Below are 54,159 nucleotides of genomic sequence, written 5' to 3'. Positions count from 1 at the left end.
CCGGGCGGCAGATCGGTGACGAAGCTCGCCAGGACGGCCTCGCGGTCCCTCTCGCCGTCGAGGAGGCGGCGCATGCGCAGGGCGGCGAGCCGGGCGACGTCGGCGGTGGGCGTCCACAGGAAGGAGCGGCCCTGGCGTTCGCGGGCGACGACGTCCTTGGCGAGCAGCCGGGTGAGGATCGTGACGACGGTGGTGTAGGCGAGGTCGCCCCCGATGCGTTCCTGCACCCAGGCGGCGGTGACCGGCCCGTCCGCCTCGCGCAGCGCGCCGAGGACCTGGCCCTCCAGTTCCCCTTGGCCGCGCCGCCGGGCCCGCCCGCCGTCCCGCACCATGTCCCCGTCTCCCTTCGGCATCGGAGTGTCGGACCACGCTACTTCACGCCGGCCGCACTCCCGTACGGGCGCCGGCCGCGCCGGTACGCGATCTCGCCCAGGAGGATGTCCACGGCGATGAAGCCGGCCAGCGGGATGCCGAGCAGCGGCACGAAGTAGCCGAGGACGGCGATGACCGCCAGGGCCGGTACGAGGAGGTACGGCGGCACGTCCGCCCACGCGCCGCGCGGGACCGGTCGGCCGAAGGCGGTGCCGCGGCCGCGCTGCCACCACATGCGGTAGCCCCACACGATGAGCAGGATCAGGGCGAGCGCGAGCAGGGCGAGGGCGATCTGGTTGGCGAGCCCGAAGAGGACGCCGGTGTGCAGGTCGATGCCCCAGCGGGTGAGCTTGGCGAGCAGCGGGTGGTCGGCGAACCGCAGCTCGTCGGTGACCTGGCCGGTGGCGGGGTCAACGGCGACGGAGTCCTGCTTCTCCGGCCAGCTGCGCTGGATCTGCTTGACGACGTAGGCGGTGTCCGCGTCGGCGGGCGGCACGATCTCCACCGGGTCGCCGAGCCCCTTCGCGCGCGCCGCCGCGAGCACCTTGTCGAGGCCGACCCCATGCTCGGCGTCCCCGCCGGTACCGGCCGCCGAGCCGTGGCCCGCATGCTCGCCGCCGGATGCGGACGCGGAGACGGACGGCGTGGCCTGGCCGAGCGAGGTGCGCAGATCGTCGATGGTGGCGCCGGCGTACGTCGACCAGGTCAGGCCGGTCGCCGACAGGAACAGGAAGCCGGCGGCGGCCCAGACGCCGACCGTGCCGTGCAGGCCGAGGGTGCGGCGGCGCCCGCTGGTCCCGCGCACGGTGCGCAGGGCGCGCCGCCGGGAGAACCACAGGACCAGGCCGCCGCCCGCGATCACCCACAGCCAGCTGGCCGCCAGTTCGCTGTAGAGCCGGCCGGTGTCGCCGAGGTGCAGGTCGCGGTGGAGTTCGTCGATCCAGGTGCGCAGGGGCAGCGCGCCGGTCGAGCCGTACTGTTCCAGCGCCCCGCGCACCTTTGCGGTGTACGGGTCCACGAACACGGCCAGGGTGTGGTCGGGGTCGACGCCCTCGACGCCGGAGAGCAGCACGCGGGTGGTCGTACCGGGCTCGGGTGCGGGCCGTACCGCCGAGACGGTGCCCTCGGGGTGGGCCTGGCGGGCGGCGGCGACCTGCGCGGACAGGGGCAGCGCGCGCTCCCCGACGGGAACGGTCATCTCATGGCCGTACACGAGCTTCTCCGCCTGGAACGAGCCCGCGTACAGCAGGCCGGTGACGGCGGCGACGAGCAGGAACGGGGCGACGAGCACACCCGCGTAGAAGTGCAGGCGCAGCACGAGGCGGCGCAGCGGGGCCCAGCGGCTCGGGGAGGTGGCCGGGGCGGGCGCCTCGTCCGTGGTGGGCGAGGAAGCAGTGGACATCGGCGGGCTGCTCCGGGAGCTCGGGTCGGAAGCGATGGCGGTCCAGTGGTCGGAGCGCGAAGCCCTGGAGTTCCCGGAGGCGTTGGTGACCTGTGTCACGGGGAGGGGCAGATGGGCATGGCATCCTGACGCGATGGCACCTCCCAGTGATCGCGCGCCCCTCGCCGAGCGGGTCGAGGAACTCCTCGCCGCGGACGGCCCCTTGCCCATCGTCGCGGCCGGCGACCCGGTCCTGCGGTGCGGCACCGAGTCGTACGACGGCCAGCTGGACCCCGGTCTGCTGGCCCGGTTCGTGGCGGCCCTGCGCACCACCATGCACGCGGCCCCCGGTGTCGGTCTGGCCGCCCCACAGGTCGGGATCCCGCTGCGGATCGCGGTGATCGAGGACCCGGCGCCCGTGCCGGAGGAGGTGGCGCGGGCCCGGGGCCGGGTGCCGCAGCCCTTCCGGGTCCTGGTGAACCCTGCCTACGAGCCCGTCGGCACCGCCCGGGCCGCGTTCTTCGAGGGCTGTCTGAGCGTGCCCGGCTGGCAGGCGGTCGTGGCCCGGCACGCCGAGGTGCGGCTGCGCGGCCAGGACGAGCACGGGCGCGCGCTGGACGAGGTGTTCACGGGCTGGCCCGCTCGCATCGTCCAGCACGAGACCGACCACCTCGACGGCCTCCTCTACCTCGACCGCGCCGAGCTGCGCTCCCTGTCCACGAACGACGCGGTGGCCGAGCGGTGGACGCAGCCCACGCCGGAGGCGGCGGCCGAGGCACTGGGCTTTGAACTGCCGTAAGCAGGCGGTCAGTTGTCCCGGTACGCCTCCAGCAGCCGCAGCCACACCTCGCTGATCGTCGGATAGGACGGGACCGCGTGCCACAGGCGGTCGACCGGGACGCGGCCCGCGACCGCGACGGTGGCGGAGTGGATCAGTTCGCCGACACCGGGGCCGACGAAGGTGACCCCGCGCAGGATCTCCTCCTCCAGGTCGACCACCATGCGGGCGCGGCCCTTGAAGCCGTCGGCGTACAGGCCGGCCCCGGCGACGGAGGAGAACTCGACGTCGACGGCGCGGACGCGGTGGCCGGCCTGTTCGGCCTCGGCGAGCGAGAGGCCGACGGCGGCTGCCTCCGGGTCGGTGAAGACGACCTGGGGTACGGCGTAGTGGTCGGCGGTCGCGACGTGCGCGCCCCAGGGCACGTCCAGGAGGGGGTCGCCGGCGGCGCGGGCCGCGATGGCGGCTCCGGCGATGCGGGCCTGGTACTTGCCCTGGTGGGTGAGGAGGGCGCGGTGGTTGACGTCACCGACCGCGTACAGCCAGTCGGTCCCGTCGACGCGCAGGCTGTCGTCGACGTCCAGCCAGGAGCCCGGTTCCAGGCCGACGGTGTCGAGGCCGATGTCGTCGGTGTGCGGGACGCGCCCGGTGGCGAAGAGGATCTCGTCGGCCTCGAGGCGGTCACCGGTGTTGGTGACGGCGACGACGGTGCCGTTGTCGCGGGTCGCGGACTCCACGGAGGTGCCGGTGCGGACGTCGACGCCTGCCTCGGTGAGGGCCTCGGCGACGAGTTCCCCGGCGAAGGGTTCCATGCGGCTCAGCAGGCCCTTGCCGCGGACCAGCAGGGTGACCTGCGAGCCGAGGGCCTGCCAGGCGGTGGCCATCTCGGTGGCGACGACACCGCCGCCGACCACGATCAGCCGGCCCGGGGCGGCCTTGGCGCTGGTGGCCTCGCGGCTGGTCCACGGCTTGACCTCGGCGAGGCCCGGCAGGTGGGGCAGCTGGGCGCGGGTGCCGGTGCTGACGGCCACGGCGTGCCGGGCGGTCAGGGTGGTCACGGTGCCGTCGGGGCCGGTCACGGTCACCGTGCGGGGGCCGGCGAGGCGGCCGTGGCCGCGGTACAGGTCGGCGCCGATGCCGTCGAGCCAGCGGACCTGGCCGTCGTCGTGCCAGTGCGAGGTGTAGTCGTCCCGGCGGGCGAGGACGGCGGGGGTGTCGAGGGGGCCCTGCACGTCCTGGCTCAGACCGGGCAGGCGGCGGGCGTCGGCCTGGGCGATGACCGGCCTGAGCAGCGCCTTGCTGGGCATGCAGGCCCAGTACGAGCACTCGCCGCCGACCAGCTCGCTCTCGACGACCGCGGTGGTGAGGCCGGCCGCACGGGTGCGGTCGGCGACGTTCTCCCCCACGGGCCCGGCCCCGAGCACCACGACGTCGTACGCGATGGATTCCGTTTCCGTCATGGGGTCAGTCTGGTGGGTGGTTGGCGCCAGGGCCACATGGGTACGCGCGCCGGGCACGGCCGTGCGCGCACGGAACGGGTACGGAATAGGCGGGCGGGATGCCGTGTTTCCGCCGTCGGCACAACCCGCACACCAGGAAGAGGGAATCACGCCATGAGCAGCACCGTGGAGCTCACCAAGGAGAACTTCGACCAGACGGTCACCGAGAACGAGTTCGTTCTCATCGACTTCTGGGCGTCCTGGTGCGGTCCGTGCCGTCAGTTCGCGCCGGTCTACGAGAAGGCCGCCACGGACAACCCCGACCTGGTGTTCGGCAAGGTGGACACCGAGGCCCAGCCGGAGCTGGCCCAGGCCTTCGGCATCCAGTCGATCCCGACGCTGATGATCGTCCGCGACCAGGTCGCGATTTTCGCCCAGCCGGGTGCCCTGCCCGAGGCCGCCCTCGCGGACGTCATCGGGCAGGCACGGAAGCTGGACATGGACGAGGTCCGCAAGAGCATCGCCGCGCAGCAGGCTGAGTAGTCCTCATCAGAAGGGGTACGGCGCCACGTCGCCGCGTACGGTCGTCCAGCGCAGGTCGGTGAAGGCCTCCAGGTTGGCCTCGCCGCCGAAGCGGGCACCGGTGCCGGACGCGGCGACGCCGCCGAACGGGGCAACCGCCTCGTCGTTGACCGTCTGGTCGTTGATGTGGACGATGCCGGTCGGGATCCGCTCGGCGAGGTCCAGGCCGCGGGCGGTGTCCCGGGTGACGATGCCGAGGGACAGTCCGTAGGGGCTGTCCGCGGCGAGCGCGGCCGCCTCGTCGGCGGTGGCGAAGGAGCGGACCGGGGCGACCGGGCCGAAAACCTCCTCGGTGTAGGCGGGGGTGTGGTCGTCGACCCCGGCCAGCACGGTCGGCCGGTAGAAGAGCCGTTCGTGGGTGCCGCCCGCGGCGAGTTGCGCACCGCGGGCGGCGCTCGCCTCCACCAGGCCCTGGATCTTGGCGAGTTGACCTGTGTCGATGACCGGGCCCAGGTGCACCTGGTCGCGGTACGGGTCGCCGACGGTGAGCGAGTCGGCCTTGGCGGCGAGCCGTTCGACGTACTCCTCGTACAGGGAGGAGTGGACCAGGTGGCGGCCGGTCGTCATGCAGATCTGGCCCTGGTGGAAGAAGGATCCCCAGGCGGCCGTGGAGACGACCGCGTCCAGGTCGGCGTCCTCCAGCACGATCAGGGCCGAGTTTCCGCCGAGTTCGAGGTGGGCGCGCTTGAGGTGGCGGCCGGCTGCCTCGCCGACGGCGCGGCCCGCGGCGGTGGACCCGGTGAAGGAGATGACGGGGACGAGCGGGTCCTCGACCAGCGCCCGGCCGGTCTCGGGGCCGCCGGGCAGCACGTGCAGCAGGTCCTCCGGCAGGCCCGCTTCGGCGAGGACGGCGGCCAGGGCCAGTCCGCCGCAGACCGCGGTGCGCGGATCGGGTTTGAGGACGACCGCGTTGCCGAGCGCGAGGGCGGGGGCGACCGAGCGGATGGCGAGGATCAGCGGGGCGTTGAACGGCGCGATCACGCCGACCGTCCCCACGGGGACCCGGCGGGTGTACGACAGCCGGGGCGCCTCGCTGGGCAGGACCTGTCCGGCGGGGCGGGAGGCGAGGGCGGCGGCCTCGTAGCATTCCTGGGCGGCGACGTGCAGTTCGAAGTCGGCCTTGCCCGGGACGGACCCGGACTCGCGGACCAGCCAGGTGCGCAGCTCGTCGGCGTGCTCGGTGAACAAGTCCCCTGCCTTGCGCAGCACTTGGGCTCGTACGAAGTGCGGGGTACGGGCCCATGCCTGCTGGGCGGTGCGCGCGGCCCGGGCCGCCGGGGCGATGTCCTCGGGTGCGGCGAGGGCGAGCGTGCCGAGCGTCTCGCCGGTGGCGGGCTCGGTCACGGTGTACTCGGGGCCCGCCGGGGTGCGGGGCTGCCAGGTCTTCGGGTCGAGCAACGGCATGTCGGCTCTCCGATCGATCGCCGGGCGGTACGGCTCAGGGTGCGGGCCGGGTCCAGGGACGCGCCGGTTTTGTTGAGCGCGAAACTACATCGCGGCCATGCCTTTCCGGAACCCTAACCGCCGCCACGGGCCCGGTCAGCTGGAGTCGCGCTGCACGAGCGACGCGCCCAGCACCTTGCGCACCTCGGGCTCGCCGCCGGGGTCACGCACCGCGCGGTCGACCAGTTCCGCGAGGTCACGGCCGGAGGGCAGCTCGATGTGGACGGTGCTGAGCCGGGGCCGCAGCAGCCGGCCGAGCATCAGGTCGTCGGCGCCGACGACGGCGACGTCCTCCGGGATGCGCAGGCCCTCGTCCTGCAGGGCACGCATCAGCAGCATCGCGTACTCGTCGTTGTAGGCGAACACCGCGTCCAGGTCCAACCCGGCCCAGCGGGCGGCCAGTTCGGCCGCGGCCGGCTCCGAGTACGCGAGCGGCAGCGCGGTCGTGGTCGCATCCGCGCCCTGCAGAGCCTGGTGCACACCGGCGAGCCGGGGCCGGGAGAAGACCTCCAGGCCCGGCTCCTCGGGGACGATCACGCCGATCCGGCGCCGGCCGCGGGCGTACAGATGGGCGCCGGCGCAGTGGCCGACGGCGTCGTGGTCCATCAGCAGGGCGTGCGCGCCGTCGACGCGTTCGGGGCCGAGGGTCACCACGGCCCGGGCACCGGCCCGCTGGAGGACCGCGACGCCCTGCGGGCCGAGCCCCGCGCCCGGCACCAGGACGGCGACGGGACGCAACTCGGCCCAGGCGCGGGCGGCTTCGTCGCCCTGGAGGCCGACACTGCCGTACTGCACGACGGTGTAGTCGAGGCGGCCGAGGGCCGACTGGAGTTCGCCGAGGAAGCGGCCGTAGAGGGGGCCCACGGGGAACGTCGGGGCGGGCATCAGGACCATACGGCTGTGTCCGGCGCGCAGGCTGCGGGCGGCCGCGTGGGGCACGTACCCCAGTTCGCGCGCGGCCTCGTGGACGCGGCGGCGCGTCGGCTCGCTGATCCGTACGGCGCTGGTGTTGTTGAGGACGTAGGAGACGGTCGCGCGCGAGACGCCGGCCAGCCGGGCCACATCGGCACTCGTGGGCACGGAGTGCGGTGCGGGCGCAGCGGACGGGGACGTGTTCGGTATCTGCACCATGACAGACCGCATCTTGGCAGAGGGGTAAGGGCGGGAGACGGGCGGGGGGAAGGTGATTCAGGGCTGAACGGCATCACCCGACTGCGCGGGATTTCTTGACGAACACGTTCGCTCCGAACTTGTTCGCGACGAACATGTTCGTTAACGTGGAGGCGTGACTCCCCGCTCCCGCCGCGAACGTCCCGCCAAGCCCGCCCTCACCCGCGAGGGCATCGTCGCCGCCGCGGTGGCGATCCTGCGCGCCGAGGGGCTGCGGAAGGTGACCATGCGGCGCCTGGCCCAGGAGCTCGACACGGGCCCGGCCTCGCTGTACGTCTACGTCCGCAACACCGACGAGCTGCACGCGGCCGTCCTGGACGAACTGCTCGGCACGGTCGGGCCCGCCCCGGCCGAGGGCACCTGGCGGGAGCGACTGGAGCGCGTGCTCACCGCGTACACGCACATGCTCCTGGAGCATCCGAGCCTCGCCCGCTCCGCGCTGACGGCCCGGCCGAGCGGCCCGCACTACCTGAACCTGATCGAGACGCTGCTCGCCCTGCTCGACGAGGGCGGAGTGCCGCGCGAGCGGGCGGCGTGGGGCGTGGACCTGCTGCTGCAGCACGCCACCGCGACCGCCGCCGAGCACGCCGGGGACGAGTCCCCGGGCGACTGGCAGGCACTGCACCGCGCCCTGACCACGGCGTCCGAGGACACCCACCCGCACATCGCCGCCGCCGGGCCCGTCCTGCTCTCCGGCACCCCTGAGGCCCGCCTGTCCTGGGCCTTCCAGGCGCTGATCAACGGCATCGAGCGCACCGCCGTACCCGACTGACCCCTTCACCTCCCAGGAGGCCACCATGACCACCTCTTCCCCCTCCCTCCCCCACCACCCGATAGCCGTCGTCGGCGGCGGGCTCGGCGGGCTCACGCTCGCCCGGGTGCTGCACGTGCACGGCATCGAGGCGGCCGTCTTCGAGCTGGACGCCTCGCCGGCCGCGCGCACCCAGGGCGGCATGCTCGACATCCACGACGACTCCGGCCAGGCGGCGCTGCGCGCGGCCCGGCTGCACGAGGAGTTCCTGGCCCGGGTCCACCCCGGCGGCCAGGCCGTACGGGTCCTCGGCCGGGACGGCACCGCCCGCCTGGAGCAGTCCGACGACGGCACCGGCGGGCGCCCCGAGATCGACCGCGGCGACCTGCGCGACCTGCTGCTGGGCTCGCTGCCGGAGGGCACCGTCCGCTGGGGCGTGAAGGTGACCGGCGCGCGCCCGCTCGGCGGCGGCCGGCACGAGGTGACGCTCGCGGACGGCAGTGCGTTCACCACCGGCCTGCTGGTCGGCGCGGACGGCGCCTGGTCCCGCATCCGCCCGCTGCTCTCGCCCGCCCGGCCCGCGTACACCGGCGTGTCGTTCGTCGAGGCCGACCTGCTGGACGCCGATGCACGCCATCCCGGGAGCGCCCGGGTGGTCGGCGGCGGCATGCTCTTCGCGCTCGCTCCCGGGCGGGGCTTCCTCGGGCACCGCGAGTCCGACGGCAGCCTGCACGTCTACGCCGCCGTCGAGGCGCCCGAGCACTGGCTGGACGGCATCGACTTCACCGACACCGAGGCGGCGAAGGCGGCCGTGCTCAAGGAGTTCGACGACTGGGACGAGAGCCTGAAAGCGCTGATCACGGACGCGGACGGCACGCTGGTGCCGCGGCGGATCCACGCCCTGCCGGTCGGTCACCGCTGGGACCGGGTCCCCGGGGTCACCCTGCTCGGCGACGCCGCGCACCTGATGTCGCCGTTCGCCGGCGAGGGCGCCAACCTCGCGCTGCTCGACGGCGCCGAGCTGGGCCTCGCGCTCGCCGCGCACCCCGGGGACACCGAGGCGTCGCTGGCCGCCTACGAGGAGAGGTTGTTCCCGCGCAGCGAGCTGTCCGCGGCGGAGTCCGCGCGGGGCGGCGCGATGCTGTTCCGCGCGGACACGCCGCAGGGGCTGATCGACCTGTTCACGGGCCAGGACGGCTGACCGGCCCCGAGAACCGCTCCCGCGGGCGGCCCCGAGTGAAGTAGTCGACCGGTCGTAAAATGGCCCGTATGGGACGGACCAGTGACGCCCGGGAGAAGATCCTCAGCGCTGCGCAGTCACTCATCGAGAGGCGCGGCTACTCGGCCCTGGGCGTGGCCGAGATCTGCAAGGCGGCCGGTGTACCGAAGGGCAGCTTCTACTACTTCTTCGAGTCGAAAGAGGCCCTCGCCCTGACCGTCCTCGACGATCACTGGGCCGGTCAGAAGCGCGCCTGGAAGGCCGTTCTCGAGGGCGACGCGGAACCTCTGCACCGACTGCGCCGGCTCTTCGAGGAGACGGAGGCCGCCCAGAGCGCCGGCCGGCAGAGCTGTGGCACCGTCTCGGGCTGCCTGTTCGGGAACCTGACGCTGGAGCTGAGCAACCAGACCGAGGCCGTCCGCACCCGGCTGCAGCAGATCTTCGACGAGCAGGTCGAGATGGTCGGCTCGGTCGTCGCCGAGGCCCAGGAGCGGCGGGAGGTCGAGGTGGCAGACACCCGGGAGGCCGCACGGGCGGTGGTGGCCCAGCTGGAGGGCCAGGTGCTGTTCGCCAAGCTCTACAACAGCACCCACCGGCTCAGCCCCTTGTGGACGAACTGCCTTGCCCTGCTCGGAGCCGATGCGCCACGGGAGACCGTGGGCGGCGCGACTCGCTGACCTGCACTGGGAGGCTGGGACTACCAGCTGCGAGGAAGCCGGTCCCGGCACGGACCCCCGTGCCCTTTGACTGCCCTGTGTCCGGGTCCTTACGGTCAAATAGTCGACCGGTCGGCTAGTTCCGGTCACCTAGTCGCTTTCCGCCCCACCCGAAGAAAGGCTCACCATGAACTCGCAGTACCAGAAGGTCGCAGTCGTCACCGGCGCCTCGCAGGGCATCGGCGCCGGGCTCGTCGAGGGCTACCGCAAGCTCGGCCACGCGGTCGTCGCCACCTCGCGCACCATCGCCCCGTCCGACGACGTGGACGTGCTGACCGTCCAGGGCGACATCGCCGACCCCGCCACCGCCGAGCGGGTAGTCGCCGCCGCCCTGGAGCGGTTCGGCCGCGTCGACACCCTGGTCAACAACGCCGGAATCTTTTTGGCCAAGCCCTTCACCGACTACACCCCGGACGACTACACCGCCGTGACCGGTGTGAACCTCGCCGGGTTCTTCCGCATCACCCAGCTGGCCGTCGAGCAGATGCTGCGCCAGGGCGGGGGACACATCGTCAACATCACCACCAGCCTCGTCGACCACGCCGACTCCCGCGTCCCCTCCGTGCTGGCCTCACTGACCAAGGGCGGGCTGCAGTCGGCCACCAAGTCCCTCGCCATCGAGTACGCCGCCCGCGGCATCCGCGCCAACGCCGTCTCGCCGGGCACCGTCAAGACGCCCATGCACCCCGAGGAGACCCATGAGGTCCTCGCCGGGCTGCATCCGGTCGGCCGGATGGGCGAGCAGAGCGACATCGTGGACGCGGTGATCTACCTGGAGAACGCCCCGTTCGTCACGGGCGAGATCCTGCACGTCGACGGCGGCATGAGCGCCGGACGCTGAAGGAGGACCGTGATGCAGGCCATGACCGACAACGAAGCGATCCTGCGCGGCGTCCTCGACGGATGGAAGGCGGGCGTCGACCACCACGAGCCGGACCTGGTCGCCTCCCACTTCACCGAGGACGCGATCTTCCAGGGACTGCGCCCCTACAGCGTCGGCCGGCAGGGTGTCGCCGACTACTACGCGTCCCAGCCGCTCGGCCTGTCGGCGGCGTACCGCGTCCTGGAGAGCAGGCGGCTGTCCGAGGACCTCGTGCTCGGATACCTGACCGTCGACTTCTCCTTCACGGACCGACCGACTCTGAGGGTCAATCTCTGCGTACTGCTACGGCGTTCGGGAGACGACTGGCTCATCGCCCACTACCAGGTCTCCCGCCTCGACGAGCGCTCTCCCAGGGTCGTCCCCTAACTGATCTCGGCCTCCCCCCCCGACAACATGCGGATCCACGCCGGGAGATGAGCAACAGAGTCCCCCTGTTATGGTGCGCCGATGGCATCGATCAAGCAGTTCCAAGTCACCTTCGACTGCGCAGAACCTGCGCGCCTCGCCGGTTTTTGGTGCGAGGTGTTGGGGTACGTCGTACCGCCGGTCCCGAAGGGGTTTGCCACTTGGGAGGACTACCATCGCTCGCTGCCGCCCGAGGACCAGGTCATCTACTTCGCATGCAGTGATCCCTCGGGTGCGGGCCCGCGCCTGCTCTTCCAGCGCGTTCCCGAAGGGAAGATCGTCAAGAATCGGGTGCATCTCGACGTGCGGGCCGGCACCGGACTCGTGGGTGAAGAGCGCCTCGCCACACTGGAGGCCGAATGCGCACGACTGGTCGCGCTCGGTGCCGTACACGTACGAACGCTGCTTGCCGATGACGACAACGAGTCGTGCATCCTGATGCAGGACATCGAGGGCAACGAGTTCTGTCTCGACTGAGCCGGCATCGCGGTGTGCATGCCGTCACCCTTCAGGCGGTGCCACCTCAAGATCATCTCACTCGCGACCAGCAATTGCGGGACACCCTTAGCCAGGCTGCTCCGTGCCCGTCACCCGGGCGACGAGGTCGATCCAGCCGGCCTCCAGGCGCTGCATGGGCATCCCACACTGCCGGGTCAGGTGGTTGATCAGGGCGGGGTCGAGATACGCCATCAGCGTCTGGGAGAGGAGCTCGCAGTCCGCGACCGGCACGATCTGCCGCAGCAGCATCGCGATGTGCGTGCGCAGCGCCTGGACCGAGGGGTGGGAGAACCGGCGGGCCGGCTCCGGCTGGGCGGCCAGCTGCAGGTCGAGCTGCTCGGCCGAGCGGTACAGCACCGCCACGCCGAAGGCCCGGAGCCGCTCCAGGGGCGGCGCCCCGGGGCCCAGCGGCGGCGGCCCGCCGAGGAAGGCCGCCTGGAGCTGCCGGGCCGAGTGGTCGAGCAGTGCCATCAGCAGACCGGTGCGGTCGCCGAAACGGCGGAACACCGTGCCCTTGCCCACCTGGGCCGCCGCGGCCACGGCCTCCATCGTCACTCCGGCCACCCCGTGCTCGGCGATCAGCCGGGCGGCGGCTTCCAGCAGTCGGGCTCTGTTGCGGGCCGCGTCGGCACGCAGGCACGGCTCGTCGGGGGCCGACGAGACCTCCAGCAGCTGAGGGGTTTCGAGGGGCTCCTGAGGGTTCGGGAAGGGCGGCAGGGAGCTGGACATGAAGACAGCGTAAAGCACCGGGAATAGAACTGGACCGCGGTCCGGTTAGCCTGATAGGAAATAAGCGGACCCCGGTCCGGATCGTTGACCAGCGAAGCTTCACCCTTGGAGTCCCCATGTCTGTTCGCATCCTCGCGCTCGTCGGCAGCCTGCGTGCCGGTTCGCACAACCGCCAGCTCGCCGAGGCGGCCGTCAAGCTCGCGCCCGAGGGCGCCGTGGTCGAGGTCTTCGAGGGCCTGGCCGAGATCCCCTTCTACAACGAGGACATCGACGTCGAGGGCAGCGTCCCGGCCGCCGCCGCCAAGCTGCGCGCCGAGGCCCAGGCCTCCGACGCCTTCCTGCTCTTCTCCCCCGAGTACAACGGCACCATCCCGGCCGTCCTGAAGAACGCCATCGACTGGCTGTCCCGCCCGTACGGTGCCGGCGCCTTCGGCGGCAAGCCCGTCGCCGTGATCGGCACCGCATTCGGCCAGTACGGCGGCGTGTGGGCGCAGGACGAGGCCCGCAAGGCCGTGGGCATCGCGGGTGGCAAGGTGATCGAGGACATCAAGCTGTCCATCCCCGGCTCCGTGACCCGCTTCGCCGAGACCCACCCGGTCGACGACGCCGAGGTCGCCGCACAGCTGACCGAGGTCGTGGCCCGCCTGCACGGCAACGTGGGCGAGGCCGTGGCCGCCTGAGCCGCACGCACCCGCAAAGGGGGGCCGGAGCTTGCTCCGGCCCCCTTTGCGTCGGCGCCTGGCCCACTGCCGGCCCGGTCGGCCCAACCGGAAAGGCTGCGACGGCTGTTGACCGGACGATTGTCAGTCCCCGGCCTCCGCCGCCTTCTTGATCGCCTCTCGGATGCGGGCGTACGTCCCGCAGCGGCAGATGTTCTCGATGGTGTCGATGTCGGTGTCCGTGGGGTGGGGGGTGCGTTTCAGGAGGGCTGCGGCGGCCATGATCTGGCCCGGCTGGCAGAAGCCGCACTGGGCCACGTCGCAGTCCAGCCAGGCCTGTTGGACGGGATGGAGGGTGTCGCCGTCGGCGAGGCCCTCGATGGTGGTGACCGTGCGGTTCGCGCAGTCGGCGACCGGGACCGTGCAGGGCTGGATCTCGGCGCCGTCCAGATGGCTGGTGCAGGCGCGGCAGACACCCACTCCGCAGCCGTACTTGGGGCCGGTGACGCCGAGCAGGTCGCGCAGGACCCACAGCAGGGGCATGTCGGCGGGGGCCTCGACGGTCACCTGTCCGCCGTTGAGGGTGAAGGAGTACGAACGCATGGGTGCCTCGGAAGGTGAGTCGTCGGTCAGAAGGTGAGCGGGAAGCTGCGGGGTGCGGTGCCGGTCGCCCGGGCGTAGGCGTTGGCGACCGCGCCCGAGGCCGCGGGGACGCCCAGTTCCCCGGCGCCGCCCGGCTCCCTGGTCGAGGGCAGGATGTGGGCCTCGAAGTCGAGCGGGGCGTTGCGCTGGCGGGCGTAGCGGAAGTCGGCGAAGCTGCCTTCGCGGACGGCGCCCCGGTCGATGTGCAGGCCCGCCTGGAGGACGACGGAGATGCCGTCGGTCGCGGTGCCCATCAACTGGGCTTCAAGGCCACGGGGATTGACCGCGATGCCCACATCGGCCGCCATCACCACCTTGGTCACGCGCGGGTTCTTCGGGTCGGTCGCGTCGATCTCGGCGAGGCAGGCCACGCAGGAGCCGTACTCCTCGTGCACGGCGATGCCCTGCGCGCATCCCGCGGGCATGGTGCGGCCCCAGTGGCCGGCGGCCGCCGCCTTGTCGAGGACGGCCTTGAGGGCCTTGTTCCGCAGGGTGGTCCGGCGGAAGGCCACCGGGTCCTTGCCGAGTTTGCGGGCGATCTCGTCCACGACGATCTCCTCGGCGGTCCGCATGGTCCCGGAGTCCACCGACCGCCAGGGGCCGAGCGGCATGGCCAGCTCGACGCCGCCCGAACCACCTGACACACGGCCGAAGTTGTACAGGCCGGAGCCGCTGGGCAGGGGCCCGGAGGCAGTCCGTACACCACCCTGCGCGGACAGGCCCGCCCCGTCGTACGACTCCGAGACCGAGGCCGTCGCATGCTCGAAGGCCACCACCCGGCCCCCGGCCACACTGGCCCGGATCCGGTGATGGCTGGCGGGGCGCATGCGGCCGTGCCGGATGTCGTCGCCGCGGCTCCACATCAGCTTCACCGGACGCCGGGCCGCCTTGGAGACGAGCGCCGCCTCGATCGCAGCGTCGTAGTTCAGCCGGCGGCCGAACGACCCTCCCGCGCGCACGACATGGACCCTGACCTTCGACGGGCGCAGGCCGACCGCCTGGGCGACCGCGTCCCGCGCCTCCATGGGGGTCTGGGAGGAGAACCACAGCTCCGCCCGGTCGGCGCGGACGTCCGCCACCGCCGTGAGCACCTCCATCGGAGCGTGACTGACGAACGCGAACGCGAACTCGCCCGCCACCGGGGTCGATCCGCTCGGCGGGGTGCCGAGCCGGGGCACGGCGGCCTTCAGCCGGGAGCGGATCTGTGCGTCCGAGAGGGCGGCGAGCGGGCCGGGCGCCCAGGTCAGACGGAGTGCGTCCCGGGCGCGGAAGGCCTGGTGGAACGTATCCGCGACAACGGCCACCCCGCCGGGCAGCCGGACGACCGCGTGCACGCCCGGCAGGGCGCGGGCGGCCCGGTCGTCGACCGAGACGAGCTTCCCCCGGATCGTCGGCGGTCGCGCCACCACCGTGGGCTTCGCCCCCGCCCCGGCCACGTCCCCGGCGTACTTGGCCCGCCCGGTGACGATGTCCCGCGCGTCGATCCTGGTCGTCGGCCGGCCGATCACCTTGTGCCGGGACGCGGGCTTGGGCTTGCCCGGCACGTCGGGGCGCCCGATCCGCGCCGCGCTCGCGGTCAGCGAGCCGAAGGTGGCGGTGCGCCCGTCCGGGGCGACGACCATGGTGTCGCGGGTGCGCAGGGCCCGGGCGGGCAGGTGCCAGCGCCGGGCGGCGGCGGTCACCAGCTTGGCCCGCGCGGTGGCGGCGAGCTGCCGTGCCGGGTCGTACAGCGAACTCACCGAACTCGAGCCGCCGGTGTACTGGTTGCCCTTGGTGCGGGCGTCGGCGAGCGGAATACGCACATCGGCGAGACGCGCGTCCAGCTCCTCGGCGATCATCATGGCGACCGCGGTGGTGATGCCCTGGCCGACCTCGGCCCGGGGCAGCCGTACGACGATGTGGTTGTCCGCCGTGACCTCCAGGACCAGCATCTCCTCGTCGGTGCCGGTCACCAGGACGTCGGAGCCTGCCCGGGCGGACTCGGCGCCCTCCGCGGGCGCGGAGGTGCAGGCGATCGGGGCGGCGACCGTGAGGGTGGCCGCGGCCACCGTGTACACCATGAATCTGCGGCGGGACGGGCCCGCGGAGGGCAGGGGCTCGGTGCGGTCCAAGCGAGGGCTCCTGTCGGCGCGTGGGGCGGGCAGGGCACGGCGCGTCGGGCGGCGCGTGTCCCGGTACGGCTCACTCGACAGGTAGGAGGGGCGCGGCCGCGCGCCGGTTGCCTGGGGAACAGCGCGAGGTGCAACGTGCCCTGACCGTACGGCATTTGGCGCATGGTCAGGAGCGAGCCCTGCGTGCTCCGGCGCCGGCACCGGAACTCCGGTTGCGGGCCATTCGGGGCAGAGTAGCCTGGATCTGACCACCCCTGCCTGATCCTGGAGGTAGGCGATGTTTCTCCGACTACTGCGGCGTCGTCGTAGGCCGCGGGGGCTTCTCCTCCTCGGCAACGGCCGCCTGATTCGCGGCTTCAGCGGCGGCGAGTACGACGGTCACGGTTACCAGTCCTGACCCCGTCCACTCGTACGTGACCCGTCGCGCAGTCCCGGCGGCAGGCCAACCTTGGAGGATGTGCGGTGGCAGAGGACACCGAGGCCCTGGTGGCCATGAGGCGGATCCTGTCACCGCATTGCCGCGTCATCAGGATGTCCGGCGGAGCGCTGATCGCGGACTGGAGGCGGCGGACCCGCTTTCTCGGCATGACCACGGCAGACGTCCGTAAATTCTGCGACGGAAGCGCTGAGGAACGCGCGGAACTCGTCACCGCTCTCGTCCGTGCCGGGTGTGCGGGGCCCCGCCGGAAGGACTACACGAACGCCGAGGTCGGGCTCTGGCTGCGCGGAGCGCATCTGCTGATCCGGACCGTGGGATTCGGACGCGTCCTGCGGCTCCTCTCCTTGGCGGCCCCGGACTACGCCCGCGCGGAACCCCCCGAGGCCGAGGACGTCGCACGGCTGAAACGAGCGGTGCAGTCACACGGCCGCACCAGCTGGTTCGTCAACGACGACTGCAAGGCCGAGGCCGTGACGGCATTCGTCCTGCTGCGGCGGCGCGGCCTGCAGGCCGTGCTGCACGTCGGCGTGCGCGAGCACCCCTTCGCCCTGCACGCCTGGACGTCGGCGGCGGGGCTGTGCATCCCTGACGCCGAGCCGCGAGGGCACGCGTTCGCGCCGGTTCTCTCCATCGACCGCGGAGGGCGGTGACGTGGAAGCGGTCCGCCTCGAGTGGGCCGAGGGTGCACCGAGACTCCGGGCGGCCGAGGACATGGCGAGCCGGGGACTCGTGACGACGGTCTCCTCCGGGGCCGGCACCGCGGCGGTCGTCGGCTGGGCGGGCTCGGTCCGTGACCGCGTGGCGGGCGCGCACCGCCTCCTCGACGCTTTCGCCCGGCCGGGAGCCGCACCGCGTCTGCCGTACGGCGATTACGCGGCTGTCCTGGTGTACCGCGACCACGTCCTGCTGATCCGGGACGAGCATGCACGCATCCCCCTCTTCTTCAGGGAGTCCGGTGGCCGGGTGAGCGCGGTGAGCACCTCGGCACGCCGCCTCGGTGACGGCGCCGAGCTGGAACGTCGCTACTTCTGCCGGTACCTGACCGGGAACTTGGCGCAACCACACTCGGACCTCACCCCGTTCGCCGGGGTACACCGGATCCTCGGCGGCGAGGTGGTGGAGCTCTCGGTCGGCGGGCAGATGCGCGGTCGGGTGTCACGAGGCGTCTGCCAGGCGCCCGACCCGTTGCCGCTCGCCGGCTCGCCGAGGCAGGTCCTGCGCCTTGCGCTGGAGAACGCCGTCGGGCGCCGGATGGGGACGAGGACGGCATGCCACGTCTCCGGTGGCCTCGACTCCACCAGCGTCGCACTGCTCGCGGCACGGCTGCTGGCCTCAGGAGACGGCCGCCCCGGGGACCTCGTACTGCTCGCCGGGCGCTTCGGCAGCGGAGAGCTGGCCGGGGAGCGGCCGTATCTCGACGAGGCGATGGAGGAGATCCGCCGTCACGCACCAGCGGCCCACCCGGTGATCGTCGATGTCGGCGACGTGGCCGACTTCGACGACTTCCGGCACCATGCGGGGGACGCCGACGAGCCGTATGCGCACGCCTTCCGCGCCCCGTTCTGGAGCAGGCTCCATGCGGCTGCGGCGGAACTGGGTTGTGACACCCTCATGACCGGTTGCGGAGCCGATCCGATTGCGGACGCCAACCCGTTTCACCTGCACCGGCTGGCCCGCACGGGACGGCTCCGGCAGCTGACGCAGCAGGCACGCGCCTGGGCCGACGGCAGCGAGCGGGGCGTACGGGACATCGTCCACGCCTACGTCGTACTGCCAGCTCTTCCTCTGGTGGCCGAACGGATCACCGCGCTCTCTCGCCGCAGAACGGTGCTCGGCGGCCTCGGCACCTTCAGCCGCCCCGCGTGGCTGCGACCCGGATTCGCGCGGGCGCACGGCTACCACGAGGCCAGCATCGCGGAGAGCCGCTTCGTCTTCGGACGCGCGCCGGAACAGTCGCTCTACGGCGCGGCGAACTACCTCGCCGCTCCGGACCTTCTGTCCTGGAACCACGCACGGGAGGACGGATTCTTCCTCTCGCACCCGTTCCTCGACCCGGAGGTCATCGCCACGATGCGCCGCCTCCCCGCCGAGGCGACGTTCCGTCCGGGCCACCCGAAGGCAGTGCTGCGCGAGGCCATGGCAGATCTGCTCCCATCCCGGGTCCGCGGCCGAACGGTCAAGGTCCCCTTCAACGAGCTGTACGCCCGCGGCCTGCGGACACATGGCGACGAACTCATCGACCTGTGCCGTTCCGCGCGGCATCCGCTGGTGGAGGAGATGTTCGACGTCGAGACGCTGTGCCGGGCCGTGGGGGAGGCTCGGCTCGGCATGGGGGACTCGTACTCCTGGGACCGTGTGAACAGCTCGCTGGCCCTGGTGATGTGGCTGGAGGGGCTGGTCAGCGCTGGCTCTTGATTTCCCACAGGGTCTGTTCGATCGGGCCCGTCACGACGTCGATAAGACCGTACCGGCGTGCCTGGTCTGCCCCGTCCGGAGATACGGTATTTTCTTTCCCTTTTCGCGTGATGGATTCCGAAACGTCTACACCATGCAAGCCAAAGCGCCAATAGATGTTGACGCACCGGGCTTTTCTTGTATGTTTGTCGATCGCGTTGTTTTCTTTCAAGGCGACTCGGTAGACAACGGTGTCGTAATCCTTGTTCTTCACCCACTCGGGCAGCTGGGCACCGCTCCAGGAGTACCCGATCGGATCCCACCTTCCCAAGCCGAGCCTGTCTTTGCGCGCAAGGCTCGCGGTGGCATAGAATGCCAAATGATCGTACGGCGTATTGATGGGAAGTTGAACGACCGTTCGGACGACGGACTCATCGTTCGCCTCGATCCAGTTTCCAACGGGGATCCACGGCCGCGCCGTCACCAGCTCGCCGGGCTGGTAGACCTCTCTGCGCGAGAGCGGGTGTTTCTCCCGGTATTTGCTCCAGTTCTTGGCAACAATACGCCACTGCTGGGGGAGCCGGTCCCTCGCGCTCGGCAGCACGCGTTCCCCCATGGCGTGGAACTCGGTTCCCAGCACATAGAAACCCATATCACTATGGTTCACGAGCTTGATTTCGACCGGCACGGAGAATGCCTTGCGGTCCCGGTTCAGCACCGCCTTCCCCACGGTCAGAGTCACGACAGGTTTGACCCCACGGTGGAACGGCTGATAGAGGTTCTGGTAGCTGAAATTGACGATGGCGATAACCGTGGAGACAATCACCGCCGCGGCCACCCGCTTCGGAGCGGGAACCTCGCTCAATGTCCGCCACACCATGAGGGCAGCCCACACCGAAGCCACTGTGAAAAAGCCCAACAGTACCGGATAGACGATGTAATCGCCGTCCCTGCATACCTGCAGCAGGAGCGTGGCGTTCACCAAGAACGCCACGCCGGTACTGGCCAGCGCGAAAAATCCGGAGTAAGGAATCGTCTGCCGGACCCAGTGGTCCGCGACCATCACAGCGCCCCCACACATGATGAGCGACACCACGATGAGAGCGGCACCGGTGACGACACCTGTGAAGGTCAGGGCCTCGCTGAAGTCCTCGATGCCCCACCAAGCCACCAGCGATGCCGTCAGGAGCAGGACCAGCAGGACCCCTGCCATTTCCGCCTGTGACTGTTTGGTCTTCACCAGGCCCCGTCGCCCCAGTGGGTGAGAGCCCGAGCTGGGCCCAGGGGGGCGCTTAGCTTGATCACCTTCTGACGCCACACTGATCACCTCCTGACACCACACCGAGGTCCGAGGACCATCGTCCGGGGTGATCCGTGGGCTCACCATCCGCATGCCTCCGGTCGGCCCAACCAGCCTGTGCGAAACCTGTACCGAGGCACCCCATCTGACGTTACCGTTCAGTAGACACCGTGTCAGGAGGCTCCCGGAGGTGCTCCCGCAATGACGCCCGACCGTGCCGCAGGCCTTGCGGAGTCCGCCCGCGCGCTCGCCGACGGGGAGGTGACCTCCCGCGCGCTGGTGGAGCGGGCCCTGGCCCGGATCGAGGCCACCCAGCCGACCCTGAACGCCTTCCGGATCGTACGCACCGAGGCCGCGCTCGCCGAAGCGGACGCCGCCGACCGGGAGTTGGCCACCGGAGCACGGCGCCCGCTGCTCGGGGTGCCGGTCGCGGTGAAGGACGACATGGATGTCGCGGGCGAGCCGACCGCGTTCGGCTGCCCCGGTGACTTCCCGCCGGTCGCGGTGGACGGGGAGGCGGTACGGCGGCTGCGGGCGGCCGGAGCCGTGATCGTCGGCAAGACGAACACCTGCGAGCTGGGGCAGTGGCCGTTCACGGAGGGCCCGGCGTTCGGCGAGACCCGCAACCCGTGGCACACCGGCCACACCCCCGGCGGCTCCTCGGGCGGTTCGGCGGCCGCGGTCGCCGCCGGACTGGTCCCGGCCGCGCTCGGCTCGGACGGCGCCGGTTCGGTGCGGATCCCGGCCTCCTGGACCCATCTGATCGGCATCAAACCGCAGCGCGGGCGCATCTCGACCTGGCCGCACGGCGAGTCCTTCCACGGCATCACCGTCAACGGCACGCTGGCCCGCACGGTCGCCGACGCGGCCCTGCTGCTGGACGCGGCGAGCGGCAACCACGACCGGGACCCGCACCGGCCGCCGGCGCTCACGGTGTCGGACGCCGTCGGCCGCGACCCCGGCCGGCTGCGCATCGCCCTGTCGCTGAAGCCGCCGTTCACGGCGGTACCCGCACGGCTGCGCCCGGAGGTCCGGTCCCGGATCCTCGAACTCGCCGAGAAGCTCGCCGAGTTGGGACACATCGTCGAGGAGGCCGACCCGCCCTACGGGCAGATCGGGCTGACCTTCGTGCCGCGCGCCACCGCCGGCATCGCCGACCACGTCCGCGAGACCCCCGACCCCGCCCTACTCGACCCGCGCACCCGGGACGCGGCCCGGCTGGGCCGGCTGCTCGGCGGGGCCCCGCTGCGGGCGGCCCGGCGCGCCGAGGCGGTGCTGCACCGGCGGATCGGCGCGTTCTTCGGGTCGTACGACGTGCTCCTCGCCCCGACGACAGCCGCTCCCCCGCCCGCGATCGGCGCCCTGTACCGGCTCGGCGGGCTCGCCACGGACCGCGCGATGATCGCCGCCTGCCCCTATGCCTGGCCCTGGAACGTCCTCGGCTGGCCCGGCGTGAACGTGCCCGCCGGGTTCGTCGGTGCCCTGCCGGTGGGCGCCCAACTGCTCGGCCCGGCCAACAGCGAACTCCTGCTGGTCTCTCTGGCCGCCCAGCTGGAGGTGGAGTTGCGCTGGCACGAGCGATGGCCGCCGCAGCAGGCGGACGCGGACAGCACGGTGGCATGAACGCCCTGCGCCCGTACCCTGTGACCATGGAAGACGCGTCGATGGTCGGGCTCATGGGACGGGTGACGGGGACGATCGGGCCCGGGCTGGTCGGCGAGGTGATCGTCCGGGTGCGCGGCGGCGCCGAGCACTTCCTCGCCTACGCGGCCGACGGCACGGGCCGGATCGAGCGGGGCACGGTGGTGATGGTGGTGGAGCATCTGCCGCCGCGCACGGTCTACGTCACCGCCGCATACGACAGTTGAGCGCGTTCCGCCCCAGGTGAGGGGCGTAGGCGTCAAGATTGCGACAAGGATGCGCCAGCGTCTTCTCGCCACGTCCTGACAGGCGCAGACTCCCTTCGTTCGGTGCCGAACGGGCACCATGCAAAGGGGGCGTATGCCGATGGTTGTCGGCGTCGTTGCGGGGGCGGTCGTCGTTGCCGTCCTCATTCTGGTCGGTCTGTTCAAGATGATGTGGCGGGTCGCCGAGCCGAACGAGGCACTCATCATCTCGGGGTCCAAGCACCGCACCGAGGGCCTCGAGGAGGGCATGGGCTTCCGCATCGTCACGGGGCGCGGCACGCTCGTGCTGCCCGGCGTGCAGGCGGTGCGCAAGCTCTCCCTGGACCTGAACGAGACCGAGTTGCACGTGGACTGCGTGACCCACCAGGGCATTCCGCTCAAGGTGCGGGGCGTGGTCATCTTCAAGGTGGGCGACGACTTCGTGTCGATCGCCAACGCGGCCCGCCGTTTCCTGGACCAGCAGCGGATGATGTCGGAGCGGGTGCACAACGTCTTCGCCGGTCATCTCCGCTCCATCGTGGGCGGGTTGACGGTCGAGGACATGATCCGCGACCGGGAGAAGCTGACCGGGCAGACCCGGGCGGCCTGCGGTACGGAGATGGAGAAGCTCGGCCTGATCGTCGACTCGCTGCAGATCCACGAGATCGAGGACCCGACGGGGTACATCCAGAACCTGGCCGCCCCGCACGCGGCCGCCGTCCAGCGGGACGCGCGCATCGCACAGGCGGAGGCGAATCGTCACGCCACCGAGGCCGAGCAGCAGTCGTTCGCCCGGATGGCGGAGGCCACCCGGGACAGCGAGATCCTGCAGGCGGGCTACCAGGCCGAACGGGACAAGGCGGCGGCTCGGGCCCGTCAGGCCGGTCCGCTCGCCGACGCGGGCGCCCGGCAGGAGGTCGTGGTCCAGGAGACGCGGGTCGCCGAGTTGGAGGCCCACCGGCGGGAGCAGCAGCTCCAGGCGGACGTCCGCAAGCCGGCCGACGCCAAGGCCTACGAGAAGCGCACGCTGGCCGAAGCCGAGCGCGACGCACGGATCTCGGCCGCGCAGGCCAAGGCGAAGGAGACGGAACTCGCGGCCGCGGCCGAGGCGACCCGGGTCAAGACGGCCGCGGGCGCCGAGGCGGAGGCCACGAAGACCCGGGGTACGGCCACGGCCGCGGCGACCCGGGCCACCGGTGAGGCGGAGGCCGCGGCCGCGCAGGCCAAGGGTCTGGCCGAGGCCGAGGCGACCAAGGCCAAGGGTCTCGCGGAGGCGGAGGCCATCAAGGCCCGGGCCGCCGCACTCGCGGAGAACCAGGAGGCCGTGGTCGCCCAGCAACTCGCCGAGAACTGGCCGGAGATCGTCCAGGCTGGCGCGTCCGCCTTCGGCAACGTGGACAACATGGTGTTGCTCAACGGAGCCGACGGCATGGCCGAGTTGTTCGCCAAGGCACTCACCATGGGCGGCACGGGCCTGGGTCTCGCCCGCCAGCTGCTCGCGTCGATGAACACGAACGGGCAGGCGAACAACGGCACTTCACCGTCCCTCAACGGGGTCGTGGCGCCTGTCTCACAGAAGGTGCCGGTGGAGCAGGAGGGCTAGGGCCTGTCCGGTTCGGCCGTGCGGCCGGGGTTCCCTCACCAGGGGCCCCGGCCGTCCGTGCTCCACAGGCTCATGGGACAGGCCCTAAGGTGCCTGCGTGAGCATCTTCACCGACGAGAACGTCCCCGGCCGCTACGGCCGCCACGCCACCACCGAAGCCGACCCGCGTGAGGTCGGCCGGGTGCGTACCGAGTACTCCCCCGCCCACGACGGCGACCCGGACCCGGGCGAGATCGTGTGGACCTGGGTGCCGTTCGAGGAGAACGACGGCCGCGGCAAGGACCGCCCGGTGCTGGTGGTCGCCCGGGAGGCGGCGGGCACCTTCCTGGCCGTGCAGCTGTCCAGCAAGCGGCACGACGGCGACCGGGAGTGGGTCGCGATCGGCAGCGGCCCCTGGGACCGGTCGGGCCGTGACTCGTGGGTGGACGTGGACCGGGTGCTGCGGCTGCACGAGGAGGGCATGCGCCGGGAGGCGTGCGCACTCGACCGGATGCGGTTCAACCTGGTCCGGCAGCGGCTTCACGAGCGCTACGGCTGGACCTGACGGCCGCTACGCAGGAGCGCCCTCCGCAAACGCCCGCACGAAGGCCTCCCGGATCGTCACTCCCGGCGTACGGTCGAGGACGCCGAACACGACGTGGTCGAACGTGCACGCGAACCGGCCGCCGGGCCCGAGCAGGGCCCGGAAGGCGCCCGCGACCTGCGCCGGGTCGTTCCGGAAGACGCCGCAGCCCCAGGCGCCGAGCACCAGCCGCCGGTATCCGTGGGCGGCGGCGGTCTCCAGCACCCGCTCGGCCCGCCGGGCCAGGGCGGCGGGCAGTTCGGCGGCGCGCTCGGGTGCCGTACGCCGCACGACGCCCGCGTTCGGGGCCGCGGCGGTCAGGAAGCCCGCGCGGTACGGCTCCTCCAGCAGGCGGCCCCGGTCGTCGCGGAACACCGGCACGGCAGGGGTGTGGATCACCCGGTCCGTGTAGAGCGGGTCGCGGTGGGCGCGGTGATGGTCGTAGAACTCCCTGGCCCCCAGCAGGCACGTGTACAGCGCGGAGGCGCGGCACAGGGCCTCTTCCTGAGCCTGGGCCCCGTTCAGATAGCCGCCGCCCGGATTGCGGGCCGAGGCGAAGTTCAGGACGGCGACCGGTGCGTCGGCGAGTCTGCGGGCGGCTTCCAGGCTGCTCTCACCGGTGACCTCGAAGCGCGTCTGCGCATCCGCCGCCGGGGACACCGGCACCGGCCCGGGACCGTACATCCGTGTGCCCGCCCGGGCGGCCTCGATCGCCGCCGCGACGGAGACCTCCAGGCCACCGGGTGTGCGGTACGTCCCGGCCGCCACGATCTGCTCTGTTTCCATGGCGATGCCACGCAGGCGCGCGCTCATGGCGCCACCCCCGTGGACGCCACGACCGCGGCCCGCGCGGCCTCCCCCGTCGTGCTCATGCATGCATCCTGGGCGATGCTGGTGATGCGGTGCAACGGAGTTTCCCGGCGCCGGAACGGTCTGGAAACACCCAAGAAAACGGAGATTACCGATCCCGAACGTCCCGATGGGCACCCTTGTGCGAATCGTTGTGAGGGTCTTGGGTGGGACGAGTGCCGGTCCGGCTGACCGAATGCCGGACCGGCGACATGGTGGAATCTCAGGAGGATCCCTGCATGTCCGACTCGACAAGTGAGGGTGGCGACTGTACGGAGCACCGCACAGCCGTCACCGAAGCCGAGGTGGAGGCCCTGGTCCGGGGCATCTGCTTCAAGACCGGCCCGCCCCGCACGCTCGGGGTCGAAGTGGAATGGCTCGTCCACGAGCTGCGCGTGCCGCAGCTCCCTGTGCCACCCGAACGACTCGAAGCGGCCTACGCCGCCCTGCGGACCGTGCCCCTCGGCTCGCCGCTGACCGTCGAACCCGGCGGCCAGCTGGAACTGAGCTCACCGCCCGCCGCCTCCCTGATGGAGTGCATCGACACCGTCTCGGCCGACCTGGACACCGTCCGCACGGTCCTCGCCGAGCACGACCTGGGACTCGTCGGCGTCGGCCACGACCCCTGGCACGCACCCCGCCGTTACCTCCACGAACCGCGCTACGACGCCATGGAGGCCTGCCTCGACCGCACGGGCACGGCCGGCCGGCACATGATGTGCACCTCGGCCTCCGTCCAGGTGTGCCTGGACGCCGGCTACGAGGGCCCGGGGCCGCTCGGACACGAGCGGCGCTGGCAGCTGGCCCACCACCTGGGCGCGGTCCTGGTGGCGGCGTTCGCCAACTCCCCGCTGATCGGCCGACGGCCCACGGGCTGGATGTCCACCCGGCAGCTGCTGTGGATGGAGATCGGCGCCGGCCGGGCGGGCGCTCCCGCCCCGGACGGGGAGCCGCGGGCCGCCTGGGCCCGGCATGTGCTGGACGCCCCGGTGATGTGCGTCCGCCGCGCCGGCAGCCCCTGGGACGTGCCCGAGGGCCTGACCTTCCGCGAGTGGATCCGCTCACGGGTACCCCGGCCGCCCACCCGGGCGGATCTCGACTACCACCTGACCACCTTGTTCCCGCCGGTCCGGCCGCGCGGCCACCTGGAGCTGCGCATGATCGACGCGCAACCGGGTGAGGACGGCTGGATCGTGCCGCTCGCGGTGAGCGCCGCGCTGTTCGACGCCCCGGAGGCCGCCGAGTCCGCGCACCAGGCGGTGAAACCCCTGGCGGAGCGGGCCCTGAACCTGCCCGCCCCGCACAATCCGCTGTGGACCGACGCGGCCCGGTACGGGCTCGCCGACCCCGAGCTGCGCGAGGCCGCCGCCGCCTGTTTCGCGACGGCGCTCGAGGCCCTGCCCCGGCTCGGCGCCACACCCGCGGTCCTCGACGCCGTGGCGGCCTACACGGACCGCTATGTCGCCCGGGGCCGCTGCCCGGCCGACGATCTGCTGGACCGCCTGCGCGACACGGACCGTCGTGCCCACGGCAGGAAGGACATCCGCATATGACCGCCCCGGAGACCGACGCCACGGCCACCGAGCCGGACACCGAGGCGCTGCGCGAGCGCGCGCTCGCCTCGCTCACCACCGCCCGCGCCCGCACCACGCTGCTGACCGCTTGCGTCGAGGACCCCGACCTCACCGCCCAGCACTCCCCCCTGATGTCGCCGCTCGTGTGGGACCTCGCGCACATCGGCAACCAGGAGGAGCTGTGGCTGCTGCGGGCGGTCGGCGGCCGGGAGGCGATGCGGCCCGAGATCGACGGCCTGTACGACGCCTTCGAGCACCCGCGTGCGGAGCGGCCCTCGCTGCCGCTGCTGCCGCCCGCCGAGGCCCGCGCTTACGCGGCCGAGGTGCGCGGCCGGGCCCTGGACCTGCTGGAGAGCGCGGACTTCCACGGCACCCGGCTGACCGAGGCCGGGTTCGCCTTCGGGATGATCGCACAGCACGAACAGCAGCACGACGAGACGATGCTGATCACCCATCAGCTCCGCAGAGGGCCGCAGGCCCTGACCGCCCCCGACCCCGAACCGGCCCCGCTGTTCACCGGGCCGGCCGAAGTCCTCGTGCCCGGCGGCCCGTTCACCATGGGCACCTCGAGCGAGCCGTGGGCGCTGGACAACGAGCGCCCGGCGCATCCGGTGGACGTGGCGCCGTACTGGATCGACACGACCCCGGTGACGAACGCGGCGTACCAGGCGTTCATCGAGGACGGCGGCTACGACACCGAGCGCTGGTGGACGCCTGCGGGCTGGGCGCACATACGGCAGCACTCCCTCACCGCCCCGCTCTTCTGGCGCCGCGACGGCAACCAGTGGCTCAGGCGCCGCTTCGGGATCACCGAGGCCGTGCCGCCCGACGAGCCGGTGCTGCACGTGTGCTGGTACGAGGCGGACGCCTACGCCCGCTGGGCCGGGCGCCGGCTGCCCACCGAGGCCGAGTGGGAGAAGGCAGCCCGGTACGACCCTGCCACCGGCCGCTCCAGCCGCTACCCGTGGGGCGACGCCGACCCGGCACCCGAGCACGCCAACCTGGGCCAGCGGCACCTGCGGCCCGCCCCCGCCGGCAGCTACCCGAAGGGTGAATCACCGCTCGGTGTACGGCAGTTGATCGGCGACGTGTGGGAGTGGACGGCGAGCGACTTCCTGCCGTACCCGGGGTTCCAGGCCTTCCCGTACAAGGAGTACTCGGAGGTGTTCTTCGGCCCCGAGTACAAGGTGCTGCGCGGCGGTTCGTTCGCCGTGGACCCGGTGGCCTGCCGGGGCACGTTCCGCAACTGGGACTACCCGATCCGGCGGCAGATCTTCTCCGGGTTCCGCACCGCCCGCTCGGAGGCCGTCTGATGTGCCGTCACCTGGCCTACCTGGGACCCGAGCAGCCGCTCGGCCGACTCCTCGTGGAGCCCCCGCACAGCCTGTACCGGCAGTCCTGGGCACCCCGGCGGCAGCGGTACGGCACGGTCAACGCCGATGGTTTCGGGGTGGGTTGGTACGCCCCCGACGATCCGGTACCGGCCCGCTACCGGCGGGCCGGGCCGATCTGGGCGGATCTGTCCTTCGCCGACCTGGCGCGGGTCGTGCGCTCCGGTGCCGTGCTCGCGGCCGTACGCGACGCGACCAACGCGGGTGCGGACGCCGAGGCCGCTGCGGCGCCCTTCGCCGCCGACCGATGGCTGTTCAGCCACAACGGTGCGATCGCCGGCTGGCCGGACTCGGCGGCACCGCTGGTGCCCGCCCTGCCCCCGGTCGACCTGCTGTCACTGGAGGCGCGCATCGACTCGGCGTTCGTCTGGGCGCTGGTCCTGCACCGGCTGCGCAGCGGTGAGAACCCCGACGCCGCCCTCGGTGAGACGGTGCGCCTGCTGGCCGAGGCGGCCCCCGCCTCCCGGCTGAACCTGCTGCTCACCGACGGCGCCACCATCGCCGCCACCACCTGGGGCGACAGCCTCTGGTACCGCACCGAGCCCGGCACCGGCACGGTCGTCGCCTCCGAACCGTACGACGACGACCCCCGCTGGCAGGAGGTCCCCGACCGCACCGTGCTCACGGCGAGCCGCACCGGCGTGCTGCTCACCCCGCTCGAGGACCCGGCGTCCTCCCCCACTCCCGACTCCGCTCGAGCGGGGGCACCCCCATCACCGAAGGAGCCCTGTACGTGAGTCCCCTGCACGTCACCCGCACCCTCCCCGAGGACGCGACGGACGCCGCGCTGCGCGCCGACGTCCTCGACGGCCTCACCGTCAACCCCAAGACGCTGCCGCCGAAGTGGTTCTACGACGCGCGTGGCAGCGAGCTGTTCGAGCAGATCACCGAACTGCCCGAGTACTACCCGACGCGGGCCGAGCGCGAGATCCTCCTCGCCCGGTCCGGCGAGATCGCCGCCGCGAGCGGTGCGAGCACCCTGGTCGAGCTGGGGTCCGGCTCCTCGGAGAAGACCCGCTATCTGCTCGACGCGCTCACCGGACTGCAGGCGTACGTCCCCGTCGACGTCAGTGAGAGTGCCCTCACCCAGGCCGGGCAGGCGCTCATCGAGGAGCGGCCCGGGCTCGAGGTGCACGCGCTGATCGCCGACTTCACCGCCCCGCTGACCCTCCCCGAGACGCCCGGGCCCCGGCTGGTGGCGTTCCTCGGCGGCACGGTCGGCAACCTGCTGCCCGCCGAACGGGCGAAGTTCCTGGCCTCCGTGCGCAGCCTGCTCTCGCCGGGCGACGGGCTGCTGCTCGGCACGGACCTGGTCAAGGACGAGCGGGTGCTGGTCCGGGCGTACGACGACGCGGCCGGGGTGACGGCCGCGTTCAACAAGAACGTCCTGGCCGTGGTGAACCGCGAGCTGGGCGCGGACTTCGACCCGGACGCCTTCGACCATGTGGCGCTGTGGGACGCGGAGCAGGAGTGGATCGAGATGCGGCTGCGCTCGCACACCGCGCAGACCGTGAAGGTGCCCGCGCTGGACCTGGCCGTGGACTTCGCGGCGGGCGAGGAACTGCGCACCGAGGTGTCGGCGAAGTTCCGCAAGGAGGGAGTGAGCGCCGAACTCGCCGCCGCCGAACTGGAACTGACCCACTGGTGGACGGACGCCGAGGGCCGCTTCGCGCTGTCGCTCAGCGTGGTGCGGTGAGCTAGGGCCTGCCCGGCGGATCCTGTCGCAGACGCGGGGCCTGGCACGCCCATCTGCGGCGTTGTCGTCGGTTGCCGACTCCCCCACGCTCGGCTGCGCTCGCGCGGCGGGACCCCCATCGCGTCGCCGCCCTCCTCCGCCTTGCAGCTGGACGCACCAGGCCCCCGCTCACGAGCGCTGATAAGGCGCCGTAGACTCCCTGCGACCTGATCCGCCGGACAGGCCCTAGCCAAGGTTCGGACGGAGCGCCTCGGTGATCTTCCGGCTGGCCCGGCGGGCCTCGGTCGCCGGGTCCGCCCCGCCGAGCACCGCGGTCATGTACCCCTTGATCGGGTTGTCCGCCTCGACGGCGGCCCACTGAGGGCTGTTGGGGGTCGCCCGTCCGTGTGCGGCACCCGCCGCCATGGCGGCGACCCCTTCCTCCCCCGCGACCGCGCTCGCGAGGGTCGTCTTGTTGGGCACGTAGTTCATGGTGCGGGCGAGTTCGGTGTCCCACTTGGCGCCGGTGAGCGCCCCTACGACCGCGGTCGCGGCGAACTGGTCGTCGGTGTTCTGCGGGACGACCAGGTCGGAACCGCCGGTGAAGACCGTGCCGGGCCGGGCCGCGGTCCTGCCGGGCACCGGGAAGAAGCCCAGCTTGTCCTCGAGACCGGGGTTCTGCTGCACGATCGCCTGGGCGAGCCCGGGTACGGCGATGATCTGCGCGACCTTGCCGCCCGCGAACACCCCGGCCTGGGGCGGGTGTTCCTCGTCCGCGTCCACGGGCCCCTTGCCGAGCGCCTGGAGCCGCCGGTAGAACTCCATGCCGCGCAGCGCGGCCGGGGTGTCCAGGGTGCCCCGCCAGTCGTAGTCCTTCTCCTCGGCCAGGTCGCCGCCCTCGTCCCAGATGAAGCCGGAGAGGGTGTACCAGTCCTGTCCGGCCAGATAGATGCCCTGGTTGCCGCCGGAGTCGAGCTTCTGCGTGTCGGCGAGCCACTGGGCGCGGGTCTTCGGCGGGGCGGTGATGCCGGCCTGCTCGAAGAGGTCCTTGCGGTAGATGACCACCCGGTTGGCCGCATACCAGGGCACGCCGTACTGCCTGTTGCCGTCCTTGCCGGGTTCGGCGAGGCCGGGCAGCCAGTGCTCCTTGCCCCAGTCGCGCATGGACTCCAGCGTCAGATCGGCGAGCCGGCCGTCGTCGACGTACTGCGGGACCTGGGTGTTGCCCACCTCGATGACGTCGGGGCCGTCCTTTCCGTCACCCTTGAGCGCCCCCCGGACCTTCTCCACGATGCCGGTCCACTCCTGGATGCGGATGTCCAGACGCAGGTCCTTGTGGGTGCGCTCGAAGTCCTCGGTGAAGCGCTCCAGGAACTCCTTCGAGGCGCTGTCCTTCATCAGCCACACGGTGACGGTGTGCCGGTCCTGCCCGCCCGGGAGCAGGCCGCAGCCGCTGACCAGGGAGCCGGTGACACAGAGGAGGGCGAGCAGATGACGACGTCTCACGAGGGGTCCTGTTCTGTCTGGCCTGCGCGGTGCGGACAGGGAAGGGGGCCCGACGTGGGGGGACGAGCACGGGGCTCGTACGGGTGTACGGGATTTTGGTATGGACCAATGCATAGGTCAAGCGCTACCCGGGGTACCCGCCGACGCCTCGCGCGCCGGGCGCGGATACGGCACGGTGGACTACGGCGTGACAAAACGGTCACGCCGGACGTGAGACGCAGGCACCCCGCGCCGGCCTCACGGCGGAGAGGAGCACCCGCATGACGAACCACACCTACCGGGTCACCGAGATCGTCGGCAGCTCGCACGAGGGCATCGACCAGGCCATCCGCAACGGCATCGCCCGCGCCAGCCAGACGCTGCGCAACCTGGACTGGTTCGAGGTGACCCAGGTCCGGGGACAGCTCGCGAACGGGCAGATCGAGCACTGGCAGGTGGGTCTGAAGGTGGGCTTCCGCATCGAGGACGGCGGCGAGTAGGACCTCAGGTCCGGCCCTCACGCTCCTGGGCGTCCTCCAGCGCGGCGGACTTCGAGGCCCAGCGGGCCCGTACGACGGTGAATCCGGCGCGCTCGGCGTCGTCGCAGACGAGTTCGTCGTCATCGACGAGGAGCCGTACCTCGCGGTCGCGGGCGAGCCGGCGCAGGATCTCCAGCTTGGTGAACCGGGCGGGCCTGCGGTCGGCGTTGCCCCGCATGTGGATGCGCCCCGCGGGCAGCCCGTGCGCGGCGAGCCAGTCCCGCGTGTCACGCCGGCACCGCTCGGGCCGGCCGGTGAGGTAGACGATCTCGCACTCCCGGGCCTGCTCCAGGAGGAGCGCCACACCCTCGGCGAGCGGCGGATCCTCGGGCGCGGCCGCGAAGAAGCCGGACCAGTTCCGCGGGCGGTCCTCCAGGAAGTGCTGCCGATGGGCGGTGTCGGCAAGGGTGTTGTCGAGGTCGAACACGGCTATCGGGCGCTCGCTGCTGTCGGTCACCCGGTCACCCTAAGACCACCCGGCTGCCCGAAGGCACGCTCAATTGCTCATGGGAACTATTTTCATGTAGCGCCACCTCGTACCGCAGCACCTGGTCAAGGCGTACGAGCGGGGGCTGCTGCGCCTCGAGGCTGACCCTGCGGCTCAACGTACCCTGACTATCCTGAGGAAGGGGCGGACCCGCTCGCGAGGAGCGAGAAGGGAGCCGCGTGTGAGTGGGCGGACGGCCGACGAGGCGGTGGCGGACGCGCTGCGGCAGGCACGGGACGCCGTGGCCCGGGAGGCGTGGGCGGACGCGTACACCCTGCTGCACGGCCTGGATGCCGCTCACCTCACCCCTGACGACTGTGCCGCGCTCGCCGACGCGGCCTGGTGGACGAGCCGTATCGAGGAGTCGATCGCCCAGCGGATGCGGGCCTATTCCGGGTACGCGGCGGCCGGCGCCGACCGGCAGGCCGGGTTCATGGCATGGCTCCTCTTCTACGAGCACCACCTGGCAGGACGCACGGCCGTGGCCGCCGGCTGGCTGCGCCGGGCCCGGCGGCATCTGCGCACCGAGCCCGAGTGCGTCGAGCAGTGCTTCCTCGCCTGGATGGACGCGGAGGAGGCCCAGGAGCGCGGCGCGTTCGACGAGGCGATGGCCTCGGCCCGGCGCATGGCCGCGATCGCACGCCGCTGCGGCAGTGCCGACCTGCACGCCATGAGCGTCCAGGCGCAGGCGGGCGTCCTGGTGGCCCAGGGCCGGGTCGCCGACGGGCTCGACCTCCTCGACGACGCGATGTGCGCGGCCGTGGCGGGCGAGCTGAGCGCCTTCTTCACCGGCTGGATCTACTGCCTGGGCCTGCAGCAGTGCATGGCCTGCGCCGATCTCGAACGCGCCGCGGAGTGGACCGAGGCGGCCATCCGGTGGTGCGCGTCGATGCCGGCCGAGAACACCTTCCGGGGGCTGTGCCGGGTGCACCGGGTGCAGGTGCTGGAGCTGCGCGGCCGCTGGCCCCTGGCGCTGACCGAGGCCGCCCTGACCTGCGAGGAACTGCTGCCCTACGAGCGGCGGTTGGCGGCCGAGGCCTGCTACCTGACCGGAGAGATCCGGCGCCGGCGCGGCGAGACGGCCCCGGCCGAGGAGGCGTACGAGCGCGCGCACGAGCTGGGCCGCGACCCGCAGCCCGGCCTCGCCCTGCTGCGGCTGGCCCAGGGGAAGGCGGAGGCCTCGGCCGCGGGGCTGCGGCTGGCCGTCGCCGGTGACGGGGCCGGCCGCCTCGATCGGTGCCGGCTGCTCGCCGCCCAGGTGGAGGTCTGCCTCGCGCTCGGCCGGCTCGACGAGGCCCGCACGGCGGCCGAGGAGCTGGACGCCCTGGCCCTGGAGTGGCAGCAGCGGTGCGGCTCGGCGGCGACCTTGCTGCACGCGAGTGCCGCTGCCGCGGCCGGAGCGGTGGCGTTCGAGGCCCGTGACCTCGACCGCGCGCTGCCCCTGTTGCACCGGGCGCTGGCCGTCTGGCTGGCGCTGGGGGTGCCGTACGAGGCGGCCCAGGTGCGGATGACCCTGGCCGCCGCCTACCGCACCGCCGGGGACGACGAGGGCGCCCGGATGGAGCTGCGGGCCGCCCGGCAGACCTTCCAGGACCTGGGCGCCGCACCGGACGCCCGCCGGGCGGCCGCCCTCCTCGCCTCCTTGCGCGGGGATGCGCCGGGCGGGCTCACCGAACGCGAGATCCAGGTGCTGCGGCTGGTCGCGGCGGGCCGCACCAACCGGGCCATCGCCGCGGAGCTGGTGATCAGCGAGCACACCGTCGCCCGCCACCTCAACAACATCTTCGCCAAGCTCGACGTGGCCTCGCGGGCCGCGGCGACGGCGTACGCGTACGAGCACGGACTCACGTGAGCGCATGGACCGTTCTGCCCACGCCTCCTCCGCCGGGGATGAGCCATTCCGGCGATGAGCGGACGCCGCCCGGGCGCGTAGACCGGGAATACACCCGATGCAGAAGGCAGGTGGCGGCCATGACCACCTTCACACCGTCCCTGGACGACCGACTCCTGGCACGGCTGCGCGGGGCCGTACGCGGCGAGATCGTCGAACCCGGCGACCCGGGCTACGACGAGGCCCGCAAGGTCTACAACGCGATGCACGACAAGCGGCCGGCGATCATCGTCCGGGCCGTCGACGCGGGCGACGTGATGGCCACGGTGGACTTCGCCCGCGACCAGGGCCTGCCGCTCGCGGTGCGCGGCGGCAGCCACAGCGTCCCCGGCTACGGGACCTGCGACGACGGCGTCGTCCTCGACCTCGGCCGGCTGCGCGGGGTCCGGGTCGACCCGCGGTCGCGCACGGCCTGGGTCGAGGGCGGCTGCACCTGGGCGGACGTCAACCACGCCACGCACGCCTTCGGCCTGGCCACCACCGGCGGAGTCGTCTCCACCACCGGTGTGGGCGGCCTGACGACCGGCGGAGGCATGGGCTATCTGGCCCGCCGCTGCGGTCTGGCGTGCGACAACCTGGTCTCCGTCGACCTGGTGACGGCCGACGGGTCCTTCGTGACCTGCACCGAGGAGCACCACCGGGACCTGCTGTGGGCGGTGCGCGGGGGCGGCGGGAACTTCGGGGTCGTCACCTCCTTCGCGTTCCGGCTGCACCCCGTGGCCGACGTCCTCGGCGGACCGACGTTCTATCCGCTCGACGGCGACGTGATGCGCCGCTACAGGGAGCTGATCGCCGAATCCGACGGGCGGCTCGGCGCACTGTTCGTCCTCGGGCTCGGCCCGCCGGTGCCGTTCCTGCCCGAGCGCTGGCACGGGCGGCCGCTGTGCGGAGTGATCCTGTGCTGGACCGGCCCCAAGGACGCGGACGACCGGGTCCGCGCCCAGGTGGCCGGACTCGGGCCAGTGGTGGGCCAGTACCTCGGGCGCATCCCGTACCCGCTGGTCAACACCTTCTTCGACGAGCTGCTGCCCGCGGGTCTCTTCCACTACTGGAAGGGCACCTTCAGCCGCGGCCTGCCGGACGGGGCGATCGCCACGTACGTGGAGTACGCCGCCACGACCCCCTCGGTCCAGAGCGCGACGGTGATCTTCCCCATCGACGGCGCCTGCCACCGGGTCGGACCGCAGGACACCGCCTTCTCCTACCGGGACGCGGACTTCTCGACCGCACTCAGCCCCACCCTCACCACCCGGGAGGACTGCGAGGCCCAGAAGGACTGGGTGCGCGCCTTCCGCCGGGCGCTGGAGCCCTACTCGGCCGAGGGCGGCTACGTGAACTTCATGGACGGCGACGACCAGGACCGGGTACGCGACAACTACCGTGGCAACTACGCCCGGCTCGTGGAGCTGAAGCGGCGTTACGACCCGGGCAACCTGTTCCGTCTCAACCACAACATCGCGCCGTAGGTGTCGAACACCGGCCCCGCCGACGGTGGGCGTCGACGGGCGTCATGACGGTGTGCTGCTTAGGATCCGGTCGTGGCAGACATCCCCGATGAACTGATCAAACTGGAACGTTCCGCCGAAGAGGAGCGGGCGAAGCTGGCGGGCCTGGCCGGCGCCGAGTACGACGAGCAGTGGCGCCGCTGGCGTGCAGCGATGGAGGCTGTCCAGGCGGCGATCACCGCGCACGCCGAAGCGACCGGGGCCGCCCGGCACGAGGTGGAGCAGGCGGTCAAGGCCGCGGTGCGGCACGCGCAGGAGGACCCTGCCGTGGAGTAGCCGGACGTGCATCTGTCCTGGTCTCGGGGGAGGCTGGTGTCTTGCCCCCACTGGGGAGATCCGTAACTGGGTGAGGGTTGAGTCATGACCGAGCGTCGCGTGATCGTGTTCCCGCCGTCCGAGCGCGGCGGCCGGCGTGTTCAGGTCGACGGCAAGACTCTCGGCACGGCGTACAGCCTGCACGACCTCGCCGCGTTCTTGCAGCGGGCCGGGCTGAAGGGCGTGGACGAGCTGGATGTGGCCGAGTCGCCGTTGATCGAGTGGCACGGGGGCGGACCGGAGGAGTGGCGGGGGACATCGTGGACACCGTGACGGCCGGCCGGGTGCACCCATGGACGGACCGACGCCACTAATCCGGTGGTTCCTGTACCTCTCCTTCCGTCTCACTGTCATCACGTTCTTGTTCTTCCGCTTCTTCCGCGTCCGGGGAAGGTTCCTTCACTTCTTCCGGCATGTCCTCGGTGGGCGGCGGATCCCGCGGAACGGGGCCATCCGTACCGCCTCCGGACGCACTCGCGAGCGCCAGGACGGGAAGCCACAGGATCAGAAGGATTCGCGGGTGGTCGAGGAGGGGACGTCGCAGGCGCATCAGGCACATCACAGCAATTCCGTGGATCGTGGGTTTCCCGGCCGGCGGGTCCGTCACGCCGCCTCGGCGGCGGCGAGCACCTCGTCGGCCATCGGCTTGTCGAGGGCCGCGTGGACCAGACCGTCCGCCAGGCGAGTCATCTCACGGCCGGGGACGAGACCGCCGAGTGCCTCGGGCGAGGTGGGCAGTCCGAGGCGCCGGGCGCCGTCGAGGGCCTTGCGGTCGATGTACGGCGCGAACTCCTGCCACAGGCCCTGTACGTCGCGCAGGAAGATGTCGGCCCCGGTCGGCCCGATCCCGGGTATGTCCATCAGGGCCTTCCTCGGGTCGGGTTCCTCGCGCAGCCGGCGCAGATCGCCGTCGTACCGTTCGAGCAGCAGCTCGGCTCCCTTGCCGAGCATGGTGGAGGTGCGCTCGTCGTAGCGGCGGTAACCGCCCTTGCCGAGCGCGTCGACCCGTTCCTGCCAGGAGGCGTCGGCCATCGCACGCGGGTCGCGCATTCCGGCGTCGAACAGTGCGCGCGCCGCCGCGACTGCGACGTCGGCCCTGATGCGGGCGCTGAGGAGTATCGCCAGCACGAGCATCTGGTAGAGGGGGCCGGGCGTATTGCGCAGCCTGATTCCGGCCTGCGCAGGATAGGTGTGCTGCTGCCGGTCGAGCAGGGCACGGACGACAGCCTTGTCCGTCGCGCCGGCCTGCCTCGCGCCGGATTTCCTGTCGGTCTTCGTGGTCATCGCCTGGTCACCGATTCGACAGTTTCATCGAGTGCCCCATCCGCGTACCCGTCGCCGTGCGATTGATGCCGCCGCTTGCGGCCTCCACTCCCGGGAAGTCGTGCTGCATGGCTGGTATAGATGCGCACCCGCAGTCCCAGCTCGCGGGCCATGACCTCCCACGCCTCAGATCCCATCGGGGGTCGTGCTCCATCACGGTGATGCTCGGGCGGCCGGGCCGTCTTCCCCGGCGTGCGCGGGGCATGGGGGGCGCCGTGCACGGTACACGTTGCTGGTCCGTGACGGTTCGCGCCGGTGAGGAGGGGCGATGCGGCAGTCGTGGCGCGCGGCCTCGGGTGAGGTGCTGGTGTGGTGGGCGGTGCTGGTCGTCGTCGAGCTGATGTTCATCAGTTCGGTCTCGGTGCTCGAACTCGCGGTGGCCGCCGGAGGCGCGGGGATCGCCGCGGTCGGCGCACGGGCGGTGCACACGGCGTCGGGAGCCGGGCTGGGCGGCACCGCCCGGTGGGGTGCGGCACTGCTCGCGTGGCCCGGCGCGGTGCTCGCCGACCTGGTGCGGCTGTGCGCGGTCACCGTGCGCGTCCTGCGCGGCCGTCCGGTCGAGGGAAGCCTGCGGACGCTGACGCTGAAGTCCGGTACGGGGGCCGCATGGGCCTGCGGAGTGCTGTCGTCCACACCGGGCGCGTACGTCGTCGACGTGCCGGCGGAGCGAGCGTTCGTCGCCCACTTCCTGACCGGTGACAGCACACGGCTGGAACGCCTGCTCACCAGTGGGGGGCGGCGGTGAACGTGTGGCTGGCGGCCGCCGCGGTGCTGTCGACCCTGGGGATGCCGCCGTGCCTGTGGGCGGTGGCCCGGGGCTCGGCGCATGAGCGGCTTGCGGGGCTCAATCTGGCGACCGCCTTCGCCACCGTGCTCTTCCTGCTGACGGCGCAGGGTGTCGGCCGCAGTTCCTACGCCGACCTCGCCCTCGTCCTCGCCGTGCTCGGGCCCGCCGGAACCCTGGTCTTCGCCCGCTTTCTCGGCGGACGGTCGATCGACGCCGACGACACGCGCCGGCGCGGGGAGGCTTGAGGTGACGGTTCGTCATGGATGTGCGGTCGCGCTGCTCGTCGTGGGGACCGGCGTGCTGCTGCTGTGCGCCCTCTGGCTGGTGGCGCTTCCGCGGCCGTACCAGCGCCTGCACGCCCTCTCCCCCGCCACCTCCGTCGGAGGGCCGCTCGTCGCGCTCGCCCTCGCCGTCGAGACGGGCCCCGGGCGTTCCGCCGTCAAGCTGCTGCTCATCGGCGCGATCACGGCCGCCGGCGGCGCGGTCACCATCATGGCCATCGGCAGGGCGACGGCCCAGCGCGACCGCCTGGTGCGAAGGGATTCCCCGCAGTGAACGCCGCCGGCATCGAGGAGTATCTGATCGCCGTGGCGCTGGTGCTGGTCACGGTGACCGCGACCGTGGCCGCGCTCACCCGTGACCCGGTGCGCCAGGCTGTGGTGCTGGCCCTGCTCGGTCTGTTTCTCGCCGTGCTGTTCACCTTCCTCCAGGCGCCCGACGTGGCGCTGTCCCAGTTGGCGGTGGGCACGGTGGTCACACCGCTGCTGATCCTGCTGACGGTACGGAAGGTGCGCCGCACCCCGGGACCGCGCGGGGGCCGGGACGGGCGTGCGAAGGGACGGCGCGGATGAGCCGTACCGTGCGCGTCCGGGTCTTCTGTGCGGCGGCCGTGGTCTTCGCGGTGGCGTTCACGGCCGCCTGTACGGGGCTGCCGCGCTTCGGGACCGAGGTGCACCCCTACGCCACTCGCGCGGTGGCGGCGTCCTTGCGGCAGCGCACGGCCAACGTGGTCTCGTCCGTCAACTTCGACCAGCGGGCCCTGGACACCCTCGGAGAGGAGTCGATCCTGTTCGCCTCGGTGCTGGGAGCCATCGTGCTGCTGCGCCACGCCCGCGACGAGAGCGTCGGGCGGCCCCGGGCGGGGCGAGTGCTGCCGACCACCCGTCTGCTGGGCGTGGTGCTGCTGCCGGTCACCCTGCTCACCGGCGTCTACATCGTCGCGCACGGCCAGCTGTCGCCGGGCGGCGGCTTCCAGGGCGGTGTCCTTCTCGCCGCCGGGCTGCATCTGGCGTATGTCGCCGCGGACTACCGTGTCCTGAAGCGGATCCGGCCGCTCGCCGTGCTGGATGCGGCCGACGCCCTGGGCGCGGGCGCCTTCGTGGCCCTGGGGTTCGCCGGGCTGGTCGCCGGTGGCGCCTATCTGCAGAACGTGCTCCCTCTCGGCACCTTCGGGCAGCTCTCCTCCGGCGGCCTGGTGCCTCTCCTCAATGCGGCGGTCGGCGTGGAGGTCGGCTCCGGTGTCGTCGTCCTGCTGGCCTCCTTCCTCGACCAGGCGGTCGAGGTCAGATCGCCGGGGAGCTCGGATACGGGAGGCGGCACTTGAGGGTCCTGCCTTTTCTCGCGGCCGGCTGGATCTTCCTCGCCGGGGTGTACGGGATGGTCACCAGCCGCAACGCCATTCACGCCATCGGCTGTCTCGCCGTCGCGCAGTCGTCGACGTACGTGCTGCTGCTGACCGTCGGATACCGGCGCGCCGCGACCGCCCCGTACTTCACCGACACTCCGGTGCGCACCCGCGTCGTCGACCCGGTCGTGCAGGCCCTCGCCCTCACCGATGTCGTGGTGGGCGCGACCGTCACGGCGCTGCTGCTGGGGCTGGCCATGCAGGTGCGCAAGCGGCACGGCACGGTCGACCCGGACGCCCTGACGGGGCTCAAGGGCTAGCGGGCGGGGTGGTGCGTACCGCGGATCTGCTGCCGCTCGCCGTCGCCGTCCCGCTGCTGGGCGCCGTCGTGCTCGTCGTGGGCGGGCGATGGCTGCCGCGGGTCGCCATCGACTCGCTGGCCACCGCCTGGGCCGCGCTGGAGGTCGCGTGCCTCGTCCTGCTGTGGGCGCGTACCGGCGACGGCCACAGTGTGTCCTGGGTCGGCGGCTGGTATCCGGTCCGCGGAGAGAGCGTCGGCATCGTGCTGGCCGGCGACCGGATCGGCATCGGTCTGGCGCTGCTGACCAGTGCGCTCGTCCTGGCGGTCGTCGTCTACTCCTGGCGCTACTTCGACGAGCCGCCCGTGCAGCACGCCGGCGTCTTCCCCGCCCTCATCCTCCTCTTCGAGGCGGGCATGTGCGGCTTCGCGCTGACCGGGGACCTGTTCGACGCCTTCGTCTTCTTCGAGCTCATGGGGGCGGTCGCCTACGCACTCACCGGCTACCGCATCGAGGACCCGCGTCCGGTGCAGGGCGCCCTGATCTTCGGCATCCTCAACTCGCTCGGTGCGTACTGCTCGTTGCTCGGCATCGGGCTGCTCTACGCCCGTACCGGTGAACTCGGCTTCGCGCAGATCGGGTTGCAGCTGGCCGGGCATCGCTCCGACGCCCTGCTGGTGGTCGCCTTCGTGCTCGTGGTCACCGGACTGCTGGTCAAGGCGGCCGTGGTGCCGTTCCACTTCTGGCTGCCCGACGCCCACTCCGTCGCGCCGACCCCGGTGTGCATGCTGCTGTCGGGCGTCATGGTCGAGCTCGGCGTCTACGGCACCGTACGCGTGTACTGGACGGTGTTCTCCGGCCCGCACGGCATCGCGCAGCCGCACCTGCGGGCCGTGTTCGTCACCGCGGGTGTCGTGACCGCGCTGGTGGGCGCGGTGATGTGCTGGCAGCAGCGGCACCTCAAGCGCATGCTGGCCTTCTCGACCGTCGGCCACGTCGGGCTCTTCCTCATCGGCATGGCGCTGCTCACGCCCGCCGGAACCGCCGGGGTGGCCCTCTACGTCGCCGCGCACGCCGGGGTGAAGGCGGCTCTGTTCGCCACCACGGGCGTCCTGCTCGACCGGCACGGCTCCGTCGACGAACACGGACTGCACGGGCGCGGCCGCGATCTGCCGCTCGCCGGTGCGATGTTCGCCCTCGGCGGGCTGGCGCTCGCCGGTCTGCCGCCGTTCGGCACCGCGCTGGGCAAGGCCGTCGCCGAGCACGCCGGTGAGGACCGGTTTCCCTGGCTGCCCGCCGTGTTCGTCCTCGTCTCGGCCACCACCGGCGGGGCCGTACTGCGCGCCTGTGCCCGGATCTTCGCCGGCGCCGGGCCCCGGCCGAAGGAGCACTACGCCGGACCCGAGACCACCGGCACCGGCGAGGAGCCCGAGATCCGCGATCCGCAGCGGCGCATCCCGGTCCCTATGCTCGCCGTGCCGGCCGTCCTGCTCTGCACCTCGCTCGCCGTCGGACTGCTGCCCTCAGTGGGCGGCGCACTGGGCCTCGCCGCCCGGCAGTTCACCGACCGCACCGCCTACACCGCCGCGGTCCACGGGCACACTGTCGCCCCGTCCTCCCCCGTGCCGGACACCGGCTGGTCCGTCGAGGGCGTGCTCCTCGCGCTCGCCTCGACCGCCCTGGCCGCCCTGCTCGCGGCGGCTGCCGTCTGGGGTGGGAAGTGGCAGGGCACGGCTCGCGTCGGACCTGTGGGCCGGGCGGTGGGGCGTGGCGTGGTCCTGCCGCTGCGCCGACTGCACTCGGGTCACCTCGGCGACTACGTCGCCTGGCTCGCCGTCGGTGTGGCGGTGTTCCTCGTCGTCATGGCGGTGTAGTGCATCGGCATGCGCCTGCCAGCGGCGGGAACTCGGAGGGCGTGAAGGGCGGTCCTTCCGATGGACAGGGGTGAATGCGGATGCCCGTCTCCGCGCCTGTGGCGGATCTGTTCGCGAGTGTGCCCGAGGCGGAGCGCACGGCGCTGCGGCGAGGGGCTCGGCCGAAGAGCCCCAGGCCGATGCTGGCCACCTTGACGGAGCGTTACTTCTCGGATCCGGAGTGGATATTCGAGCGCAAGCTCGACGGGGAGCGGTGTCTGGGTGTCCGTGCCGGCGCCCGCGCCGGGTTGTTCTCCCGCACCGGCCAGTCGCTCACGGACACCTATCCCGAGATCACCGGTGCACTCGACCGACAGCACTGCGACGACTTCGTGGTGGACGGCGAGATCGTGGCCTTCGAAGGCTCGCGGACCAGCTTCGCGCGGCTGCAGCAGCGCATGGGAATCCACGATCCGCGTCAGGCGCGGGCCAGCCGTGTGGCGGTGACTTACTACGTGTTCGACGTGCTGTACCTGGCCGGGCACGATCTGACCGCTGTGCCGCTGCGCACCCGCAAGGCCCTGTTGCGCCGCGCCCTGGACTTCTCCCGGCCGCTGCGCTTCACCCCGCACCGCAATGCCGACGGGGAGGCGTACCTGCGCCAGGCGTGCGAGCGGGGCTGGGAGGGCGTCATCGCCAAGCGCGCGGACAGCCGCTACGAGCACCGGCGCTCGACGAAGTGGCTGAAGTTCAAGTGCGGGCGGCGGCAGGAACTGGTGATCGGCGGATTCACCGAGCCCGAGGGCAGCCGCACCGGCTTCGGCGCGTTGCTGGTCGGTTACTACGAGGGGCGACGGCTCGTCTATGCGGGCAAGGTCGGTACCGGTTACGACCGCGAGACGCTCGACGCGCTGCGCGCGCGGATGGACCGTCTGGAACGCGGCCGCTCCCCCTTCGCGGGCACTCCCCCGCGCGAGCGCGGCGCCCATTGGACCGAGCCGCGGCTCGTCGCCGAGATCGGGTTCACCGAGTGGACGGACGACGGGAAGCTGCGCCATCCGCGGTTCGTCGGGCTGCGGACCGACAAGCCCGCGCAGAAGGTCGTACGGGAGCGGCCCGGGTAGCCGGGTCTGCGCCGCGGAAGCGGGGTGTCCCGGGATGCCGCTACGCGACGTCCTGCAGGACTTCGTCGCGCAGCTGGTGGCAGCACCGGCTGATCAGCCGGGACACGTGCATCTGCGAGATCCCGAGCTGCTCGGCGATGCGGCGTTGGGTCATGTCGTTGAAGAACCTCATGTAGAGGATGGTGCGTTCGCGCTCGGGCAGCGCTTCCAGGCGGGGCTTGACGGTCTCCCGGTCCACGACGGTGTCGAGGGCGGGGTCGGGCGCGCCGAGGGCGTCACCGAGGGTGTAGCCGTCCTCGCTGCCGGGGAGTTCGGCGTCGAGGGACAACGCGCTGAAGCTCTCCAGCGCCTCCAGTCCGATCCGGACGTCCTCCTCGCTCAGGTGCGCGTGATCGGCGATCTCGCCCACGCCGGGAAGTTGGTCCGACATGCTCTGGGACAGTTCCTGACACGCCGACCGGACACGATTGCGCAGGTCCTGGACGCGGCGCGGCACGTGCAGCGCCCACATGTGGTCGCGGAAGTGCCGCTTGATCTCGCCGGTGATGGTGGGGACGGCGTAGCTCTCGAAGGCGTTGCCGCGCTCGGGGTCGTAGCGGTCGACCGCCTTGACCAGACCGAGGGCCGCGACCTGCCTCAAGTCCTCGTAGCTCTCACCGCGGCCGCGAAACCGCCCGGCGAGCCGCTCGGCCATCGGCAGCCAGGCCTCGACGAGCTCGTCACGGAGCGCGTCGCGCCTCGGCCCAGCGGGGAGCGTGGCGAGCGTGCGGAACGCCTCCTCGGTGTCGGGGGCGTCGTCGTGCGGGTGGTGCTGCGCACTTGCTGGAGTTGGCATAGTGCGTCGCAACTCCCTTGTGTGTCGTCTGGACGAGTTCCGTGGGAGTGCGACCGTGAGTCGGACTGCCGCACCCGGGCGACGGATACGTCGCTCCCACAGGCGCACCTCCTGCCTAAATACCCGTTTTGCCCATTCCCCGCCCCCCGAGCCGTAAACACCCGCACGGGTTTCCCCTCGCCGCTGCGGGTGACCCGTCACAGTGCTCTCCGACGTGCGCCTCGGGGAAGAACGAGGCACGGCGACGAGACGAGGCGGCGAAAGGACGGGGAACCACCATGCGCATCGCGTTTCTGACCGCACCGCAAGGCGTCGAACAGGTCGAGCTCACCGACCCCTGGCAGGCGGCCGCCGACGCGGGACACGAGCCCGTGCTCGTGTCGACGAAGCCCGGCAGGATCCGGGCGTTCCACCACCTCGACAAGGCGGACACGTTCCCCGTGGACGAGGTCGTGGGCAAGGCGTCGGCCGGCTCCTTCGGCGCACTCGTGCTGCCGGGCGGGGTTGCCAACCCCGACTATCTGCGGCTCAGCGACCAGGCCGTGTCGTTCGTGCGGGACTTCTTCGAGCAAGGCCGCCCGGTCGCCGCGATCTGCCACGCCGCCTGGACGCTGGTCGAGGCCGACGTGGTCCGGGGCCGGACGCTGACCTCGTGGCCGAGCCTGCGGACCGACATCCGCAACGCGGGCGGCACCTGGGTCGACGAGCAGGTGGTGATCTGCGACCGCGGCGCCAACAAGCTCATCACCAGCCGTAAGCCGGACGACCTGAAGGCGTTCTGCGAGGCGTTCCTGGACGTGTTCGCCGAGCAGGCCGGCTGAGGGGCACCGGGCAGCCACGACGCGGGGAACGGGTCAGGTGGCGAACGCTGTGTAATCCGCCGTGTCGCAGGTACTCGGACGGACGGGACGTCTTCTTGAGGAGATGAATCGGATGCTGTTCCTCGGACTGCTTCTCCTCGCGGCCACGGGCGCCTTCACGGCCCTGGCGATCGCCGACAACCTGTCCGGCGGTCCGCAGTACGGCGTGTCGGTCCTCGGACACGACATCGCCACGCTCGGTCCGCTCGCCCTCTTCTGCTCCGGCCTCGCACTGGCCCTCATCTTCTGCCTGGGCCTGGCCGTCATGGCAGGTGGAGCAGCGCACCACCACAGGGGCCCTTCGTCCGCGCAGGACGCACGGCCGCACCACGGCCGGCCCGATGGCGGGACCCGGCACCCGGGCCTGACGCCCCGACGCCCGTCGTCGCTCGCTGGGAAGTGCGCGGGCGTCACCGGCCTGCGCCGCGCTCGCGGCGCAGGCGGCGGACCACGACCAGCAGGTCCAGGACCGCCACCAGAGCTAGCGCCGCGCACACTCCGGCGAGGGCACCCAGCACTCCGGGACCCGGGCTGTCGCCGGGACCGGAATGCGCGGACCATACGCCGAACACAACGGCCGCCGCGACGAAGAGCGGCAGGAAGACGCCGCCCAGCAGCACCCGCAGGCGCACGGCGCTCTGCGCGGTGACCGGCTCGGTGCCGGTGCGCGGCCGGCGGCGGCCGATCACGCCGGAGCGCGCCCGTGGCTGCGGACGCCGCCGCGCCCGTTCGGAAGGTTCGTGGTGCACGGTTCTGCGGCCTCAGTGGTGGGGGTCGGCGGTGCTGATGTCCGCCGGTACGGTGTGAGCGTCGTCGGTGGTGGCCAGGTCGCCCCGGATGCCGAGTCCTCCTGTCGGCCGCGTAGCCCGCACGGGCGCCGCCAAACCGCCCTTCGGGGAATCGGGCATCGGGGCCACGTCCACGGGTACCCGGTGGATTCGCAAGGCTTCGTCGGCGCTCGTCGCGCACGGCAGACGGAGGTGGCCATGACTCAGTACGTCCGGGAGATCATGACGCAGGATCCGGTGACGGTGTCCGAGGAGACGCCCCTCACCGAGGTGGCGCGGCTCATGCGGCAGAACGGCATCGGCGATGTCATCGTCACCGAGGGCGACCACGTCTGCGGTCTGGTGACGGACCGCGATCTGGTGGTCCGGGCGCTCGCCGACGAGCGTGACCCCAAGCTGACGGTGGTCGGGCAGGTGTGCAGCAGGGACATGGTCACCTGTTCGTCCCAGGACCCGGTCGACGAGGCGATCCGCCTGATGCGGGAACACACCCTGCGGCGGCTGCCCGTCGTGGACGACGACCGGCTGGTCGGGGCGCTCAGCCTGGGCGACCTGGCCGTCGAACGGGATCCGCACTCGGCACTCGCCGACATCAGCGCCGCGCGGCCGAACCGGTAGGCCGGCCCGCCTCGGCGCGCCGGCCCGGCACGGCGCACATGGACCGTGCCGCCGCGGTGTGCGTGTCCACGAAATGGGCACTTGGTGGGCATGGTCGGCGACACCGGCGACGAACTGCTGGCGCGGCGGCAAGGCACCGCCGGCCATCGGACGGTGCCCCACACGGCCGACGTGGGGATCGAGGCATGGGGACCGAGCCGCGAGCGGTGCCTCGCGGAGGCGGTCCTGGGGCTGGTGGAGTGCTTCGCCGACCTCTCCGGGGTGCGGCCCACCGCTTTGGAGCGCCTGGAACTGACCGAAGCAAGCGACGAGGAGCTGCTGGCGTCCCTCCTGGATGAGGTGATCTACCGCCTGGAAGTGCGCAGTCAGGTCCCCGTCGACGTGGAGGCGGAGGCGGTCGGCGACGGTCTCGCCATACGGCTGTCGGTCGCCGGTCTCGACACGGTGCAGGTCACCGGCGCCCCGCCCAAAGGCGTGTCATGGCACCGGCTGCACATCGGACCCGACCCGTACGGCTGGTCCTGCGGGGTGACCGTCGACGTATGAGCGGTGTCACCCCTTGACCACGCCCAGCGGAACCAGCCGGGCCACCCTGCCGCACAGCCCCGCCTTCTCGGCGACGGTGACCACCGCGTCGACGTCCTTGTAGGCCTCGGGCGCCTCCTCGGGCAGGCCGCGCCAGGACAGCGGGCGCGCCGCGATGCCGTCCCGCTCCAGCCTGGCCCGCAGTTGGCTGTCGGTGATGGTGCGCACGGCCTGGTGGCGGCTCATGGTGCGGCCCGCGCCGTGGCAGGTGGAGGCGAAGGCGCCCCCGCCGGGCACTCCGACCAGGACGTACGAGGCCGTGCCCATGGTGCCGGGGATCAGCACCGGCTGCCCCACCCCGCTCAGGTCGCGGGGCAGATCGGGATGACCCGGCGGGAAGGCGCGGGTGGCGCCCTTGCGGTGGACGCACAGCCGACGCCGTGTTCCGTCCACGGAATGGGTCTCGATCTTGGCAAGGTTGTGGGAGACGTCGTACACCAACGACAGCCGGACTCCCGCGGTCCGGCCGAGGACCCGGCGTGCCGCGTCGGTGAGCAGCTGGCGGTTGGCGCGCCCGTAGTTGGCGGCCGCGGCCATCGCACCGAGGTACGCGCGCCCCTCGGGCGAGTCCACGGGTGTGCAGGCCAGCTGCCGGTCCGGCACCGTGATGCCGTAGCGGGCCATGGCCTGGCCCATCTCCCGCACGTGATCGGTGCAGATCTGATGCCCGAGGCCGCGCGAGCCGCAGTGGATCATCACGCACACCTGGCCCTCGGCCAGTCCGAACGCGGCCGCGGCCCGCTCGTCGTACACCTGGGCGACCTGCTGCAGCTCCAGGAAGTGGTTGGCGGAGCCGAGGCTGCCGACCTGTCCGAGGCCGCGTTCGCGCGCCCGCCGGCCGACCTGGGTCACGTCCGCGTCGGCGACCGCCCCGCCGTCCTCGCAGCGGATCAGGTCGCGCTCCTCACCGTGCCCCTGCTCCACCGCGTATCGGGAGCCGCCCTCCAGGATCCGCTCCAGCTGCCCGGGCCCGTTCAGCCGCCACACCCCGCCGGGGCCGGCCCCGCGCGGGATCGCCTTGTCCAGGCCGTCCATGACCGCGTGCAGGGCGGGCCGCAGCTCCTCCCGGTCGCAGTCGGCGGCCAGCAGCCGTACTCCGCAGGAGATGTCGAAGCCGACCCCGCCGGGCGAGACCACGCCGCCTTCGTCCACGTCGGTCGCCGCCACACCGCCGATGGGGAAGCCGTAGCCCCAGTGGATGTCCGGCATGGCGTACGAGGCGCCGACGATTCCGGGCAGCGTGGCCACGTTGACCACCTGCTCCAGCGACTTCTCCGCGTCCTTCAGCAGCGCCGGGGAGGCGAACACGATCCCCGGCACCCGCATGTCCCCGTGTCGTTCGATGCGGAAGCGGCAGGGCCGCTCCTCGACCAGTTCCATCGCATCCTCCCGCGGTCACCAGGTACCCAAGGCGCCGTCCTGTACACGCCCGGGTCCTGGAGGCCTGATCCGCGCATTCCGGGAAACTCGGACGCACGGAGGTGCAGAACGGTTGTCGACGGAAGGGACGAGGCATGTACAGCAAGATCACCATTGCCGGCCACCCGGTCCACCCCATGCTCGTCGCCTATCCGGTCGCCGGGTATACGGGTGCCCTGGTCGGCTACGGCGTCTACGGGGCGACCGGGTCCCCGTTCTGGCTGAACTTCGCCATCGCGATGAACTGCGCGGGCCTCGGCGGCGCGCTGCTCGCGGCCGTCCCGGGCGCGGTCGACGCGCTGCTCGGCGTCCCGCGGCAGACTGCGGCCAAGACCGTCGCCCTGGCACACGGCGGCCTCAACGTGGTCTCCCTGTGCCTGTTCGGCGCGGCGCTCGGCTTCTACGGCGGCCACTGGAACGGCCCGCCCGCCAGCGCCACCCTCGGCATCGTCCTGTCCGCCATCGGCGTGGCAGTCACTGTGGCAGCCGGCTTCCTGGGCTGGACCCTGGTCCAGCACTACCACGTCGGCATCCAGCTGACGCAGGCCCAGGAGCAGGAGGAGTTCGCCATCCAACGTGCCCGGCTGCGCATGCCCCATGTGCACCTGCCGCACCGTTCGCAGGCATCGTGACCAGGTCCAGGCGCGGTCCGGGGAGAAGGCAGGGAAGAGATCATGAGTGCCAAGGCCCGCACGAGGGACGAGGTCCGGGTCGGCGGCCGGACGGTGCCGTTGTCCAACCCGGACAAGGAGCTCTTCCCGGATGACGGGATCACCAAGGCCGAACTGGTCGACTACTACCGCTCCGTCGCGCGCCCGATGCTCACGCACCTCAGGAACCGTCCGGTGGTGATGGAGCGCTATCCCGACGGGTACCGGGGAAAGTCCTTCTTCCACAAGGACGTTCCGGACTACTTTCCCGACTGGATCCACACCGTGCGCGTGCCCAAGGAGGGCGGCAGCCTCACCATGGCGGTCTGCGACGACACGGCCACCCTCGTCTACCTGGCCAACCAGGCGTGCATCACACCGCATCCATGGCTCAGCCCCGCCGACTGCCTGGACTGCCCCGACCGGCTGGTCTTCGACCTCGACCCTCCCGAGGGCGCCGACGACGGCTTCGACACCGTACGGTGGACCGCCCGCACCCTGGGTGATCTGCTCACCGAACTCGGCCTGCGCCCCGCGCTGATGACGACCGGATCACGTGGCATGCATCTGCTGGTCCTGCTCGACCGGCGCACGGACTTCGACACTGCACGACACTTCGCCCGCAGCGTCGCCGATGTCCTCGCGGCACGCCACAGCGACCGCCTGACCACCGAGCCCCGCAAGAACAAGCGCCGGGGCCGCCTCTACCTGGACACCCAGCGCAACGCCTACGCCCAGACCTCGGTCGCCCCCTACGCCGTGCGCGCCCGCCCCCACGCCCCTGTCGCCACCCCGCTGGACTGGGACGAACTCGACGACCCGGAACTGGGCCCCCGCCGGTGGACACTGCGCGCCCTCCCCGAACGCCTCGACAAGTACGGCGACCCGTGGAAGGGCCTGAGCCGCTGCCGCCGCTCCCTGCGCACGGCACAACGGCGCCTCGACGACCTCACGTGAACGGACGAGTCGCCCGGCCGGGCTCCGGCGCGCACCATGGAGGAAGCTCACGAACCGCCCCCTCGCGGCCCACAGGCAGCACCGGTCCGGACGGATCCGGCCCGGCGCGGCGCGGGAGAACGGAGACGCAGATGCTGACGCCCGACCTCAGAACCGCCGCCGTGGCGCTGCGCGCCTACCGGATCGCACAGGCCCGCCTCCTGCGGAATCCGGCGAATCCGCTCCGCCGCCGTCGGTTCGACGACACCGCCTACACACTCTGCGTGCTCATGGGTCAACGCGACGCCACCGAAGCCGCCGCACTGGCGGAACGCCTGCTCACCGCGTCCGCCCGTGATACGACGACGAACCGTGCCCGCCAGACACGCACCGCCGTCCCCCGGTGAACCCAGGTGACCCCTGACGGCGCCGGCGAGGAACGGAGGCAGCAGTAGTCATGTTCCGGCTGTCCCGTCGTACCTCCCACCGGCCGCGCGTCGTCGTGGTCACCGGCGCGAGCGGGGGCATCGGCCGGGCCACCGCACGGGCGTTCGCGGCCCGGGGAGACCAGGTGGCGCTCGTGGCTCGCGGCCAGGCCGGGCTCGACGCGGTGGCGGCCGAGGTACGCGCGGCCGGTGGCACCGCCCTTCCCCTGACGGCGGACGTGGCCGACCCCCGCGCCCTGGAGTCCGCCGCGGCACGGACCGAAAGCGAACTGGGCCCGATCGACATCTGGGTCAACGACGCCTTCACCACGGTCTTCGCGGAGTTCACCGACATCGAGCCCGACGAGTTCCGCCGGGTGACCGAGGTCTGCTACCTCGGTTACGTGTACGGCACCCGGGCCGCACTGCGCCGGATGCTGCCACGCGACCACGGCGCCATCGTGCAGGTCGGATCCGCGCTCGCCTACCGCGGCATCCCGCTCCAGTCCGCGTACTGCGGCGCCAAGCACGCCATCCAGGGCTGGAACGAGGCGCTGCGCTGTGAACTGCTGCACCGCGGCAGCGGGGTGTGCGTCACGATGGTCCAGCTCCCCGCCGTCAACACACCGCAGTTCGACTGGTCGCTGACCAGGATGCGCCGGCAGCCACAGCCCGTTCCGCCGATCTACCAGCCGGAGGTGGCCGCCCGTGCCATCGTGCACGCGGCCGGGCATCCGCGCCGCAGGGAGTACTGGGTCGGCGGCAGCACGGCGGGCACCCTCATCGCCAACGCCCTGGCCCCCGGGCTGCTCGACCGCTACCTGGCGCGCACCGGCTACGCCTCCCAGCAGACGGACGAGCCGCTGCCGCCCGGCAGACTCCACAATCTGTGGCGGCCGCTGGACGGCGCCGGCGGGCACGACTTCGGCGCCCACGGCCGGTTCGACGACACCGCGAAAGCCCACGCCGTGCAGGCCTGGGCCTCGCGCCACCACAACGCGCTCACTCTCACCGGATTCGCGGCGACCGCGGGAGCAGTGGCCGGCTGGGCCACGAGACGGCGGCATCTCTGATGCAGTGGGTCTTCCCGGAACGCCGAGGCAGTCTCGGCATCGTGGACGGGTTCTAGGGCCGGTCCGGCGGATCGTGCGGTCGTACAGCGTCGAACAGGGGCCAGCCGTCCACTTCCACCGATCCCGCCGCGGGAAACAGTCCACGGACCAGCGCCTCGTCCAGCAACACCCTTACGCTGCCGGGCTCGTGGAGATTCAGATACTCCCGGTCCGGCAGGCGCACCACCGCGCCCTCGTCGAGGTAGCCGTCGGCGATGACCCGGTCGGATGCCGGCTGGAACACGAGACGCAGGCAGGCCCGGCTTCCGGGACGCCATAGCGTCACCGTGCTGCTGCACCCGGGGTAGCCCCGCACACGATCGTGCCGGTGCCCGAAACACCAGCCGTACACGATGCCGCCCACCACCATGCGACGGACCCTGCGCCTCCCCATGGCGTCATACTAGGGACCGGACAGTGCCGGCTGAGCGGCTCAGCCCTTCATGTCGGCCGGCCTGTCCGCGCGCATCACGATGGAGCCCTCCGCCGCGTCCACCACCGCGCGGTCGCCCGGTACGAGTTGGCCGGACAGCAGCATGTCGGCGAGGCGGTCGTCCACCTCGCGCTGGATGGTGCGGCGGAGCGGGCGGGCGCCGAAGTCGGGCTGGTAGCCGATGTTCGAGAGCAGTTCGGCGGCCGCGTCGGTGACCTCCAGGGTGACGTCCTGGGCGTGCAGGCGGCGCCGGGTGTGCTCCAGCAGCAGATCGACGATCTGGCGCAGCTGGGTGCGGTCCAGGCCGCGGAAGACGATGATCTCGTCGATGCGGTTGAGGAACTCGGGCCGGAAGTGCTGCTGGAGGGCGGGCATGACGGCGTCGCGGACCTTGGCGTAGTCCTCGGTGCCGGCGGCCAGGATGCGGTCGGCGCCGATGTTCGAGGTCATGATGACGACGGTGTTCTTGAAGTCGACCGTGCGGCCCTGGGAGTCGGTGAGCCGGCCGTCGTCCAGGAGCTGGAGCAGGGTGTTGAAGACGTCCGGGTGCGCCTTCTCCACCTCGTCCAGCAGCAGCACGGCGTACGGCTGCCTGCGCACGGCCTCGGTGAGCTGGCCGGCCTCCTCGTGTCCGACGTATCCGGGAGGCGCCCCGACCAGGCGGGAGACGGTGTGCCGCTCCTGGAACTCGCTCATGTCCAGGCGGATCATGCGGCTCTCGTCGCCGAAGAGGGCGGCGGCGAGGGCGCGGGCGAGTTCGGTCTTGCCGACGCCGGTCGGGCCGAGGAAGAGGAAGCTGCCGACGGGCCGGTTCGGGTCGCTCATGCCGGCGCGGGCGCGGCGCACGGCGCGGGCGACGGCGGTGATCGCCTCGTCCTGGCCGACGACCCGCTCGTGCAGGTGCTCCTCCAGCTTCATCAGCCGCTCCCGCTCCTCCTCGGTGAGCTGGGACACGGGGATGCCGGTGGTGCGGGAGACGACCTGGGCGATGTCCTCGGCGGTGACCTTCGGGGCGTGCTCCTCCGCCTTGCCCGCCGCGGCCAGCGCGGCCTCGGCCTCCTTGATCCGGTCGCGCAGGTCCTTGGCGCGCTCGTACTCCTCGTCGGCGACCGCCTGGTCCTTCTCCCGGCTCAGGGCGGCGATGCGGTCCTCGATGTCGCGGGTGACGGCCTGCGGGGTCTTGGCGCGCAGCCGGACCCGGGCGGCGGCCTGGTCCATCAGGTCGATGGCCTTGTCGGGCAGGAAGCGGGAGGTGATGTACCGGTCGGACAGCTCGGCCGCGGCGACGACCGCCTCGTCGGTGATGCGGACCTGGTGGTGGGCCTCGTAGCGGTCGCGCAGTCCGCGCAGGATCTCGATGGTGTCGTCCACGGTGGGCTCGCCGATCAGGATGGGCGCGAAGCGGCGCTCCAGGGCCGCGTCCTTCTCGATGTGCCTGCGGTACTCGTCCACGGTGGTCGCACCGATCAGGTGCAGCTCGCCGCGGGCCAGCGCCGGCTTGAGCATGTTGCCCGCGTCCAGGGCGCCCTCGCTGCCGCCTCCGGCACCGACGACGGTGTGCAACTCGTCCAGGAACAGCACCAGTTCGTCGCCGTGCTCGCTCACCTCGTCCAGCAGCTTCTTCAGCCGCTCCTCGAACTCGCCCCGGTACTTGGTTCCGGCCACCAGGCCGGCCAGGTCCAGCGAGACCAGCCGCTTGCCCTCCAGGGTCTTCGGCACGTCACCGGCCACGATGCGCTGGGCGATGCCCTCGACCACGGCCGTCTTGCCGACACCGGGGTCGCCGATCAGGACGGGGTTGTTCTTGCTGCGCCGGGAGAGGACCTCGATGGTCTGCTCGACCTCCTCGTCGCGCCCGATCACCGGGTCGAGGCGGCCCTGGCGGGCGTCCTCGGTGAGGTCACGGCCGTACTCGTCCACGGTCGGCGTGCTGCTGGGCTTCCTCCGCTCGCCCGCTCCCTCGGCGGGCAGCCTGGCCGGCTCCCAGCCGCCGTCGCCGAGCGCCTGCCCGGCCGCCGACTCCGGGTTGGCGGCGAGCGCGCGCAGCAGATGGCCGGGGCCGATGTACGAGTCGCCCTCGGCGCGGGAGATCTGGTAGGCGTCGAGCAGGGCGCGCTTGGCGGACGGGGTGAGCGTGGTGGGCTCGGTCTTCTCCCCGCCGCCCGCGCCGGTGCCGAGCTGATCGCGGATCCGGTCCGGGTCGGCGCCGGCCTCGGTGAGCAGCCGCCGGGTGGAGTCGTGGTAGGTGGCGGCGGCCAGCAGGTGCCGGGCGTCGAGTTCCTCGCTGCCCTCGGCCGCCGCGATGTCCCGGGCCTCGGCCACCAGGTCCCGGGCCCGCTCGGACAGCAGACTGCCGATGTCGACGCGCTGCGGCCGCCGGACGGGCGCGGCCGGACCGCCGCTGCCGAAGAAGCGGGACATCAGCTCGTCGAACTCCTCGAAGGGGCTGCGTCCGAATCCGAAGCCGGGGGTGCTCATGGGGCGGGCCTTTCTGGAGCGGCGGACGTCCGTCCCCCAAACTCGCACAAACGGCGCACACCCGCATGAGAGGCTGCTCCGAGATGCGGACCCGGTCGGGGTCGGTGACCCTGGGTAGGAAGCCTCGAGCGATGAGGAGGGCCGCCATGTCCGTGATGGACAAGCTCAAGCAGCTGCTCAAGGGTCACGAAGAGCAGGCCGGCAAGGGCATCGACAAGGCGGGCGACTTCGTGGACGAGAAGACCCAGGGCAAGTACAGCTCCCAGGTCGACACCGCCCAGGACGAGCTGAAGACGCAGCTCGGAGGCATGGACGACCGGGACAACCCTCCGCAGGC

Annotated in this window: 59 protein-coding genes (2 of these 59 cut by a window edge); 40 read left to right on the top strand and 19 right to left on the bottom strand. The window is 72.0% G+C overall.

Annotated features, from left to right (window positions below):
- Together ACZ5DS_RS37870 and ACZ5DS_RS37865 are read right to left on the bottom strand one after the other, a co-directional pair.
- Positions 1-332, bottom strand: the 5' portion of a protein-coding gene (locus tag ACZ5DS_RS37870) for a BlaI/MecI/CopY family transcriptional regulator (RefSeq protein WP_468247839.1). It extends 100 nt beyond the left edge of the window; the window shows 332 of its 432 coding nt (coding positions 1-332); its start codon is at positions 330-332; its stop codon lies off the left edge, out of view.
- Between the two features lie 38 nt (positions 333-370).
- A complete protein-coding gene (locus tag ACZ5DS_RS37865; RefSeq protein ID WP_468247837.1) occupies positions 371-1,774 on the bottom strand; it encodes a PepSY-associated TM helix domain-containing protein in 1,404 nt (467 codons plus the stop codon).
- A gap of 133 nt (positions 1,775-1,907) precedes the next feature.
- On the opposite strand from ACZ5DS_RS37865, the gene ACZ5DS_RS37860 reads away from it, so the two are divergent.
- On the top strand, positions 1,908-2,552 hold the full coding sequence (locus tag ACZ5DS_RS37860; protein WP_468247834.1) for a peptide deformylase: 645 nt from the start codon (positions 1,908-1,910) through the stop codon (positions 2,550-2,552).
- Positions 2,553-2,560: 8 nt separating this feature from the next.
- On the opposite strand, the gene ACZ5DS_RS37855 is transcribed toward ACZ5DS_RS37860, so the two are convergent.
- Positions 2,561-3,991: a dihydrolipoyl dehydrogenase family protein gene (locus ACZ5DS_RS37855; protein WP_468247831.1), complete on the bottom strand. Its 1,431-nt coding sequence runs from the start codon at positions 3,989-3,991 to the stop codon at positions 2,561-2,563.
- 153 nt (positions 3,992-4,144) lie between these two features.
- Here ACZ5DS_RS37855 and trxA point away from each other — a divergent pair, with 153 nt between their 5' ends.
- Entirely contained in the window at positions 4,145-4,513 is a 369-nt protein-coding gene (trxA, locus tag ACZ5DS_RS37850) for a thioredoxin (RefSeq protein ID WP_468247829.1), read from the top strand.
- A gap of 6 nt (positions 4,514-4,519) precedes the next feature.
- Here the strand turns inward: trxA and ACZ5DS_RS37845 are convergent, their stop codons facing one another.
- A complete protein-coding gene (locus ACZ5DS_RS37845; RefSeq protein ID WP_468247826.1) occupies positions 4,520-5,956 on the bottom strand; it encodes a benzaldehyde dehydrogenase in 1,437 nt (478 codons plus the stop codon).
- Positions 5,957-6,091: 135 nt separating this feature from the next.
- Positions 6,092-7,138 (bottom strand): LacI family DNA-binding transcriptional regulator, encoded by a 1,047-nt coding sequence (locus tag ACZ5DS_RS37840; protein ID WP_468247823.1) that lies wholly within the window; start codon positions 7,136-7,138, stop codon positions 6,092-6,094.
- A gap of 142 nt (positions 7,139-7,280) precedes the next feature.
- Between ACZ5DS_RS37840 and ACZ5DS_RS37835 the strand changes: the two genes are divergently transcribed.
- The 6 genes from ACZ5DS_RS37835 to ACZ5DS_RS37810 all read left to right on the top strand — a co-directional run bounded on the left by ACZ5DS_RS37835 (position 7,281) and on the right by ACZ5DS_RS37810 (position 11,616).
- Complete coding sequence (locus ACZ5DS_RS37835) at positions 7,281-7,937, top strand: TetR/AcrR family transcriptional regulator (RefSeq protein WP_468247821.1); 657 nt, start codon at positions 7,281-7,283, stop codon at positions 7,935-7,937.
- A 25-nt stretch (positions 7,938-7,962) separates the two neighbouring features.
- Positions 7,963-9,117, top strand: coding sequence for an FAD-dependent oxidoreductase (locus tag ACZ5DS_RS37830; RefSeq protein WP_468247818.1), 1,155 nt, complete (start codon positions 7,963-7,965; stop codon positions 9,115-9,117).
- 68 nt (positions 9,118-9,185) lie between these two features.
- Positions 9,186-9,812 carry a TetR/AcrR family transcriptional regulator gene (locus ACZ5DS_RS37825; RefSeq protein WP_468247816.1) on the top strand — a complete coding sequence of 209 codons (627 nt, stop codon included), beginning with the start codon at positions 9,186-9,188 and terminating at the stop codon, positions 9,810-9,812.
- Positions 9,813-9,978: 166 nt separating this feature from the next.
- Positions 9,979-10,692, top strand: a complete 714-nt coding sequence (locus ACZ5DS_RS37820; RefSeq protein ID WP_468247814.1) for an SDR family NAD(P)-dependent oxidoreductase — start codon at positions 9,979-9,981, stop codon at positions 10,690-10,692.
- Between the two features lie 12 nt (positions 10,693-10,704).
- Positions 10,705-11,100, top strand: coding sequence for a YybH family protein (locus tag ACZ5DS_RS37815; protein ID WP_468247811.1), 396 nt, complete (start codon positions 10,705-10,707; stop codon positions 11,098-11,100).
- Between the two features lie 81 nt (positions 11,101-11,181).
- Positions 11,182-11,616, top strand: coding sequence for a VOC family protein (locus tag ACZ5DS_RS37810; RefSeq protein ID WP_468247809.1), 435 nt, complete (start codon positions 11,182-11,184; stop codon positions 11,614-11,616).
- An 87-nt stretch (positions 11,617-11,703) separates the two neighbouring features.
- Here the strand turns inward: ACZ5DS_RS37810 and ACZ5DS_RS37805 are convergent, their stop codons facing one another.
- Positions 11,704-12,384 carry a TetR/AcrR family transcriptional regulator gene (locus ACZ5DS_RS37805; RefSeq protein ID WP_468247806.1) on the bottom strand — a complete coding sequence of 227 codons (681 nt, stop codon included), beginning with the start codon at positions 12,382-12,384 and terminating at the stop codon, positions 11,704-11,706.
- Between the two features lie 98 nt (positions 12,385-12,482).
- Between ACZ5DS_RS37805 and ACZ5DS_RS37800 the strand changes: the two genes are divergently transcribed.
- The gene (locus ACZ5DS_RS37800; protein ID WP_468247804.1) at positions 12,483-13,046 is read left to right on the top strand and encodes an NAD(P)H-dependent oxidoreductase; all 564 of its coding nucleotides are present in this window, start codon (positions 12,483-12,485) and stop codon (positions 13,044-13,046) included.
- A gap of 123 nt (positions 13,047-13,169) precedes the next feature.
- Here the strand turns inward: ACZ5DS_RS37800 and ACZ5DS_RS37795 are convergent, their stop codons facing one another.
- Together ACZ5DS_RS37795 and ACZ5DS_RS37790 are read right to left on the bottom strand one after the other, a co-directional pair.
- Complete coding sequence (locus ACZ5DS_RS37795; protein WP_468247801.1) at positions 13,170-13,628, bottom strand: (2Fe-2S)-binding protein; 459 nt, start codon at positions 13,626-13,628, stop codon at positions 13,170-13,172.
- A 26-nt stretch (positions 13,629-13,654) separates the two neighbouring features.
- Positions 13,655-15,727 (bottom strand): xanthine dehydrogenase family protein molybdopterin-binding subunit, encoded by a 2,073-nt coding sequence (locus ACZ5DS_RS37790; RefSeq protein ID WP_468247984.1) that lies wholly within the window; start codon positions 15,725-15,727, stop codon positions 13,655-13,657.
- Positions 15,728-16,240: 513 nt separating this feature from the next.
- On the opposite strand from ACZ5DS_RS37790, the gene ACZ5DS_RS37785 reads away from it, so the two are divergent.
- The gene (locus ACZ5DS_RS37785; protein WP_468247799.1) at positions 16,241-16,867 is read left to right on the top strand and encodes a lasso peptide biosynthesis B2 protein; all 627 of its coding nucleotides are present in this window, start codon (positions 16,241-16,243) and stop codon (positions 16,865-16,867) included.
- A 1-nt stretch (position 16,868) separates the two neighbouring features.
- Positions 16,869-18,632, top strand: a complete 1,764-nt coding sequence (locus ACZ5DS_RS37780; protein ID WP_468247797.1) for an asparagine synthase-related protein — start codon at positions 16,869-16,871, stop codon at positions 18,630-18,632.
- Here the strand turns inward: ACZ5DS_RS37780 and ACZ5DS_RS37775 are convergent.
- Entirely contained in the window at positions 18,616-19,851 is a 1,236-nt protein-coding gene (locus ACZ5DS_RS37775; protein WP_468247795.1) for a hypothetical protein, read from the bottom strand. The genes ACZ5DS_RS37780 and ACZ5DS_RS37775 overlap by 17 nt on opposite strands.
- 261 nt (positions 19,852-20,112) lie before the next feature.
- Here ACZ5DS_RS37775 and ACZ5DS_RS37770 point away from each other — a divergent pair, with 261 nt between their 5' ends.
- The 4 genes from ACZ5DS_RS37770 (at position 20,113) to ACZ5DS_RS37755 (ending at position 23,944) form a co-directional block, all read left to right on the top strand.
- Complete coding sequence (locus ACZ5DS_RS37770) at positions 20,113-21,534, top strand: amidase (protein WP_468247793.1); 1,422 nt, start codon at positions 20,113-20,115, stop codon at positions 21,532-21,534.
- A gap of 26 nt (positions 21,535-21,560) precedes the next feature.
- Positions 21,561-21,779 carry a hypothetical protein gene (locus ACZ5DS_RS37765; protein WP_468247790.1) on the top strand — a complete coding sequence of 73 codons (219 nt, stop codon included), beginning with the start codon at positions 21,561-21,563 and terminating at the stop codon, positions 21,777-21,779.
- A gap of 133 nt (positions 21,780-21,912) precedes the next feature.
- Positions 21,913-23,400 carry an SPFH domain-containing protein gene (locus ACZ5DS_RS37760; RefSeq protein ID WP_468247788.1) on the top strand — a complete coding sequence of 496 codons (1,488 nt, stop codon included), beginning with the start codon at positions 21,913-21,915 and terminating at the stop codon, positions 23,398-23,400.
- A gap of 97 nt (positions 23,401-23,497) precedes the next feature.
- The gene (locus ACZ5DS_RS37755; RefSeq protein ID WP_468247785.1) at positions 23,498-23,944 is read left to right on the top strand and encodes a type II toxin-antitoxin system PemK/MazF family toxin; all 447 of its coding nucleotides are present in this window, start codon (positions 23,498-23,500) and stop codon (positions 23,942-23,944) included.
- Positions 23,945-23,950: 6 nt separating this feature from the next.
- Here the strand turns inward: ACZ5DS_RS37755 and ACZ5DS_RS37750 are convergent, their stop codons facing one another.
- On the bottom strand, positions 23,951-24,775 hold the full coding sequence (locus ACZ5DS_RS37750; protein WP_468247782.1) for a TIGR02452 family protein: 825 nt from the start codon (positions 24,773-24,775) through the stop codon (positions 23,951-23,953).
- Between the two features lie 275 nt (positions 24,776-25,050).
- Between ACZ5DS_RS37750 and egtA the strand changes: the two genes are divergently transcribed.
- From egtA to egtD, 4 genes are read left to right on the top strand one after another with little or no spacing between them, the layout of a single operon-like run.
- Positions 25,051-26,364, top strand: a complete 1,314-nt coding sequence (egtA, locus tag ACZ5DS_RS37745; RefSeq protein WP_468247780.1) for an ergothioneine biosynthesis glutamate--cysteine ligase EgtA — start codon at positions 25,051-25,053, stop codon at positions 26,362-26,364.
- The gene (gene egtB, locus ACZ5DS_RS37740) at positions 26,361-27,698 is read left to right on the top strand and encodes an ergothioneine biosynthesis protein EgtB (RefSeq protein WP_468247778.1); all 1,338 of its coding nucleotides are present in this window, start codon (positions 26,361-26,363) and stop codon (positions 27,696-27,698) included. The genes egtA and egtB overlap by 4 nt, the downstream gene beginning before the upstream one ends.
- Positions 27,698-28,513 (top strand): ergothioneine biosynthesis protein EgtC, encoded by an 816-nt coding sequence (gene egtC / locus ACZ5DS_RS37735; protein ID WP_468247775.1) that lies wholly within the window; start codon positions 27,698-27,700, stop codon positions 28,511-28,513. The genes egtB and egtC overlap by 1 nt, the downstream gene beginning before the upstream one ends.
- Positions 28,510-29,472, top strand: coding sequence for an L-histidine N(alpha)-methyltransferase (gene egtD, locus ACZ5DS_RS37730; RefSeq protein ID WP_468247772.1), 963 nt, complete (start codon positions 28,510-28,512; stop codon positions 29,470-29,472). The genes egtC and egtD overlap by 4 nt, the downstream gene beginning before the upstream one ends.
- A 225-nt stretch (positions 29,473-29,697) precedes the next feature.
- Here the strand turns inward: egtD and ACZ5DS_RS37725 are convergent, their stop codons facing one another.
- Positions 29,698-30,957: an extracellular solute-binding protein gene (locus tag ACZ5DS_RS37725; protein ID WP_468247771.1), complete on the bottom strand. Its 1,260-nt coding sequence runs from the start codon at positions 30,955-30,957 to the stop codon at positions 29,698-29,700.
- A 260-nt stretch (positions 30,958-31,217) separates the two neighbouring features.
- Here ACZ5DS_RS37725 and ACZ5DS_RS37720 point away from each other — a divergent pair, with 260 nt between their 5' ends.
- Complete coding sequence (locus ACZ5DS_RS37720) at positions 31,218-31,436, top strand: dodecin (protein WP_468247768.1); 219 nt, start codon at positions 31,218-31,220, stop codon at positions 31,434-31,436.
- Between the two features lie 4 nt (positions 31,437-31,440).
- On the opposite strand, the gene ACZ5DS_RS37715 is transcribed toward ACZ5DS_RS37720, so the two are convergent.
- Entirely contained in the window at positions 31,441-31,932 is a 492-nt protein-coding gene (locus ACZ5DS_RS37715) for a phosphatase domain-containing protein (protein WP_468247765.1), read from the bottom strand.
- A gap of 211 nt (positions 31,933-32,143) precedes the next feature.
- Here ACZ5DS_RS37715 and ACZ5DS_RS37710 point away from each other — a divergent pair, with 211 nt between their 5' ends.
- The 4 genes from ACZ5DS_RS37710 to ACZ5DS_RS37695 all read left to right on the top strand — a co-directional run bounded on the left by ACZ5DS_RS37710 (position 32,144) and on the right by ACZ5DS_RS37695 (position 35,946).
- The gene (locus ACZ5DS_RS37710) at positions 32,144-33,814 is read left to right on the top strand and encodes a LuxR C-terminal-related transcriptional regulator (RefSeq protein WP_468247763.1); all 1,671 of its coding nucleotides are present in this window, start codon (positions 32,144-32,146) and stop codon (positions 33,812-33,814) included.
- Positions 33,815-33,933: 119 nt separating this feature from the next.
- The gene (locus ACZ5DS_RS37705) at positions 33,934-35,319 is read left to right on the top strand and encodes an FAD-binding oxidoreductase (RefSeq protein ID WP_468247760.1); all 1,386 of its coding nucleotides are present in this window, start codon (positions 33,934-33,936) and stop codon (positions 35,317-35,319) included.
- Between the two features lie 72 nt (positions 35,320-35,391).
- Entirely contained in the window at positions 35,392-35,634 is a 243-nt protein-coding gene (locus ACZ5DS_RS37700) for a hypothetical protein (protein WP_468247757.1), read from the top strand.
- 84 nt (positions 35,635-35,718) lie between these two features.
- Complete coding sequence (locus ACZ5DS_RS37695; protein WP_468247755.1) at positions 35,719-35,946, top strand: hypothetical protein; 228 nt, start codon at positions 35,719-35,721, stop codon at positions 35,944-35,946.
- Positions 35,947-36,276: 330 nt separating this feature from the next.
- On the opposite strand, the gene ACZ5DS_RS37690 is transcribed toward ACZ5DS_RS37695, so the two are convergent.
- On the bottom strand, positions 36,277-36,957 hold the full coding sequence (locus ACZ5DS_RS37690; RefSeq protein WP_468247752.1) for an HhH-GDP family DNA glycosylase: 681 nt from the start codon (positions 36,955-36,957) through the stop codon (positions 36,277-36,279).
- A 307-nt stretch (positions 36,958-37,264) separates the two neighbouring features.
- On the opposite strand from ACZ5DS_RS37690, the gene ACZ5DS_RS37685 reads away from it, so the two are divergent.
- From ACZ5DS_RS37685 to ligD (ACZ5DS_RS37650), 8 genes are all read left to right on the top strand, one after another.
- Positions 37,265-37,741, top strand: coding sequence for a hypothetical protein (locus tag ACZ5DS_RS37685; RefSeq protein WP_468247750.1), 477 nt, complete (start codon positions 37,265-37,267; stop codon positions 37,739-37,741).
- Positions 37,738-38,028 (top strand): MrpF/PhaF family protein, encoded by a 291-nt coding sequence (locus tag ACZ5DS_RS37680; RefSeq protein ID WP_468247748.1) that lies wholly within the window; start codon positions 37,738-37,740, stop codon positions 38,026-38,028. The genes ACZ5DS_RS37685 and ACZ5DS_RS37680 overlap by 4 nt, the downstream gene beginning before the upstream one ends.
- 1 nt (position 38,029) lies before the next feature.
- A complete protein-coding gene (locus ACZ5DS_RS37675) occupies positions 38,030-38,338 on the top strand; it encodes a cation:proton antiporter (protein ID WP_468247746.1) in 309 nt (102 codons plus the stop codon).
- 11 nt (positions 38,339-38,349) lie between these two features.
- Complete coding sequence (locus tag ACZ5DS_RS37670) at positions 38,350-38,634, top strand: Na(+)/H(+) antiporter subunit B (RefSeq protein WP_468247982.1); 285 nt, start codon at positions 38,350-38,352, stop codon at positions 38,632-38,634.
- Positions 38,631-39,386: an MnhB domain-containing protein gene (locus tag ACZ5DS_RS37665; protein ID WP_468247743.1), complete on the top strand. Its 756-nt coding sequence runs from the start codon at positions 38,631-38,633 to the stop codon at positions 39,384-39,386. Before ACZ5DS_RS37670 ends, ACZ5DS_RS37665 begins: the two co-directional genes overlap by 4 nt.
- Positions 39,383-39,727 (top strand): sodium:proton antiporter, encoded by a 345-nt coding sequence (locus ACZ5DS_RS37660; RefSeq protein ID WP_468247741.1) that lies wholly within the window; start codon positions 39,383-39,385, stop codon positions 39,725-39,727. Before ACZ5DS_RS37665 ends, ACZ5DS_RS37660 begins: the two co-directional genes overlap by 4 nt.
- An 11-nt stretch (positions 39,728-39,738) precedes the next feature.
- A complete protein-coding gene (locus ACZ5DS_RS37655) occupies positions 39,739-41,580 on the top strand; it encodes a complex I subunit 5 family protein (protein ID WP_468247980.1) in 1,842 nt (613 codons plus the stop codon).
- A gap of 98 nt (positions 41,581-41,678) precedes the next feature.
- The gene (ligD, locus tag ACZ5DS_RS37650) at positions 41,679-42,683 is read left to right on the top strand and encodes a non-homologous end-joining DNA ligase (protein ID WP_468247977.1); all 1,005 of its coding nucleotides are present in this window, start codon (positions 41,679-41,681) and stop codon (positions 42,681-42,683) included.
- Between the two features lie 40 nt (positions 42,684-42,723).
- Here ligD (ACZ5DS_RS37650) and ACZ5DS_RS37645 read toward each other — a convergent pair whose 3' ends face one another.
- A complete protein-coding gene (locus ACZ5DS_RS37645) occupies positions 42,724-43,518 on the bottom strand; it encodes an RNA polymerase sigma factor SigF (protein WP_468247738.1) in 795 nt (264 codons plus the stop codon).
- A gap of 278 nt (positions 43,519-43,796) precedes the next feature.
- On the opposite strand from ACZ5DS_RS37645, the gene ACZ5DS_RS37640 reads away from it, so the two are divergent.
- Entirely contained in the window at positions 43,797-44,339 is a 543-nt protein-coding gene (locus ACZ5DS_RS37640; protein WP_468247735.1) for a type 1 glutamine amidotransferase domain-containing protein, read from the top strand.
- A gap of 449 nt (positions 44,340-44,788) precedes the next feature.
- On the opposite strand, the gene ACZ5DS_RS37635 is transcribed toward ACZ5DS_RS37640, so the two are convergent.
- Entirely contained in the window at positions 44,789-45,127 is a 339-nt protein-coding gene (locus ACZ5DS_RS37635; protein WP_468247732.1) for a DUF6343 family protein, read from the bottom strand.
- Between the two features lie 12 nt (positions 45,128-45,139).
- Positions 45,140-45,286, bottom strand: coding sequence for a hypothetical protein (locus ACZ5DS_RS37630; RefSeq protein ID WP_468247730.1), 147 nt, complete (start codon positions 45,284-45,286; stop codon positions 45,140-45,142).
- A 78-nt stretch (positions 45,287-45,364) separates the two neighbouring features.
- Here ACZ5DS_RS37630 and ACZ5DS_RS37625 point away from each other — a divergent pair, with 78 nt between their 5' ends.
- Entirely contained in the window at positions 45,365-45,784 is a 420-nt protein-coding gene (locus tag ACZ5DS_RS37625; protein ID WP_468247727.1) for a CBS domain-containing protein, read from the top strand.
- 90 nt (positions 45,785-45,874) lie between these two features.
- A complete protein-coding gene (locus ACZ5DS_RS37620; protein WP_468247975.1) occupies positions 45,875-46,330 on the top strand; it encodes an archease in 456 nt (151 codons plus the stop codon).
- Between the two features lie 6 nt (positions 46,331-46,336).
- Here the strand turns inward: ACZ5DS_RS37620 and ACZ5DS_RS37615 are convergent, their stop codons facing one another.
- The gene (locus ACZ5DS_RS37615; RefSeq protein WP_468247725.1) at positions 46,337-47,749 is read right to left on the bottom strand and encodes an RtcB family protein; all 1,413 of its coding nucleotides are present in this window, start codon (positions 47,747-47,749) and stop codon (positions 46,337-46,339) included.
- A 134-nt stretch (positions 47,750-47,883) separates the two neighbouring features.
- Here ACZ5DS_RS37615 and ACZ5DS_RS37610 point away from each other — a divergent pair, with 134 nt between their 5' ends.
- The 4 genes from ACZ5DS_RS37610 (at position 47,884) to ACZ5DS_RS37595 (ending at position 50,872) form a co-directional block, all read left to right on the top strand.
- Positions 47,884-48,420 (top strand): DUF2231 domain-containing protein, encoded by a 537-nt coding sequence (locus ACZ5DS_RS37610; RefSeq protein WP_468247723.1) that lies wholly within the window; start codon positions 47,884-47,886, stop codon positions 48,418-48,420.
- A gap of 42 nt (positions 48,421-48,462) precedes the next feature.
- Positions 48,463-49,395, top strand: coding sequence for a non-homologous end-joining DNA ligase (gene ligD, locus ACZ5DS_RS37605; RefSeq protein WP_468247721.1), 933 nt, complete (start codon positions 48,463-48,465; stop codon positions 49,393-49,395).
- 131 nt (positions 49,396-49,526) lie between these two features.
- Positions 49,527-49,781: a DUF5133 domain-containing protein gene (locus ACZ5DS_RS37600; protein ID WP_468247719.1), complete on the top strand. Its 255-nt coding sequence runs from the start codon at positions 49,527-49,529 to the stop codon at positions 49,779-49,781.
- A 50-nt stretch (positions 49,782-49,831) separates the two neighbouring features.
- On the top strand, positions 49,832-50,872 hold the full coding sequence (locus ACZ5DS_RS37595; RefSeq protein ID WP_468247716.1) for an SDR family oxidoreductase: 1,041 nt from the start codon (positions 49,832-49,834) through the stop codon (positions 50,870-50,872).
- 52 nt (positions 50,873-50,924) lie between these two features.
- Here the strand turns inward: ACZ5DS_RS37595 and ACZ5DS_RS37590 are convergent, their stop codons facing one another.
- Both ACZ5DS_RS37590 and ACZ5DS_RS37585 read right to left on the bottom strand, forming a co-directional pair.
- The gene (locus tag ACZ5DS_RS37590) at positions 50,925-51,281 is read right to left on the bottom strand and encodes a hypothetical protein (RefSeq protein WP_468247714.1); all 357 of its coding nucleotides are present in this window, start codon (positions 51,279-51,281) and stop codon (positions 50,925-50,927) included.
- A 63-nt stretch (positions 51,282-51,344) separates the two neighbouring features.
- Complete coding sequence (locus ACZ5DS_RS37585) at positions 51,345-53,822, bottom strand: ATP-dependent Clp protease ATP-binding subunit (RefSeq protein WP_468247711.1); 2,478 nt, start codon at positions 53,820-53,822, stop codon at positions 51,345-51,347.
- A 146-nt stretch (positions 53,823-53,968) separates the two neighbouring features.
- On the opposite strand from ACZ5DS_RS37585, the gene ACZ5DS_RS37580 reads away from it, so the two are divergent.
- Positions 53,969-54,159 carry the 5' portion of an antitoxin gene (locus ACZ5DS_RS37580; RefSeq protein WP_468247708.1) on the top strand. 4 nt of this gene lie beyond the right edge of the window, so 191 of the gene's 195 nt are visible here — the first part of the coding sequence; its start codon is at positions 53,969-53,971; its stop codon lies off the right edge, out of view.

It is taken from the genome of Streptomyces sp. NPDC031100, assembly GCF_055570785.1.
The sequence above is the reverse complement of the archived record's forward strand: the minus strand, read 5'-3'. Positions and strand labels throughout refer to the sequence as shown.

What these genes read in the sequence shown, in the direction of transcription:
- trxA (WP_468247829.1), top strand. Translation starts at nt 4,145, where the DNA reads ATGAGCAGCACCGTGGAGCTCACCAAGGAGAACTTCGACCAGACGGTC.
- ACZ5DS_RS37640 (WP_468247735.1), top strand. Translation starts at nt 43,797, where the DNA reads ATGCGCATCGCGTTTCTGACCGCACCGCAAGGCGTCGAACAGGTCGAG.
- ACZ5DS_RS37865 (WP_468247837.1), bottom strand. Translation starts at nt 1,774, where the DNA reads ATGTCCACTGCTTCCTCGCCCACCACGGACGAGGCGCCCGCCCCGGCC.
- ACZ5DS_RS37630 (WP_468247730.1), bottom strand. Translation starts at nt 45,286, where the DNA reads ATGCCCGATTCCCCGAAGGGCGGTTTGGCGGCGCCCGTGCGGGCTACG.
- ACZ5DS_RS37810 (WP_468247809.1), top strand. Translation starts at nt 11,182, where the DNA reads ATGGCATCGATCAAGCAGTTCCAAGTCACCTTCGACTGCGCAGAACCT.
- ACZ5DS_RS37845 (WP_468247826.1), bottom strand. Translation starts at nt 5,956, where the DNA reads ATGCCGTTGCTCGACCCGAAGACCTGGCAGCCCCGCACCCCGGCGGGC.
- ACZ5DS_RS37645 (WP_468247738.1), bottom strand. Translation starts at nt 43,518, where the DNA reads ATGCCAACTCCAGCAAGTGCGCAGCACCACCCGCACGACGACGCCCCC.
- ACZ5DS_RS37770 (WP_468247793.1), top strand. Translation starts at nt 20,113, where the DNA reads ATGACGCCCGACCGTGCCGCAGGCCTTGCGGAGTCCGCCCGCGCGCTC.
- ACZ5DS_RS37855 (WP_468247831.1), bottom strand. Translation starts at nt 3,991, where the DNA reads ATGACGGAAACGGAATCCATCGCGTACGACGTCGTGGTGCTCGGGGCC.
- ACZ5DS_RS37840 (WP_468247823.1), bottom strand. Translation starts at nt 7,138, where the DNA reads ATGCGGTCTGTCATGGTGCAGATACCGAACACGTCCCCGTCCGCTGCG.
- ACZ5DS_RS37765 (WP_468247790.1), top strand. Translation starts at nt 21,561, where the DNA reads ATGGAAGACGCGTCGATGGTCGGGCTCATGGGACGGGTGACGGGGACG.
- egtC (WP_468247775.1), top strand. Translation starts at nt 27,698, where the DNA reads ATGTGCCGTCACCTGGCCTACCTGGGACCCGAGCAGCCGCTCGGCCGA.
- ACZ5DS_RS37625 (WP_468247727.1), top strand. Translation starts at nt 45,365, where the DNA reads ATGACTCAGTACGTCCGGGAGATCATGACGCAGGATCCGGTGACGGTG.
- ACZ5DS_RS37690 (WP_468247752.1), bottom strand. Translation starts at nt 36,957, where the DNA reads ATGACCACGAAGACCGACAGGAAATCCGGCGCGAGGCAGGCCGGCGCG.
- ACZ5DS_RS37790 (WP_468247984.1), bottom strand. Translation starts at nt 15,727, where the DNA reads ATGGTGTACACGGTGGCCGCGGCCACCCTCACGGTCGCCGCCCCGATC.
- ACZ5DS_RS37590 (WP_468247714.1), bottom strand. Translation starts at nt 51,281, where the DNA reads ATGGTGGTGGGCGGCATCGTGTACGGCTGGTGTTTCGGGCACCGGCAC.
- ACZ5DS_RS37665 (WP_468247743.1), top strand. Translation starts at nt 38,631, where the DNA reads ATGAGCCGTACCGTGCGCGTCCGGGTCTTCTGTGCGGCGGCCGTGGTC.
- ACZ5DS_RS37815 (WP_468247811.1), top strand. Translation starts at nt 10,705, where the DNA reads ATGCAGGCCATGACCGACAACGAAGCGATCCTGCGCGGCGTCCTCGAC.
- ACZ5DS_RS37830 (WP_468247818.1), top strand. Translation starts at nt 7,963, where the DNA reads ATGACCACCTCTTCCCCCTCCCTCCCCCACCACCCGATAGCCGTCGTC.
- ACZ5DS_RS37595 (WP_468247716.1), top strand. Translation starts at nt 49,832, where the DNA reads ATGTTCCGGCTGTCCCGTCGTACCTCCCACCGGCCGCGCGTCGTCGTG.
- ACZ5DS_RS37705 (WP_468247760.1), top strand. Translation starts at nt 33,934, where the DNA reads ATGACCACCTTCACACCGTCCCTGGACGACCGACTCCTGGCACGGCTG.
- ACZ5DS_RS37610 (WP_468247723.1), top strand. Translation starts at nt 47,884, where the DNA reads ATGTACAGCAAGATCACCATTGCCGGCCACCCGGTCCACCCCATGCTC.
- ACZ5DS_RS37585 (WP_468247711.1), bottom strand. Translation starts at nt 53,822, where the DNA reads ATGAGCACCCCCGGCTTCGGATTCGGACGCAGCCCCTTCGAGGAGTTC.
- ACZ5DS_RS37825 (WP_468247816.1), top strand. Translation starts at nt 9,186, where the DNA reads ATGGGACGGACCAGTGACGCCCGGGAGAAGATCCTCAGCGCTGCGCAG.
- ACZ5DS_RS37860 (WP_468247834.1), top strand. Translation starts at nt 1,908, where the DNA reads ATGGCACCTCCCAGTGATCGCGCGCCCCTCGCCGAGCGGGTCGAGGAA.
- ACZ5DS_RS37750 (WP_468247782.1), bottom strand. Translation starts at nt 24,775, where the DNA reads ATGAGCGCGCGCCTGCGTGGCATCGCCATGGAAACAGAGCAGATCGTG.
- ACZ5DS_RS37720 (WP_468247768.1), top strand. Translation starts at nt 31,218, where the DNA reads ATGACGAACCACACCTACCGGGTCACCGAGATCGTCGGCAGCTCGCAC.
- ACZ5DS_RS37695 (WP_468247755.1), top strand. Translation starts at nt 35,719, where the DNA reads ATGACCGAGCGTCGCGTGATCGTGTTCCCGCCGTCCGAGCGCGGCGGC.
- ACZ5DS_RS37760 (WP_468247788.1), top strand. Translation starts at nt 21,913, where the DNA reads ATGCCGATGGTTGTCGGCGTCGTTGCGGGGGCGGTCGTCGTTGCCGTC.
- ACZ5DS_RS37615 (WP_468247725.1), bottom strand. Translation starts at nt 47,749, where the DNA reads ATGGAACTGGTCGAGGAGCGGCCCTGCCGCTTCCGCATCGAACGACAC.
- ACZ5DS_RS37600 (WP_468247719.1), top strand. Translation starts at nt 49,527, where the DNA reads ATGCTGACGCCCGACCTCAGAACCGCCGCCGTGGCGCTGCGCGCCTAC.
- ACZ5DS_RS37685 (WP_468247750.1), top strand. Translation starts at nt 37,265, where the DNA reads ATGCGGCAGTCGTGGCGCGCGGCCTCGGGTGAGGTGCTGGTGTGGTGG.
- egtB (WP_468247778.1), top strand. Translation starts at nt 26,361, where the DNA reads ATGACCGCCCCGGAGACCGACGCCACGGCCACCGAGCCGGACACCGAG.
- ACZ5DS_RS37795 (WP_468247801.1), bottom strand. Translation starts at nt 13,628, where the DNA reads ATGCGTTCGTACTCCTTCACCCTCAACGGCGGACAGGTGACCGTCGAG.
- ACZ5DS_RS37800 (WP_468247804.1), top strand. Translation starts at nt 12,483, where the DNA reads ATGTCTGTTCGCATCCTCGCGCTCGTCGGCAGCCTGCGTGCCGGTTCG.
- ACZ5DS_RS37620 (WP_468247975.1), top strand. Translation starts at nt 45,875, where the DNA reads ATGGTCGGCGACACCGGCGACGAACTGCTGGCGCGGCGGCAAGGCACC.
- ACZ5DS_RS37820 (WP_468247814.1), top strand. Translation starts at nt 9,979, where the DNA reads ATGAACTCGCAGTACCAGAAGGTCGCAGTCGTCACCGGCGCCTCGCAG.
- egtA (WP_468247780.1), top strand. Translation starts at nt 25,051, where the DNA reads ATGTCCGACTCGACAAGTGAGGGTGGCGACTGTACGGAGCACCGCACA.
- ligD (WP_468247721.1), top strand. Translation starts at nt 48,463, where the DNA reads ATGAGTGCCAAGGCCCGCACGAGGGACGAGGTCCGGGTCGGCGGCCGG.